Origin of the sequence: uncultured Cyclobacterium sp. (genome assembly GCF_963977555.1) — a bacterium.
Classification (GTDB): Bacteria; Bacteroidota; Bacteroidia; order Cytophagales; family Cyclobacteriaceae; genus Cyclobacterium.
Map to the genome: position 1 here is coordinate 1 of NZ_CAXBPD010000026.1, position 57,671 is coordinate 57,671.

At 40.1% G+C, this 57,671-nt stretch carries 44 protein-coding genes and 1 tRNA gene (1 of these 45 running past the window's edge); 30 read left to right on the plus strand and 15 right to left on the minus strand.

The window, feature by feature from the left end; all coding sequences use genetic code 11:
- Positions 1-598 precede the first annotated feature (598 nt).
- Positions 599-832 carry a hypothetical protein gene (locus AAC073_RS22760; RefSeq protein ID WP_339926127.1) on the minus strand — a complete coding sequence of 78 codons (234 nt, stop codon included), beginning with the start codon at positions 830-832 and terminating at the stop codon, positions 599-601.
- Positions 833-1,321: 489 nt separating this feature from the next.
- Between AAC073_RS22760 and AAC073_RS22765 the strand changes: the two genes are divergently transcribed.
- The 5 genes from AAC073_RS22765 (at position 1,322) to AAC073_RS22785 (ending at position 6,894) form a co-directional block, all read left to right on the plus strand.
- On the plus strand, positions 1,322-2,587 hold the full coding sequence (locus AAC073_RS22765; protein WP_339926128.1) for a hypothetical protein: 1,266 nt from the start codon (positions 1,322-1,324) through the stop codon (positions 2,585-2,587).
- Between the two features lie 214 nt (positions 2,588-2,801).
- Positions 2,802-3,551, plus strand: coding sequence for a glycerophosphodiester phosphodiesterase family protein (locus AAC073_RS22770; RefSeq protein WP_339926129.1), 750 nt, complete (start codon positions 2,802-2,804; stop codon positions 3,549-3,551).
- 4 nt (positions 3,552-3,555) lie between these two features.
- Entirely contained in the window at positions 3,556-4,872 is a 1,317-nt protein-coding gene (locus AAC073_RS22775; protein WP_339926130.1) for a hypothetical protein, read from the plus strand.
- Positions 4,873-4,945: 73 nt separating this feature from the next.
- Positions 4,946-5,911: an alpha/beta hydrolase gene (locus AAC073_RS22780; protein ID WP_339926131.1), complete on the plus strand. Its 966-nt coding sequence runs from the start codon at positions 4,946-4,948 to the stop codon at positions 5,909-5,911.
- Between the two features lie 374 nt (positions 5,912-6,285).
- Complete coding sequence (locus AAC073_RS22785) at positions 6,286-6,894, plus strand: hypothetical protein (protein ID WP_339926132.1); 609 nt, start codon at positions 6,286-6,288, stop codon at positions 6,892-6,894.
- A gap of 719 nt (positions 6,895-7,613) precedes the next feature.
- On the opposite strand, the gene AAC073_RS22790 is transcribed toward AAC073_RS22785, so the two are convergent.
- From AAC073_RS22790 to AAC073_RS22800, 3 genes are all read right to left on the minus strand, one after another.
- Entirely contained in the window at positions 7,614-9,722 is a 2,109-nt protein-coding gene (locus tag AAC073_RS22790) for a VCBS repeat-containing protein (RefSeq protein ID WP_339926133.1), read from the minus strand.
- Between the two features lie 20 nt (positions 9,723-9,742).
- Positions 9,743-10,846: a DUF5009 domain-containing protein gene (locus AAC073_RS22795; RefSeq protein WP_339926134.1), complete on the minus strand. Its 1,104-nt coding sequence runs from the start codon at positions 10,844-10,846 to the stop codon at positions 9,743-9,745.
- Positions 10,847-10,971: 125 nt separating this feature from the next.
- Entirely contained in the window at positions 10,972-12,207 is a 1,236-nt protein-coding gene (locus AAC073_RS22800; protein WP_339926135.1) for a sialidase family protein, read from the minus strand.
- 255 nt (positions 12,208-12,462) lie between these two features.
- Here AAC073_RS22800 and AAC073_RS22805 point away from each other — a divergent pair, with 255 nt between their 5' ends.
- Positions 12,463-13,032 carry a GNAT family N-acetyltransferase gene (locus AAC073_RS22805; protein WP_339926136.1) on the plus strand — a complete coding sequence of 190 codons (570 nt, stop codon included), beginning with the start codon at positions 12,463-12,465 and terminating at the stop codon, positions 13,030-13,032.
- Between the two features lie 81 nt (positions 13,033-13,113).
- Here AAC073_RS22805 and AAC073_RS22810 read toward each other — a convergent pair whose 3' ends face one another.
- Positions 13,114-13,644, minus strand: a complete 531-nt coding sequence (locus AAC073_RS22810) for a dihydrofolate reductase family protein (protein WP_339926137.1) — start codon at positions 13,642-13,644, stop codon at positions 13,114-13,116.
- Positions 13,645-14,077: 433 nt separating this feature from the next.
- Here AAC073_RS22810 and AAC073_RS22815 point away from each other — a divergent pair, with 433 nt between their 5' ends.
- From AAC073_RS22815 to AAC073_RS22825, 3 genes are read left to right on the plus strand one after another with little or no spacing between them, the layout of a single operon-like run.
- A complete protein-coding gene (locus AAC073_RS22815) occupies positions 14,078-15,859 on the plus strand; it encodes an FAD-dependent oxidoreductase (protein ID WP_339926138.1) in 1,782 nt (593 codons plus the stop codon).
- The gene (locus AAC073_RS22820) at positions 15,856-17,721 is read left to right on the plus strand and encodes a 2-oxoacid:acceptor oxidoreductase subunit alpha (protein WP_339926139.1); all 1,866 of its coding nucleotides are present in this window, start codon (positions 15,856-15,858) and stop codon (positions 17,719-17,721) included. The genes AAC073_RS22815 and AAC073_RS22820 overlap by 4 nt, the downstream gene beginning before the upstream one ends.
- Positions 17,696-18,748 carry a 2-oxoacid:ferredoxin oxidoreductase subunit beta gene (locus AAC073_RS22825; protein WP_339926140.1) on the plus strand — a complete coding sequence of 351 codons (1,053 nt, stop codon included), beginning with the start codon at positions 17,696-17,698 and terminating at the stop codon, positions 18,746-18,748. Before AAC073_RS22820 ends, AAC073_RS22825 begins: the two co-directional genes overlap by 26 nt.
- Before the next feature lie 87 nt (positions 18,749-18,835).
- Here the strand turns inward: AAC073_RS22825 and dinB are convergent, their stop codons facing one another.
- Positions 18,836-20,026 carry a DNA polymerase IV gene (dinB, locus tag AAC073_RS22830; RefSeq protein ID WP_339926141.1) on the minus strand — a complete coding sequence of 397 codons (1,191 nt, stop codon included), beginning with the start codon at positions 20,024-20,026 and terminating at the stop codon, positions 18,836-18,838.
- 119 nt (positions 20,027-20,145) lie between these two features.
- Between dinB and AAC073_RS22835 the strand changes: the two genes are divergently transcribed.
- The 7 genes from AAC073_RS22835 (at position 20,146) to AAC073_RS22865 (ending at position 26,358) form a co-directional block, all read left to right on the plus strand.
- Positions 20,146-20,841: a helix-turn-helix domain-containing protein gene (locus tag AAC073_RS22835; RefSeq protein ID WP_339926142.1), complete on the plus strand. Its 696-nt coding sequence runs from the start codon at positions 20,146-20,148 to the stop codon at positions 20,839-20,841.
- A gap of 470 nt (positions 20,842-21,311) precedes the next feature.
- Positions 21,312-21,797, plus strand: coding sequence for a methylated-DNA--[protein]-cysteine S-methyltransferase (locus tag AAC073_RS22840; protein ID WP_339926143.1), 486 nt, complete (start codon positions 21,312-21,314; stop codon positions 21,795-21,797).
- A gap of 60 nt (positions 21,798-21,857) precedes the next feature.
- On the plus strand, positions 21,858-22,319 hold the full coding sequence (locus tag AAC073_RS22845) for a GNAT family N-acetyltransferase (protein ID WP_339926144.1): 462 nt from the start codon (positions 21,858-21,860) through the stop codon (positions 22,317-22,319).
- A gap of 224 nt (positions 22,320-22,543) precedes the next feature.
- Positions 22,544-24,016: a rhomboid family intramembrane serine protease gene (locus tag AAC073_RS22850; RefSeq protein ID WP_339926145.1), complete on the plus strand. Its 1,473-nt coding sequence runs from the start codon at positions 22,544-22,546 to the stop codon at positions 24,014-24,016.
- Positions 24,017-24,371: 355 nt separating this feature from the next.
- Complete coding sequence (locus AAC073_RS22855) at positions 24,372-24,827, plus strand: sigma-70 family RNA polymerase sigma factor (protein ID WP_339926146.1); 456 nt, start codon at positions 24,372-24,374, stop codon at positions 24,825-24,827.
- 6 nt (positions 24,828-24,833) lie between these two features.
- Positions 24,834-25,388 (plus strand): hypothetical protein, encoded by a 555-nt coding sequence (locus tag AAC073_RS22860; protein WP_339926147.1) that lies wholly within the window; start codon positions 24,834-24,836, stop codon positions 25,386-25,388.
- A gap of 169 nt (positions 25,389-25,557) precedes the next feature.
- Entirely contained in the window at positions 25,558-26,358 is an 801-nt protein-coding gene (locus AAC073_RS22865; RefSeq protein WP_339926148.1) for an aspartate dehydrogenase domain-containing protein, read from the plus strand.
- Here AAC073_RS22865 and AAC073_RS22870 read toward each other — a convergent pair.
- Positions 26,345-27,256: an NAD(P)-dependent oxidoreductase gene (locus tag AAC073_RS22870; RefSeq protein ID WP_339926149.1), complete on the minus strand. Its 912-nt coding sequence runs from the start codon at positions 27,254-27,256 to the stop codon at positions 26,345-26,347. The two genes, AAC073_RS22865 and AAC073_RS22870, sit on opposite strands and share 14 nt — an antisense overlap.
- Before the next feature lie 347 nt (positions 27,257-27,603).
- Between AAC073_RS22870 and AAC073_RS22875 the strand changes: the two genes are divergently transcribed.
- From AAC073_RS22875 to AAC073_RS22890, 4 genes are all read left to right on the plus strand, one after another.
- Positions 27,604-27,685: transfer RNA gene (locus tag AAC073_RS22875), tRNA-Leu, on the plus strand.
- A 90-nt stretch (positions 27,686-27,775) separates the two neighbouring features.
- Positions 27,776-28,669: an aldose 1-epimerase family protein gene (locus AAC073_RS22880; protein ID WP_339926150.1), complete on the plus strand. Its 894-nt coding sequence runs from the start codon at positions 27,776-27,778 to the stop codon at positions 28,667-28,669.
- A gap of 79 nt (positions 28,670-28,748) precedes the next feature.
- Positions 28,749-30,668, plus strand: coding sequence for an ABC-F family ATP-binding cassette domain-containing protein (locus AAC073_RS22885; protein ID WP_339926151.1), 1,920 nt, complete (start codon positions 28,749-28,751; stop codon positions 30,666-30,668).
- A gap of 40 nt (positions 30,669-30,708) precedes the next feature.
- Positions 30,709-31,983: a DUF5103 domain-containing protein gene (locus AAC073_RS22890; RefSeq protein ID WP_339926152.1), complete on the plus strand. Its 1,275-nt coding sequence runs from the start codon at positions 30,709-30,711 to the stop codon at positions 31,981-31,983.
- 127 nt (positions 31,984-32,110) lie between these two features.
- On the opposite strand, the gene cas6 is transcribed toward AAC073_RS22890, so the two are convergent.
- From cas6 to AAC073_RS22915, 5 genes are all read right to left on the minus strand, one after another.
- The gene (gene cas6, locus AAC073_RS22895) at positions 32,111-33,004 is read right to left on the minus strand and encodes a CRISPR-associated endoribonuclease Cas6 (protein ID WP_339926153.1); all 894 of its coding nucleotides are present in this window, start codon (positions 33,002-33,004) and stop codon (positions 32,111-32,113) included.
- Positions 33,005-33,114: 110 nt separating this feature from the next.
- Entirely contained in the window at positions 33,115-34,212 is a 1,098-nt protein-coding gene (ychF, locus tag AAC073_RS22900; protein ID WP_339926154.1) for a redox-regulated ATPase YchF, read from the minus strand.
- Between the two features lie 5 nt (positions 34,213-34,217).
- Positions 34,218-35,309 carry an AI-2E family transporter gene (locus AAC073_RS22905; protein ID WP_339926155.1) on the minus strand — a complete coding sequence of 364 codons (1,092 nt, stop codon included), beginning with the start codon at positions 35,307-35,309 and terminating at the stop codon, positions 34,218-34,220.
- A gap of 141 nt (positions 35,310-35,450) precedes the next feature.
- Positions 35,451-35,804: a DUF3276 family protein gene (locus tag AAC073_RS22910; protein WP_339926156.1), complete on the minus strand. Its 354-nt coding sequence runs from the start codon at positions 35,802-35,804 to the stop codon at positions 35,451-35,453.
- 172 nt (positions 35,805-35,976) lie between these two features.
- Complete coding sequence (locus AAC073_RS22915) at positions 35,977-36,324, minus strand: 4Fe-4S dicluster domain-containing protein (protein ID WP_339926157.1); 348 nt, start codon at positions 36,322-36,324, stop codon at positions 35,977-35,979.
- Positions 36,325-36,543: 219 nt separating this feature from the next.
- Here AAC073_RS22915 and AAC073_RS22920 point away from each other — a divergent pair, with 219 nt between their 5' ends.
- Positions 36,544-37,566 carry an acyl-CoA reductase gene (locus tag AAC073_RS22920; RefSeq protein WP_339926158.1) on the plus strand — a complete coding sequence of 341 codons (1,023 nt, stop codon included), beginning with the start codon at positions 36,544-36,546 and terminating at the stop codon, positions 37,564-37,566.
- Positions 37,567-37,728: 162 nt separating this feature from the next.
- The gene (locus tag AAC073_RS22925) at positions 37,729-39,993 is read left to right on the plus strand and encodes an aconitate hydratase (RefSeq protein WP_339926159.1); all 2,265 of its coding nucleotides are present in this window, start codon (positions 37,729-37,731) and stop codon (positions 39,991-39,993) included.
- A gap of 310 nt (positions 39,994-40,303) precedes the next feature.
- On the opposite strand, the gene AAC073_RS22930 is transcribed toward AAC073_RS22925, so the two are convergent.
- Positions 40,304-41,254, minus strand: coding sequence for a tetratricopeptide repeat protein (locus AAC073_RS22930; RefSeq protein WP_339926160.1), 951 nt, complete (start codon positions 41,252-41,254; stop codon positions 40,304-40,306).
- Positions 41,255-41,645: 391 nt separating this feature from the next.
- On the opposite strand from AAC073_RS22930, the gene AAC073_RS22935 reads away from it, so the two are divergent.
- The 8 genes from AAC073_RS22935 to AAC073_RS22970 all read left to right on the plus strand — a co-directional run bounded on the left by AAC073_RS22935 (position 41,646) and on the right by AAC073_RS22970 (position 53,139).
- Complete coding sequence (locus tag AAC073_RS22935; RefSeq protein WP_339926161.1) at positions 41,646-41,834, plus strand: CsbD family protein; 189 nt, start codon at positions 41,646-41,648, stop codon at positions 41,832-41,834.
- Positions 41,835-42,437: 603 nt separating this feature from the next.
- On the plus strand, positions 42,438-43,403 hold the full coding sequence (locus AAC073_RS22940; protein WP_339926162.1) for a 3-hydroxyacyl-CoA dehydrogenase family protein: 966 nt from the start codon (positions 42,438-42,440) through the stop codon (positions 43,401-43,403).
- Between the two features lie 4 nt (positions 43,404-43,407).
- The gene (locus AAC073_RS22945; protein WP_339926163.1) at positions 43,408-44,721 is read left to right on the plus strand and encodes an aspartate aminotransferase family protein; all 1,314 of its coding nucleotides are present in this window, start codon (positions 43,408-43,410) and stop codon (positions 44,719-44,721) included.
- Complete coding sequence (locus AAC073_RS22950; protein WP_339926164.1) at positions 44,711-45,640, plus strand: 3-hydroxyacyl-CoA dehydrogenase NAD-binding domain-containing protein; 930 nt, start codon at positions 44,711-44,713, stop codon at positions 45,638-45,640. The genes AAC073_RS22945 and AAC073_RS22950 overlap by 11 nt, the downstream gene beginning before the upstream one ends.
- Positions 45,641-45,656: 16 nt before the next feature.
- Entirely contained in the window at positions 45,657-46,388 is a 732-nt protein-coding gene (locus AAC073_RS22955) for a phytanoyl-CoA dioxygenase family protein (RefSeq protein WP_339926165.1), read from the plus strand.
- A gap of 5 nt (positions 46,389-46,393) precedes the next feature.
- A complete protein-coding gene (locus tag AAC073_RS22960) occupies positions 46,394-48,892 on the plus strand; it encodes a sodium:solute symporter (protein ID WP_339926166.1) in 2,499 nt (832 codons plus the stop codon).
- 123 nt (positions 48,893-49,015) lie between these two features.
- Positions 49,016-51,328: an aminotransferase class III-fold pyridoxal phosphate-dependent enzyme gene (locus tag AAC073_RS22965; RefSeq protein WP_339926167.1), complete on the plus strand. Its 2,313-nt coding sequence runs from the start codon at positions 49,016-49,018 to the stop codon at positions 51,326-51,328.
- Positions 51,329-52,620: 1,292 nt separating this feature from the next.
- Positions 52,621-53,139: a DinB family protein gene (locus tag AAC073_RS22970; RefSeq protein WP_339926168.1), complete on the plus strand. Its 519-nt coding sequence runs from the start codon at positions 52,621-52,623 to the stop codon at positions 53,137-53,139.
- 903 nt (positions 53,140-54,042) lie between these two features.
- On the opposite strand, the gene AAC073_RS22975 is transcribed toward AAC073_RS22970, so the two are convergent.
- Both AAC073_RS22975 and AAC073_RS22980 read right to left on the minus strand, forming a co-directional pair.
- On the minus strand, positions 54,043-56,358 hold the full coding sequence (locus AAC073_RS22975; protein ID WP_339926169.1) for a prolyl oligopeptidase family serine peptidase: 2,316 nt from the start codon (positions 56,356-56,358) through the stop codon (positions 54,043-54,045).
- Positions 56,359-56,439: 81 nt separating this feature from the next.
- A protein-coding gene (locus tag AAC073_RS22980; RefSeq protein ID WP_339926170.1) for a right-handed parallel beta-helix repeat-containing protein crosses the window boundary here: on the minus strand, positions 56,440-57,671 show its 3' portion. It continues 178 nt past the right edge of the window; only the last 1,232 of its 1,410 coding nucleotides appear in the window; its start codon lies beyond the right edge, outside the window; it ends in the stop codon at positions 56,440-56,442.

The following is a 57,671-nucleotide window of genomic DNA, read 5'->3' on the forward strand; positions in this document are numbered from 1 at the left end:
GCCTCAATAAATGAAACATTGGGCTAAAGCCCCAAAAAAACCAATCACACCTACCTTCCCCCAGCTAAAGCTAGGGGCTATTGAAAAAGAAGAATGACTTTATTTTAATACATTTTCGCTTGGCTCCTTCTGAACCCCCGGCGGCTGAGCGGAGTCGAAGACATAGGGTTACGAGTACTTAATTCCAACTCCTTTGGCTAGTCCTAAGAAACAATGACCCAATTGATCAAAGAATTAAATGCAATAGAATTGGGTTATAGACTTTTAATAGAGCTTACCTTATCCATTTCGTTTGAGTTTTGAGGGATTTTGTCGGGTGTCAAAAACATCATAAATTCTTATTAATTCTTCTTGAAAACCTTCAGCGTATATTAATCTTGTAGTTTTTGAAAATGAAGTATCGATATTTAATTTTTCTGTATTTTAAAAATTCTTCTACTTGTCCAATTAAAGGTACTTTTCTTAACTTTTGCGTCTCATATATTATGTCTTTTACAAGTTTGTTCGCAACGACTGAACTTGCATTTTTTTTCATAATAATCATAGATTTCGTCAAGTTGAGTTTCAGCAAAGTCAGACCAAATAACTTTCATTGTAACTACTTATATTTAGCTAAAAGATCTGAGCTACTTTTAAATCGGTTGTTTTGAAAATCAGATTCTGATTGGTCAATCCGTTTGTTCAACTCATCTTGAGTCATAGGTTCGAGTATTCGCTTTTCGATAAATTCCCTTTCTTTTCGTAAAATACCCTCAAGACGAGAGATAGCTTCTTCGCTCTGAAGTTTTAGAAATTCCTGTACAAATTCTATTTTCCGAGCTTCTAAATCCATTTTATTTAACATTTTATCAAAGATATTATTTTATGAATTGTTAGGTGGAACAACTAGTTTTTGCGTCCTGGGTATCCGGAAGTTGCCGTGTTTCCAATTAGCAATAACCAAAATAAATGTTGGAATCTATATATCCACCATCAGTTTCAAAAGGCCAATACCGAAATACTTACTCTTTCCTCAATCTCCAGTAGCAATAGGTAGACCAACGACACATCACTCACAAACAGATACATACACCTGTAAGAAAATTACGTAAAAAATACGAATGGTCAAACAATTAGCACAATGCTACCTAACGTTTAATCGATAAAGCTAAATTTGAAATGCTTCCATTAAGGCATAGAATTAGAAACAACCTCTTGATTGAAAATAGCATTTCCAATAAAAACTTCCCCAACCCCCTTATCCTACCCAAACCAAGTAGTACTAAACCTATAATTTCTCGTAATCTAAGTGAACCTTTGAGGTTTAACACAATAACAACCCATGAAAAAACTCATTTATCTTTTCGCATGTATACTTTTTTGTTCCTCGACCCTTTATGCACAGGAATTAAAAGTAGGCGCTGCCCTGCGAGTAATTACCCCTGATCCTTTGATTCCCGTTTCTGGTGGAGTGGGAACCCCGATTCCGGCAACGGAGAAAAAGGGCGACCTTTTTGTTCGGGCCATGTTGATGGAACAAAATGGCGTCAGGGTGGCGATAGTAGGTATAGACAACTTAGGGTGGCCTGCCGTACTAGGCGATCAATCAAAAGCCCTTATCAAGGGCATCCCTCCTGAAAATATACTCATCGGAGCTACCCATACCCACAGTGCGCCTGATGCTTATGGCTTCCCCAATGAAAAGGGAGAAGTACTGGCAGATTTTGACTACCTGGAATGGTGTGTCAAGCAAGTGGCAGATGCAGTCAATGAAGCCATGGAAAACATGGAACCTGCGGCCTTAAAAATAGCCGTTGGAGAGGCCGAAGGGAAAATCGCCTACAATTATTATGCGCCTGATCTTTATGACCCTCGCTGTGGAGTCATTCAAGCTTTTGGTACCACAGGGGAAAACAAAGACAAGGCAATCGCCACACTGGTCAATTATGCCATCCATCCGGAAGTCATTGGCAATAAAAAAGGCATTTTATCTCCTGATCTTTGTGGGCCCCTGTACAATCGCATTGAAGCCAAAGTAGGTGGGATGGCGATTTTCATGAATGGAGCACAAGGAGGAATGGTTACTGCTGACAACAGAAGACCCGAAGGCGAGGAAGCTGGAGATTGGGAAGAGTGTATTAGAATCGGTGAATTATTGGCAGACCAAGCCTTGTCAATTGTGGATAAAGCTCCCCTGCAAACAGCCCCCACACTGTTCACAACCTCAAAGGAAATCCAGCTACCTGTGACTTCTCCACTGATGAAAATGTTGATCGACCATTCTGAAATGGGACTAAAAATATCAGAGGGCTATAGGCTAAAAACAAGGATAAACCTTTTGAACATTGGCTCAGCCCAAATCCTTACCATACCGGGGGAAGCCTTACCAAATATAGGTTACTACCTGAAAAGGAAAATGAATACAGACCATCCCTTCTTGTTTGGTCTGACCAATGATGCCTTTGGTTATATCCTTACTAAAGAAGATTTCAACAGTTTCAAACGCTATGAATACATATCCAAAACAAGTCTTGGTGAAGAAACTGCCGAGGTGTATATAGAGGAAGCGCTGCAATTGATTGAAGAGAGTCCGGGTACCAAACTATGATCTTGTCGGTATCCTATTTAATTCACACGAATAGAAAAAAATCAACTTTAGCCAGCAAGGAATCAATTGCTTAGCATTTTAACTGGCATGTAACTACTTTAAAACAAAAGAAATTTTCAATATGACTAACAGCGACATAATCACAATAAAAATTCTGTTTTTACTTTTAATAATTTCGTTTTATTCACTGCTTCCTAACAGCTGTTACTCACAATTGCCACCACCAAAAAATGGCCACACTTATGTAATTGCACACCGGGGCGCACATGAAGGTATTCCTGAGAATTCCCTCCCAGCTTACCAAAAAGCCATCGATCTGGGCTGTGATTTTGTAGAAATAGATCTTAGAACAACCCTTGACAAGCAATTTGTAAGCGTGCACAACAGCAGTATTGATGCTTATGTAGACGGCAAATCTGGAATTATTAAAGACATGAATCTGGCTGAATTGAAAGCATTGGCTATTGGGAAAAAGATTGCTGAAGAATGGCAAAACACCCGAATACCTACTTTTGAAGAAATACTAAAGCTTTGTCAGGGTAAAATAGGTATTTATCTGGACCTGAAGGATGCAGATCCTAGCGCGTTACTCCCATTGATTCGTCAATATAAAATGGAGGAAAACATTGTCTGGTTTATGCATGGTAATGATGAGGAAAATATTTCAAAAGTCCGGCAGAACTGCGCCAACTGTTTTCCAATGCCTGACCCGGGGAAAGAAAGCAACCTAAAAGATGTTTTGACTAAATACCAACCTAAGGTGATCGCCAGTGGAATGAGAAACTGTAGCCTTTCTTTCTCTAAAACAGTACATGAACAAGAGGCCATTGTATTTGTGGATGAAAGCAAAAACAGCCTGGAGGATTTAAAGCTTGAATGGACAAAAATGATTGAATGGGGAATTGATGGTATTCAAACAGACAAACCCGAGGCGCTTATTGGCTTTCTAAAAAACTTAAATTAGCAACATGCGTACTGAAGCTAAAATATTAAAATGGTTTAAATATTTGTTTTTAGGGTCAATGGTACTTATCCTTTTGCTGGTCTTGGTAAAAATTAGCCCAGCCCTCTGGAACCGGTGGGTGACCTACCCCCAATTGGAAAAAGCAAGAAATGAACTATGGGAAAAATACCGAAAGCCTCCACAGGTTATTTCTATGCCTTTATATCAAGGGGCTGTTCACTCACACACTTTTTGGTCACATGATAGCAGAGGTTTATTACCTGAAATAATGGATGGAGCAAAAAAAGCAGAACTTCAGTTCATTTTCAATTCAGATCACAAACGCAATCAGCTGGACACTTTTCCGCGGGGGTATCAAGGAATTTACGAAGGCATCATCATAGAATCCGGCACAGAACATAATTCCGGCCTAATGGTCAGTCCTTTTGACAGCACAGTAATTGACTGGGACAGACCAGAAAGCGAGATCATTCGGGAGATAGTCGAAAGTGATGGATTGGCCATTTATGTCCATTCAGAGGATGAGCATGATTGGGGGAATCAGGATTATCAAGCCATGGAGATTTACAATATCCATACAGACATGAAGGATGAGAAAGGGATATTCCCCATTCTTCTCAACAGGTTATTGAATCCAAAAAAATACACGCATTGGATGTTCAGGGACCTTTATGATGAACAAACGGAGATATTGACCAACTGGGACCGGCTAAACCAAAACCGGAAGATTGTAGGGGTAGCCGGAGTAGACGCACACAACAATCAAAGTTTCAGGGCCAGACATCTTGAAGACGAAAAAATAGAATGGGTTGGTCCCAATGCAGACACCTTGGTGATAAGGGAGGCCAATTGGTTTGACAAATTGCTAATGGGAGAAGCGGACAAATACGGCTGGGCCTTTAAATGGGAATTGGATCCTTATTTCAACTCTTACAACCATGCCAATAACTATGTCTATTGCGACACCTTTACCAATGTAAATATTAGGGATCATATTAAATTAGGACACCTTTTTGTCTCCTTTGAAAGCCTGGCCAAAGGGGACGGCTTTCAATATTTTGCGGTAAATGATGCGGATAGCTTAACAGCCATTTTGGGGGATTCTGTAAACCTGGCTGCTGCCAATAAATTGAAAGTGTTATCCCCATTTCCCGTAAAATTTCAGCTTTACCAGAATGGGGAGCTTATAGAAGAAACCGAGGAAAATTACGAATATGAATACTTGATTCGCGACAAAGGCAATTACCGAATAGTGGCAAGAATCGACCTGAGAAAAGAATGGACACCATGGATTTATACCAATCCTATTTATGTTTATTAGCACCCTAATGGAGTTGTTTTGGGAATATGTAATTCCTTGGTTTTTAATAGAACACTTGCGTAAATAAATAATTATGAAAAATACACTACTCCTAGTACTTATTATCTTATTCTGTGTGGTGGGATGCAAAACAGCTGATACTGATCCTGAACGGCCACTCAAAGCACCCAAAGGATACATGAATGAAACGCTCCTCAAAATGGCCTACGGTTTGGGAATGTTGGATCTAATCGATTCAAAGCCTCCAGTACCAGATAATTTAGAGGCGATAAAAGAGGTTACTTATAAAACCATAGGAGGTATTGATTTACACTTGGACATCTACAAACAGAAAGACTTGAAAGCTCCTGCCCCTACGATGGTATTTATCCATGGTGGAGCCTGGAAAAAAGGTAAACGTCAGGATTATTTACCTTATATGATCGATTATGCCCAGAAAGGTTTTGTAACGGTAACCCTCTCCTATAGACTTTCAGGAGTAGCGAAATTTCCGGCAGCAGCCCAGGATGTCAATTGTGGTATCAAGTGGGTAAAACAGCATGCAGCTGATTATGGCATTGACCCGGACCGCATGGTGCTGATCGGTGGATCTGCCGGTGGCCATCTCTCTTTATTGCTTGGTTATGGAGGAGATGAAACAGTGTTTAATCAGGATTGCGAACAAGGCCCAGACAGCAAAGTGAAGGCCATAGTAGATTTTTATGGACCAGTAGATCTCACGACCCCCTATTCGATTACCACAGAGCAGGTTCAAAGTTTTATGGGTGTTTCCTATGAAAAAAATCCAGAACTTTACAAACTCGGTTCACCGAGTACTTTCATCAGTGCTGATGACCCTCCTACTTTAATTTTTCAGGGAACAATTGATTCACTGGTTCCTGTCAGCCAGTCGGATTCTCTTGCCAGCTGGTTGGGTGAGGCCGGTGTGCCCCATGATTACCATCGACTCAAAGGATGGCCGCATACCATGGATGCTTCCAAAAAAGTAAATGAATATGCGCAATTTTATATTGATGCATTTTTGGAGAAATACCTATGATATGGGAATAGCTGCTCCAGCTCCCCCGTATCGGCTAAATGAACGCGGTTATCTGTAAGAATAGGCAACTTTAGGAATATATTTTATTTAAAAAAAAAACAAAAAAAATTTGAAACTCAATTATTTTTTTTTTATATATAATATAGAATGCGAACAATAAATAAGTTTGTCGGTATCAACAATTAAGATTTTGTCTTAAAAAATGTTGGTTTAGTTGTTTTTCCTTCAAGCCATTTTTCTAAATTTAGGTTTGTCTTTGTAAAAATCGAAAGGTTGGATTATTCCCTATACAATTCAGTCGCCTTTATTAATAGCCTTTTGATAACGTGTTCCATAGCGAAATGGCCAATTATAATCTATAAATTGGTTTTAAAATGCTTACTAAAAGAATTAAAACAGTTTTAATCATTTTCTCAATATTTCCCATCTTTTCCTGTGATGAAAATTTACATGATTCCCAGACTTTTGATAGCTTTGAAATTCAGGGAGAAGACCTGCTTTCTCATAAAGAGTTAAAAAATATTATTGGCAATATTGCAGAAATTCAATATGAATTTGAAAACGGAAGAATCAGTGCTGATATTTTGGAAAAAGAAATTAAAAATTCTCTAGATCCTCTTATTAAAAATGGGAGAAATTTACACAGCAAGTTTTTAAATAACCTTGCTAGAAGTGGAGATCTAAATAAAATGTCTACCCATGAAATAAGAGAGATTGAAGATTTTTCTGATCAACAACTCGCAGAACTTTCATTTGCAATAAATTACTCAAATTACAACTTTTCTATCGATCCAAGAATACGTTCATGTCTCAATACGGCGTTAGGCATTACAGGGATGTATGACCTGATGAGGAATACCCGAGCTTTGGGTAGTGTTCAAACCACAGTTAAAGCTTTACGTTTAGTCGGCCGTAGAGCACTTGGATGGGTTGGTATAGGACTAATGATTTTGGATTTTACTGATTGTTACTATGCTTTGTAATAAAAACAATGATCGTCTAATCAATTCATGGAATAGCAACACCTCAATCTTTACTGTTTTGATGTATGTCCTATATGGTATCTTTTACAGGATTTTAGATCTTCCAGTGCTATTTTATTTTCTATCCTTCTTTACCCTTATCAACGTCATTGCCATTATTTGGCTCTTATCATTGATTTTCAAAAACACAGCTGGCAGTCTTTTTAAAGATAAGCGTTTTGGTTTTGCGTCTTTGAGACTTATTTTAAACTCCTTGCTATTCTTTCTGATAATTACTGCCGCAATTAGTGGATAAAAGAATCTATTGAAGGTGCCACAATAAAATGGGAAACGAAGTAAAATCGCATACAATTTGCACAAATGATATCCGTAAAAAGAAAACAATCCCTGATTCTAAAACATTTAAATAGTAAGATTAGGCCCCTAAAATGGATAAAGATTTGAACGGCCTCGTTGCAAGAAAAGGCAACAATACCGGCAAAAAAGTGTCAATTAATACTGGTTACCTAGTTACCTAGGGCCAATAACTTAGGCTGGGGTATTGTAGTCACTGCGAGGGAGCAAAATGTACAAGGAAAGTAACATAAATCGACCCTGCGACTGCGGCAGTATGTGGGAATAGGTATACGTAATACGTTATAAAATGACCCTATTCGAAATCTTTGCGCTGGCGTTACCATTCAGGTTGATTCACTTAGGCTCGCTATGACGGTAGGCATTTACCTCTTAAAATACGGATAATCGGCAGGGCCTTGTTTTCCTTCCGTGGTCATGGTAGACGTAATGTCATAACTTGAGCGTTGCCAATAATAAAATTGCCCCGTTTCGGTACCTACTATCAAATCCGGCACACCGTCTTTATTGAAATCAGAAACCACAGGGCCATCGGTATGCCCCATCAGGGTTTGAGAAAGCACCCTGCCCATGTATTCCAAAACCAATTTACCATCTTTCATGCCTTTATTCTTCATCCAGTCTACTGCCGGCTTGGAAGAAACAATCAAGTCTTTAAGTCCATCTCCATCCCAAACGTGAAAAGTAATTTTTAAGCGTCCGCTACTGGAACCTGTGCGTTGGTTTAGTAAAATTGGCTGACCGTCAGGAAAGACAAAATTCCGCTGCGGATGCGACAACACGAGTTTGTCATTAACTTTTTCCCGGGGAAAAACCGCCAAATAACCTTCATGGTCCAATATGACCAGATCATTTAATCCATCTTCGTTAAAATCCATGATCAAAGGTGATGTTCTCCAGGGAGCCAATAACTCATTGTCTGCTGCCGCTACCCCCGGCACCCAGGCTGGTCGAAGTGGTTCTCCTTCCCAGTCCACTTCCAGAGGTTGTGGAGCCGCAAGTTTAGGGTCCGTTTTGGTGCCAATATTTTTGATAAAAACAATATTTCCATTGTGTTCATTGGCCAAAATATCCGGCAAATCATCCTCATCCCAGTAGCCAACATCAATGGTAGAATAACCCCAGATGGTTTTCTCAGTATTGGGAAGGGCTTCCGTTTGGATCAACCTGATAGGCTTTCCATCAACCTCTAATAACTTTGGAGCATCCCAGATAGGATCTTTTCCTCCCAGGTTTTTAATAAACCCTATATGTCCCACGCCATTTCCACTAATAATATCATCCAATCCATCTCCATCCCAATCAAAGATTCTGGGAGCCACTAAAGCTCCAAAATCTACATATTTGGCTTCTTGCTGAACATATACTGGTGCTGCAAATTGTGGCACTCCTTCCTTGACCTCTCCGGTATGCCTGAGGCAAGAAATTTTTCCATCTTCATCCCCAGCCAAAATATCCATAAAACCGTCTTTGTTCCAATCTATAGCAGTCTGGTGCATGGTGGCCCTCGATTCATACTGAATGGGCAAGCCATCAATAGTCAAAGCCCTACCAATTGAAAATTCATGATCGCTTGCCGAACCAATATTTTCAAAATAAACGATAAAATCCTCGTTCCAATCAATGTCAAAATTCTCATGATTTTTACCGATACTCAAAAAATCGTAATCTCCATCATTGTCAAAATCTGCAAACATGGGTTTCATAGAAAGTCCCTCTGATAGAGGAGAGCCATCTGATTTCAAAAGCTTTTGAGGATTTTCATAAACAGGATCCTCATTGGTACCGCTGTTTTTCAAAAACAATACATGACTTTTGCCATCTGTTACGAACTCCAGGTTATTGGCCAGTTCCCCTACTCTTCCTCTGTAGGTTCTGGGTTTGTCTCGCGTAGCTACTGCCATCAAATCATGCACACCATCTCCATCAAAATCAATGATTTTCCACTCTGTTTTACAATTGTGCAAGTAATCGTAGCCTTCCAATGGAAGTATAACTTCATTGTCATCCCAAAAAACATTTTCAGGCACATTTTTATAAATCAATAATTTCTCCCTTACCCTATCTGGAGTCAGTACATGTACCCTACCCTCCATTTCAGATGCCTGAAATCTGGAGCCATCGTCTCCCAATCTCCTCCTCTCAAAGGATACTTTCATCCTTCTTCTGAAAACAGGCATTTCTGTATTACCTGAAATATTCTCAAAATAGAAAATCCCGGATTCGGTATAGCTACCAGATTCAGAAACAAGCAAATCCAAGTCACCATCTCCATCAAAGTCCATCGGCATAGGGACCGCTTTAAAGCCAGCATCCAGGTCTACCAACAAGCCAGGATTATTGTACGCAAGTTTATGTAGCATATTGTCACCATACAGGCTTGATTCTCCAGATAGCTGATCCGTTCCACAGGAAAAGAATAAAAGGCTACCTATTGCTAAAATAGGTAGACAGGTTTTAATGGGTAAGGTCATGAATGCAAAGAAGTTTTGAACTATATTTTTATATAGGTATGGTTTTTATACATGTACCAAAGAATTAGGTAAAGCAGACCAAAGCCACCAAGTGTCGTCAAAGCCCCATAATACGCCCCTGTGTATTGCTCCAAACCATACAATAGAAAATGGGCTATATCAGGAAAGCTGATTACATGAGAAAGCACATAAGCAGTAATGGCATTCATACCGATCACTTTAAACATAAATGCCCATTTCACTTTGCCTTTTACATCAATGATCCAATAAAACAGGGCCATCAAAATAAAACAAACCCCAGAGGAGGCCAATACAAATGAACTGGTCCATACTTTTTTGACAATTGGATGCCAGATTCCCCAAATCATGCCCAATCCCAAACCAGCAACACCTATGACCAATAGGTAGAGTGCGACTTTGTTTCGGGGAAGATTAGATTTAATTAACTCCCCGGCAAAAAGTCCAGATAGCGTAGTGGCGATAAAACCAAAGCCAGTCAATACCCAAGTGTATTGATAACCATCGTCAAATCGTCCCAAAACCAAGTGGTCAAAATACAAGGCATAATTTTGGTCTGGAAGAATTACACTTCTACCAACACCTGGGACATTGGGAACAGTAAGTATCAAGGCATAAATCACCAAACAGGCTGCAAACATGACATAACGTCCATTTTTGCTTAAGTAAATAAAGGCCAGGCAGGAAAAGAAATAGCCCACCGCAATCGCCTGAAGCGTATTGCTAAAAACCTTAAAAGTATCAGCGTCCAATGCCAGTAGATTTCCCTGAACTATCCACCCCAGGAAAAAGAGGATGAAAACCCGCTTGAAGAGTTTTTTATAAATATTAGCTCTCCCTGTATTTTCCTGCATTCTCTTTGACAAGGAAAAGGGAATAACTGCCCCCACCATAAATAGGAACAGCGGCATAATAATATCGTAAAAAGTAGACCCAAACCATTCGGGATGATCAAATTGGTTGGCCAAAAAACCCGTTAGAGGTGATTGAGCCCCCTTATGTAAAAGGGCAAAGAATCGGTCAGCAACAATTATAAACAACATGTCAAATCCCCTCAATGCATCTATTGAAAGGATTCGGTTGGGCTTGATGGTTTGTTCAATCATGAAATTTCGCTTTGGTGGTTGGTGGTAAGTAATATATCATTTTATTTTAACAAAGATTCCACACACTACAGGCAAATACAAGTACAGCGGTGTATGTCTTATTGAGTAATCCCAAATGTGAGTGCCTATTTACCAAATAGTTTATTGCGTTTTTCCCAATTGATTTTGGCAACATAGACACTTCCATCGCTGCCATATTTCTCTACGCCCTCTGGCTGCATCCATTCAGAAACAGTCACCCATGTCTCTTTTGGACTAATCTCTGTAACGCCAAAATTACCCAGCCTTGCTCCTCTTTCGGGCACCAAGGCAACTTCTGTATCTCGAATTACAGCCAGTTTTACTGTGTCAACTTCTGCCATAAACAAAGGCGCACGATGCCTGAAAACATGGTCATTGTCTGCGCCTCTTCTGGTATATACCAAAAACAAAGCATCAGAATGCCTGACCCAATGCTGTTGGGTATTATAGTTGCCTAGAGGAGAGCCATCGTCAAAAGTCCAAGGCTTGATGGCATCGTAATGCAAGCCATCCTCACTGGTGGTAATATACCCTTGCAGGTCATTTCTAATGGTAAGAAAATATTTCCCACCAAATTCCATCAAAGAAGGTTCATGCAAACCTCTACTATCATTATCCACCCATAAGGAGTTTCCAATCTTTTCGAATTGCAATTTCTTGCCATCAAAACTGCAAAGGCAAACTGCCACCCTGGATTTTTTTCCGGGAGGCGTGTAGTATACAGGCAATAGAATAGAGCCATCTTCCAGGTCTACACGCTGCACGCATCCAGCTCCTGAACTTGAAAGTTCTTCCCCTTCTGGCATTTCCAATTTCATCCATGGCATCCACTCCTCATTTTTTGGATCATAAACCGAATAGGACGTATGCCTTGGCCTGGGATGGTCAACTTTCCAGTCGGGGGTGTAGACAATAGTATGGCCTGTCCCCAATAACACACCTGATTTTTTGTGCCACTTGGGCCAAAAGTCAGCAGCCGCTACGGGCCGTTCTACACCAGCTATGGTTTCCATTCTAGGAGCTAAAGAATCGGACTTTTGAGGCTTTGTCCAGGTCTTGCCGCCATCCTTACTCTTGATCTGATACATGCCTTTAAAAACATCACTTCCTTCCAGATCAAGTGTACTCATGGTCATAACAACTTCCTTTGAACCATTCACCGTTCCTGCACGTGGATGCACCCAGCATTGTTTGCCATCAAATAACTTGGCCACCACATCTAAGCTAACCGTAAACTCCGGAGCCAGCCGGGCCTTCGAAAAGGAGAAGCCTGCTTGAGGAAGACTCAGTGTCAGGAGGGAAACGGTACTTTTAAAGAGGAAATTTCTTCTATTCGCCATGCATTAGTTTTTTTGGGGAGTTGGACTATCAACCAATAATAAGGAAACATACGGAAAACCAACCTCATAAACCACCGTTTTTTCACAAAATAGCGTACTTTTATCTGGTTGGTAAGGTGAAATAAAAAACACTGAACAATTGATTAGAGAAATACCCATATTTTTGGTAAATACGAAGAAATCAAATGCTAACTATACCCGAACAATCAAGGGAGTTGAGAATAACTAGCTATTGGAGAGAAAAAAAAAAAACTGATGGTAATAAGGAAAGCAAACAAAGTAGACGCCGAAACAATTACAGAACAGCTATTCCTTGCCATGGAGGAAATTCTCTATGCATTTATTGGAATGAAAGACCACAAAAAAGCAAAGTCATTTTTACGCTACTTTGTTGAAAAAGAAAACAATCAATATTCATATGAAAATTGCCTGGTAGTCGAAAGTGGAAATGAAGTTATAGGAACTTTGAATATTTATGATGGTGGAAAATTGGAAAGCTTAAGGGCGCCAATAATCGCTTATATCAAAACCCATTTTGGAATAGGCTTTCACCATGAAGAGGAAACTCAGGAAGGTGAGTATTATATAGATTCACTAGGCATTAGTAGAAGTCATCAGGGGAAGGGCACCGGAACAGCATTATTAAAATTTACAATTGATAAATATGTCAAGAGCGACCAAAGAACAATAGGCTTATTGGTTGATGAAGACAATCCAAATGCTGAGAAACTGTACTTGAAGTTAGGCTTTGAACTTATTGGTAGAAAAACATTGGCTGGCAAGAAAATGAAACACCTACAATTGAGGCCAAAAGTTAAAGAATAGTTTAAAAACAAAACACAATACCTTAGGAGGTAAGATTTTCATTCTTCAAACTTTGAGAAAACAGTAGTGGTTGTATTGCCCTTAAACCACTCGGTATTTTATTTCAACGGCTCCTGTAGGATAAGCTTTAGTTTCGATAAGCGTCAAATTTGTTTCATTAGGAAGATTTTCAAATAATTCAATACCTTCAGTCAAAACTATGGGCATTACAAAAATTTGAATTTCATCAATAAGCTTTTCATTGAGCATCATCGTATTCAATTGACCTCCCCCAATAAGCCAAATGTCTCTTCCTTCATCTGCTTTAAGCTGTTTGACAAAATCAAGATGCTTGTCAGCAATAAAGGTGACTTGTTCTGTATTTTCTAAATCCATGTTCCGCGTAAAAACATAATTTTTCTTATCGGAATAAGGAAAATCAATACCCCAACTTAGGATTTGCTTGTAGGTAGTATTGCCTTGAATAGTAGTGTCGATAGATTTATAAAAATCGGAATAGCCATGATCAATTTCTCCCGGATTTGGGATGGCTTCCAACCATTCTACACTTCCATCTGGTTTAGCAATTTTTCCATTTAGGCTAGTGGCTATAAACAATTTAATTTTCCTCAATATAATTGGCTTTAAAAATTATTACTACCAAAGGTTTAATAACACTACACAACATATTCCTAAAACCTGAGAGCTAATCCATTTTGAATTCATGGCCAAAATAGGCCTAATTTTTCATTAGACAATGCATAACGTTATCATGATTGTTCATTTAAAAAATATCCTATAGGGTAAAATAAATCCAATCGATCAATTGGATAGGAACAAATACCTTGGGCCAGGTTAAATAAATTCCACAGAAATCTTATGCTCTTTTAAAAAAAACAGCTACTAAAAATCACAAATGATTATTTAGAAAGAAGTAAAAATAGGCTTATCGTTAAAAATATTCACCAATAATTTGTTTTGCAGGGTTAAGTTTTCTAAAATTAATCTGAATTAGCAACAACGACCTTTCCTCCCACAAAGTAAAGGTCAAAACCCAAAATATACAATGAAGCCTACCGATACGAGTAATCCGGAATATTACCACAAGGTAGTGGACTGTCAGTATGCCTGCCCAGCCCACACCCCGGTCCCAGAGTATATCCGAAAAATTGCAGAAGAGAAATACACAGAAGCCTACATGATCAATTGGGAATCCAATGTATTCCCAGGCGTTTTAGGCCGAACCTGTGACCGCCCCTGTGAACCTGCATGCAGAAGAGGAAGAGTAGAAGAAGAGCCTGTAGCTATCTGTAGGTTAAAAAGAGTGGCCGCAGACAACAAAGGAGATGTCAAATCCCTAATGCCTCAGGCTCCTTTCCCATCCAACGGCAAGAAAATCGCTTTAATAGGCGGTGGTCCTGCTTCATTGACAGTGGCCAGAGATCTTGCACCTTTGGGCTATGAGATCCACCTGTTTGACGAGCAGATTGCCGGAGGAGGCATGATGCGAAGTCAAATCCCAGCATTCCGGCTTCCAGAAGAAGTCCTCAATGAGGAAGTAGATTATATTCTGGATTTGGGCATTCACACCCAGTTTATGCATTTTGTAGATAGCCTGAAAGTTGTGCTGGAGCAGGATTATGACGCGGTATTTGTAGGTACAGGAGCCCCCAGAGGGCGTGACCTGCCAAAACTTCCCGGAAGGCAGGAAGCTGATGCCAACATCCACATCGGCATCGAGTGGTTGGCAAGTGTGGCTTTTGAACATACTAAAAAAATTGGAAAAAGGGTAATTGTCCTCGGTGGAGGAAATACCGCTATGGACTGCTGCCGTACCTCTCGCCGAATGGGTGGAGAGAGTGTAAAAGTAGTCGTTAGAAGCCCATTCAAGGACATGAAAGCCTCTCCTTGGGAAAAAGAAGATGCGCAGCATGAAGACATTGATATTTTTGACAACCATGTCCCCCTTAGTTTTGAAGTAGAAAATGGCAAGCTTATAGGCATGAAATTCCAAAAGGTGGAAGCTGTCTATGATGACAATGGCAAAAGAAAGCTAATTCCAACCGGCGAGCAGGACGTATTTATAGCAGCTGACGAGGTTTTGATAGCCATAGGACAGGAAAACAGCTTCCCTTGGATAGAAAGGGACATCGGACTTGAATTCAACGAATGGGAAATGCCTACGGTAGACAAGGTCACCTTTCAGTCTACGAATCCTAAGGTCTTTTTTGGTGGAGATGCTGCATTTGGACCAGAAAATGTAATCACTGCGGTGGCGCACGGGCACCAGGCGGCGGTATCCATGCACCTGTTTTGTGAAGAAAAAGACCTGAAGCAACGGCCTGCCCCATTCACCAAGCTGTTCAGCACCAAAATGGGCATCCATGAATGGAGCTACGACAGCCCTGTGACCAAAGATCAACGGTTTTTGGTACCACAGGCAGAGAAATCCCTGACATTGGTAGACCGGAAAAAAGAGGTCGAACTTGGATTTAACCTACCCACAGGTTTCAAGGAAGCCCAGCGTTGCCTGAACTGCGATGTACAAACGGAATTCTCCACTGATCTCTGTATAGAATGCGATGCCTGTATGGACGTCTGTCCCACCTCCTGCATCACCTTTACAGGGAATGAACCAGAAGAAGATAAATTGAGACAAAAACTACTGGTGCCGGCAACTAATAAGTCACAAGACATACTAGTATCAGACACACTCAAAACCGGCCGGGTAATGGTGAAAGATGAAGATGTTTGTCTTCACTGTGGGCTATGTGCCGAAAGATGTCCTACCTCCGCCTGGGACATGCAACAATATTTTTACAGTGTAACAAAAGCAGGAAGTATATGAAGGAGCAACAAGCCATTGCCCACCCTCAAGCAAGAGTAAATAATTTTGTAGCGCGATTTGCCAACGTCAACGGAACCGGATCCGCCAGTGCCAATTTCCTATTTGCCAAAGCCATATTCAGGATGGGAATTCCCGTCACGCCTAAAAATATATTCCCTTCCAATATCCAGGGTTTACCTACCTGGTATGAAGTAAGAGTCAGTGAAAAGGGCTACCTGGGCCGCAGAGAAGGCATAGACCTGCTTGTGGCAGTCAATGCCCAAAGCATGATGCAGGACATAGAAAGCGTCCACCCCGGAGGCTACCTCATGTATGACAGCACCAAAAAACTGCATACAGATATGATCCGGGGGGATATCCATTATTTGGGAGTCCCCATGATGGAAATGGCCAATGAAAACTACAGCAACCCAAGACAGCGACAGCTGTTTAAAAACATTATCTATGTAGGTGCCCTTTCTGTTTTGCTAAACATAGAGTTTGAAGTCCTGGAGACATTGCTCAAAGAACAGTTTGCCGGCAAGGAAAAACTGATCGCTCCAAATGTAAAAGCACTACAACTGGGGATGGATTATGCCAAAAAGCATTTTGACTACCCCCTACCTATAAGACTGGAAAGAAGAGACCTCGTCAAGGATAAAATCTTGGTGGATGGCAATACAGCATGTGGACTGGGTGCCGTATATGGTGGAGCAACGGTAATGGCATGGTACCCCATCACCCCTTCAACTTCTGTGGCCGAAGCATTTGAGAAATTTGCAAGCAAATACCGCATAGACCCCGAAACGGGGAAGAAAAATTACGCGGTGGTACAAGCTGAAGATGAGCTGGCAGCCATGGGGATGGTCATCGGCGCCAACTGGAACGGAGCCAGGTCACTGACAGCCACCAGTGGCCCGGGTGTTTCCTTAATGAATGAGTTTATAGGTTTGGCTTATTTTGCCGAAGTGCCTGCCGTACTGATAGATGTACAACGGGCTGGCCCTAGTACAGGCATGCCCACCCGAACACAACAATCAGACATCACCATCGCTGCTTATGCCTCTCATGGAGACAGCAAACACCCTTTATTGTTCCCTTCTACTCCCAAGGAGTGTTTTGACATGACAGCCACTTCCTTTGACTTGGCAGATCGACTTCAGACGCCAATCATTCTGATGACTGATCTGGACTTGGGAATGAACGATCACATGAGCGAGCCATTCGAATGGGATGCAGAAAAAAAATACGACAGAGGAAAGGTATTCAACAGAGAAGAACTGGAAGCCATGGGCAGGTACGGAAGATACCTGGACAATGAAGGAGATGGTATTCCTTACAGAACCTATCCTGGTACCCACCCTTCCAAAGGCGCCTTCACCACCAGAGGAACGTCCAGAGATGAGTACGCTGTATATACTGAAAGCAGTGAAGCTTATGTGCGCAATATGAAGCGACTGCTGACCAAATGGGAAACCGCAAAAACAATAATGCCGGAGCCTCAATTGTATCAAGAAGAAAACCAGCAGGAGATAGGCATTCTTTTCTTCGGAACGTCCACTTATTCATCCGAAGAGGCCAAAGACATGTTGGATGAAAATGGCATTCACCTGGATGCTATTCGTATCAAAGCCTTTCCATTTGGGGAAGCAACTGAAGCATTTATTCAGTCACACAAACTCGTGTTCATCATCGAGCAAAACAGGGATGGACAGCTTCGCAGCTTGATCATTAATGAAATGCAAACCAACCCTGCGAAATTAGTCCCTGTGCTGAATTACGATGGCATGCCCATTACTGCCGATGACATCGCTTCACAAATCTCCAATTATTTAAAGCAAAAAACCGCCGTAGCTCATGACTTATCTGAAACCTATATTTAGACACCCCAATCTTCCTAAAAACAAACTTGGGTATACACTTAAGGAGTACGAAGGAGGTATTTCCACCCTTTGTGCAGGTTGTGGTCATGACAGCATCAGCGCCACCATCGTACAAGCCTGTTACGAAATGGACATTGAGCCCCATCTGGTGGCTAAAATCTCCGGAATTGGTTGCTCATCCAAAACCCCTGCCTACTTTTTAGGCAATTCTCATGGTTTTAACTCTGTGCATGGAAGGATGCCTTCTGTGGCTACAGGTGCCAATATGGCCAATAAAAACCTGGTGTACTTTGGCGTTTCAGGAGATGGGGACACGGCCTCCATCGGCATGGGTCAGTTTGTGCATGCCATTCGTAGAAACCTAAACATGGTCTATATCGTGATGAACAATGGCTGCTATGGCCTTACCAAAGGACAAGATTCGGCGACTGCTGACTTGGGGTCTAAGAGCAAAGCGGGGTCTATCAACCCGTTCCAGCCTGTGGACCTTGCCAGTCTGGCAGTAGAATTAGGAGCTACCTTTGTTGCCCAAAGTTTCAGTGGAGACAAACAGCAACTGGTTCCCCTAATCAAGGCCGGCATACAACACAAAGGCCTGGCATTTATCAATGTGATGTCTCCTTGTGTTACTTTCAATAACAATCCGGGATCCACCAAATCCTATGATTATGTACGGGAACACATGCAGGCTACTGGCACCTTGGATTTTGTCCCTGAAGAAAAACCCATTCATGCCGAATACGAAGAAGGTACGGGCACGGCTGTATCTCTACATGATGGCTCTGAGATGAAGTTACACAAATTGGCACCGGACTGGGATCCCGAAGACCGGGTATCCGCAGCCAATGCCATTCAGCAAGCACGGCTAAAGGATGAAATACTCACCGGCTTGCTCTATATCAATACCGAATATGGTGACCTGCATCACATCATCAACACTTCCGATACACCTTTAAATACCATGAAGGAAAATACGTTGTGTCCGGGAACGGAAAAACTGGACACCATCAATGCGGGATTCAGGTAAGAATCCTGATACCATGGCATTCGAAATAAGTACAATCACAAACCCCATCACTTCTATGAGATGGGGTTTGTTTTTTTATTACCTGACTCAGTTTTCCTTCCCATTAAACGGGTTAAATTTCCGACTCCCTACGTCCATTCCTATAGCCCTGCAAACCGTCTTATCTCCATACTTGCCATTGAGTCGATCCAAAGCTTGGTACAAAGAGATTTGTTCTTCGGTATCTTCAAATAGGTTGATCTGATAATGCCCATGCACCAGTCCGCTAAAGCGAACACCGATCAACCGAATCAGCAGACGGCGTTGGTACAATTGCTGAAAAAGTGCTTTAACCAGGGGAAGAAGCACATGGTCTGCTGACGTATAAAACACCTTCCGCTGTACCGTATGGGTATCAAAATCAGAATACCGAATCTTTACGGATACGGTAGAGGTCAGCTTTTGCTGTTGCCTCAGCTTACTTGCCAGCTGTTCTGTCATGGCTGTAAGTGTGGCTTCCAGCAGGCCAACATCAATGGTATCTTGTTCGAAGGTATTTTCGCTGGAAATAGATTTGGCTTCCGAATAAGGCGTAATAAGCGAACGGTCAATACCATTGGCTTTTTCCCAAATCATCAGTCCGTTTTTACCAAAAGCCGATTCCAGCAATTCTGCGGGCATGGCTTGCAGGGTATGGATTTTCTTTACGCCCATATTGTACAGCGTATGGGAAGTTTTCTTCCCTATCATAGGGATTTTCCTTACTGACAAGGGAGCTAAAAAAAGCTTCTCTTGCCCATAAGGAATCTGTTTTTCATTGTTGGGCTTGGCTTCTCCTGTAGCTACCTTGGATACTGTTTTATTTTGGGAAAGTCCTAGCGAAATGGGCAAGCCACTTTCTTTGATAATTTTTTGTCGGAGCTCCTGTGCCATCTTATAACAGCCAAAAAACCGGTCCATGCCCGTATAATCCACATAAAATTCATCTATAGAAGATTTTTCAAAAAGCGGTACACTCTCCCGAACAATTTCAGTGATCTCACTGGACTTCTGGCTGTATTTAGCAAAATCCCCCCTGATTTGCAAAGCCTCCGGACAGAGCTGCCTGGCCGTACGCATGGGCATGGCAGAATGAATGCCAAACTTCCTGGCCTCATAGCTGCAAGAAGCTACCACTCCCCTGTCTCCTGATCCCCCTATCAAGATAGGCTTGCCCATAAGGCGACTGTCATACAGCCGCTCGACCGACACAAAAAAACTGTCCAAATCCATGTGTACAATATTCCGTTTTTCTGCCATTATCTTTCTCTCCTACTTTGCTTTAAAATATAAATTGTTAATTTTATTGACAATTTATTGTTTATAATTTAAACATTTGTTTTATATTTAAACCATTGATTTCATTAAAAATTTTGACCATGTACCTCCACAGCAATATCAAACTACTGCGCAAAAAAAAAAGGATCACTCAGTCTCTTATGTCAGAATCACTGGGCATCAGCAGGTCAAAGCTCGCTGGTTATGAGTTAAGCATCAGCCCTCCATTAGACACCTTGGTAAAGCTCTGTGAATACCTCGAAGTATCCGTGGATTTGATATTGAAAGAAAACCTGGAAAAATATCCTGCTCACAAGCTCAGGGAGGTGTTGGAAACCAGTCGCTATCTCAAAGGCCGAGATCTACGCATACTCACTACCACGGTGGATGCGCAAGGTCGTGAATTAATAGAAGTGGTTTCTCAGAAAGCAAAAGCAAGCTATTTGGCAGGATTTTCAGACCCCGACTTTATTGGGGATTTGCCTCGGTTTCACCTTCCTTTTCTTCCTCAGGACAAAAAATACAGGGTTTTTCAGGTAGATGGAGACTCTATGGAACCCATCCCTGATGGGGCATGGATTATTTGTGAATACATAGAAGACTGGACAGCTATAAGGGATGGTGAAAAATACGTCATCGTCACTGCCCAGGACGGAGTCACCTTCAAACTGACTTACAATCAGTTAAACAAAAAAAGACAACTACTGCTGTGTTCAAGCAATCCCTTATACACCCCTTTTGAAGTAAAAGCAGAGACGGTAAGAGAGGTTTGGAAATATCGCATGATGATGGTATAAGTGCTCCAATAATTGGTATAAACTGAAAATAAAGCTATCTTTAATAAGTCGGATACCTACCGACAGGGTAGTTAATGGCAACATTTTCCGCCGTAATCTGTTAATACTATATACCCTTACTCGGCCCCATAATATAGGGTGCGTCGAAAATCGCATGTATTGATTTTTATTTGGACAAGCATAATGTAATAGGGTTTCCCGATTTTTTTCAGCCTGCCCTGACCTTTCTCAGGGGAAGAGACAAAAAGATCAGGAGTGTAGGAAGCGGATAAAGCACATCACAAAGAAGCGATCGAAAATAAAAACGATTGATTGATTTTGTCCGCCGCAGCGGATCATTCAGTAACAAATCCGCAATTGCATACCGAAGGTCCAGAGTACTAAAAAATATCGTATTTCATTGAAGCGTTGGCAGGAAATCTGCCTTAGTAAAGGTTAAACCTAATGTTGGTTTTAAAGTTGTAGAGGATATGAAAGAAACAGTAGTAATTGCGTCGCTTTTAGGGAATATCAGACTTGTCGCTGAGGATGGTTTTCTTTTGTCTTGTAGTTTCACGGAAGATCCCTTGTCAGAAAAAACAAATAACCTCTTTTTCCTGGATATCATAAGTCAGTTGACTTACTATTTCGAAGGAAACCTAAAATTATTTGATGTTCCTGTGGCTATTGGTGGTTCTGAATTCCAAAAAAAGGTTTGGATGGAGGTAAACAAAACTCCTTTTGGCCAAACGGCTTCCTATAAGGACATCGCCTGCGCACTTGACAAGCCTACTGCTGTCCGCGCAGTGGGTGCTGCCAATGGCAAAAATCCTTTATTGATCATTATCCCCTGTCACCGAATCATCGCCAGTACGGGAGAGTTGACCGGTTATGCTGGAGGCCTATGGCGAAAACTTAAGCTGCTACAAATGGAAGCCGTTGACAAGCCTGGCAGACTATTTAATATAGGTTTTTAAATTTCTGTTTTTTTCCTGTCAAACGCTTTATTCTTTTTATCAACATCCGTATTTTTAAAGATGGAAAAGACAATAATCCATCTTTACACGCCAGCACTGGCACCTTACTTTCTCTCTATTAATCAGGAATGGATAGAAAAGTATTTTGCCATGGAGCCCTTCGATATCGCCCAACTCCAAAAACCCCAGGAAACCATCCGAGATCATGGTGGAGAAGTTTTATTTGCTGAATGGGAGAAAGAAATCGTAGGTACGGTGGCTTTAAAAAAAATAGACAACACTCAATACGAATTGATCAAAATGGGGGTATCACCCAAGGCACAAGGTAAAAACATCGGCCTTTTACTCGGTAATGCTGCCCTGGAGTGGGCCAAAGTACAAGGAGCCACTAAAGTAATCCTGTACAGCAACAGCTTGCTGTCTCCAGCGATAGCCCTGTACCGAAAAATGGGTTTTCAAGAAACCCCCATAGAAAGTGGGATTTATGATCGCTGTGACATTAAAATGGAATATATTTTTTAGTTATTTTCTCTGACTTGGTGCAAAAAAATCCATAAAATTATGGCTATTGATTTTTTTTAGCCGAAAGTATTTCGCTAAACACGCCCCTCTTACAAATACATTCTATAAAACCTTACAATAAATTTATATATTAGAAGTAGAATAAACCAAATCAATTCAATTGAGCTGTAGCTATATATAATATTTTTTTTATAGTATCAATGAAGAGATAAAAAAAGCACAATATGGCATTTGAATTTTCCTCGAATCATGTTCAAGAAATATCATTGGACAATCTAACCTCCGGAAATTTCCTTGTCATTGCCATTGAGGTTGCCCGAAAGCTCAAATGGAAAATTTCCTCCATCCGTGAAGATGGATTTATTGCCTATACAAAAATGTCAATGCGCTCCTTCAGTGAGGAAGTAAACATCAAAATTCTAGACAAAACGGTTGAACTTAAAAGTGAATGTACAGGCATTCAAATAATTGACTGGGGGAAGAATAAAGAAAACATTTCAAACTTCATTTACTCCTTTAATGAAATTAAAGACAGTTTTACCATAGAGGAACTGGATCAAAAGTTTGAAGAAATAAAACCTATATTTATTTCAAAGGAAGAAGTTATATTAACTCACTCCTCATCTGCCATTAAGGAAAAACTTACGGGAATTCTATCAATATTTAAACCAACCCATGGCTATTTCATCACCCCCATAATCATTGATTTAAACATTGTCGTATTTCTTATCATGGCAATAAAAGGTGTGGATGTTTTCGCCCCTGATAGCGATAGCTTAATTCTATGGGGAGCCAATTTCCGACCCCTAACCCTTGATGGTCAATGGTGGCGTTTATTTACCAGCATTTTCTTACACATAGGCATTTTTCATTTGCTAATGAATACAATTGCTTTACTCTACATAGGCCTTCTTTTAGAACCACGTTTGGGGAAAACAAGGTTGATTTCATCCTATGTACTTACGGGTATTGTGGCAAGCGCTACAAGTCTTTGGTGGCATGATCTAACGATAAGTGCGGGGGCTTCTGGAGCCATATTTGGTTTATATGGTGTTTTTCTGGCTTTGCTTACAACAAACCTAATTGAGAAACATTTACGGAGTGCCTTATTGATAAGTATAGCGTCTTTTGTTGGTTATAATTTAATTTTAGGGCTTCAAGGAAATATAGACAATGCTGCTCATATTGGAGGTCTTCTTTCAGGTATTGTGATTGGTTATTCAATGGTGCCAAGTTTAAAGAGAAATGATGACCTACGATCAAAACTAAACCATATTGCGTTTGCTACTGTCATTACCATAGCGTTATGTACATTGATTTTTAAGAGCATTATTCCTTACCAATTTGAAAAATACGGTTCCTTGGTGGAAAGATTTGTTGAACTTGAATCAATGGCTTTAGAAATGTTTGAAATGCCTGAAAGTACTCCTGCAGAGGATTTGCTCTTTGAAATTAAAACGAGAAGTCTTTATTATTGGAATGAAAATAAAAAAATTATTAATGAAGCTGACCTGTTGTACTTGCCAGATCCAATCCTGGACAGAAATAAAAAATTGTTACAATACTGTGAATTAAGAATCCAAAGTTGCCAATTGATTTATAAAGCAATTGAAGAAAGTACTGACGACTATAGCTCACAAATCACAGAAACGAATGATGAGATTGAGGCCATTCTTAATGAGCTTAACATTAAATAACTCCCTCACCAAAAGAAGCTATTAGGTAAAATTTATTAGCCAATCGTACCAAATATTAAAAAAATAAATTTACCATCTGTAATATTTTCTATTTTTTAAACAACTTATAGGGAAATTAACATTTTAATCTTCCCACTATGCCTTTAGCAATAATTTCACCCTTACCCACACCCACATTTGACCTGTCGTTAATCATGCAGGTTAAATTAAAAAATGAGATTCATAAAGAGACTTCAATAGCTTGTGATAAGAAAACTGCTATTAAAACCTTATTAGGACCCATAAATGCTTTATTAACTGATATAAAGACTGTAATTATCATATATGGCTTTCAATTCATTCTAGACATAAGGTAATGGAAAAGGAATTTCTAAAAATAGTGGAATCGAATCAAGGGATAATCTTTAAGGTCTGCAAACTGTACCGCAATAATAAAGAAGACCAAGAAGACTTGTTTCAGGAAATTGTACTTCAACTTTGGAAAGCCTTCCCACTGTTCCGAAAAGAATCAAAAGTAAGCACCTGGATGTACCGTATTGCATTAAACACGGCTATTGCAGTCTTCAGGAAAAACAAAATTGAAATCGAATACAACGAAACCATCTCGAAAGAAATTCATTCTGGTCAGGTAAATGAAGAAAGATTGTTTGAGGCCATTAGAACATTGAATCAGGCTGAAAGGGCTATCGTTGCCTTATTTCTGGAAGACTTTACCTACAAAGAAATTGGTGACATCACAGGCATGACTGAAAATTACGTCGGTGTGAAGATTAATAGAATAAAAGAAAAACTTAAAAACATCTTAAAATAAAAAGCTATGGAACTCGATAAATTAAAATCTACTTGGGACCGTGCAAGTACTGGTAACAAAAGCCAAAACGAATTATTGATGATGACTAAAGTTAAAAATCACCCTACAATTAAAAAAATGAAACTCAAATTCTTAATTGAGGCCATTCTTTTAACTGTTTTCATAAGCGTTTATCATGATGGTTTTGATGGCGCTACCAAACCTCTTTGGGCAAATGCGCTTTTGATAGGTACTACCTTTTTATACATCGTTACTCGTCTGGTGGGTTGGCTGGTTTTAATAAATCCCATTAATGGAGACAATTTGAAAAATTCTTTACTTGGTTTTCTATTAAAATTAAAGCGAATAAACATTGGTATTATTCTCACCTCCTTTCTTTTTGGGGCTGCGTTTATCTCCTTCTTCGCATCGGCTATTGACTTCACAAAAGAAAAATACACAACTCTTTTCTTTATGCTGGTATCCTTAATACTATTGGTCTATTGGTCAAGTAGAAATTGGAACAGGAGAATTCGGGAAATAAAAATTAGCCTTAAGGAATTTGATGAGCTTGGTGGTTAATAAATATTTTCTATCAGGCTGGATAAGTTAAAAACTGGGCGAAAAAAAATAGTCCAATAAATGCTTAGCAGGTTTGTGCCTATTCCTTATTACACTACATGGTATAACATAGTCTGCATCATTATCAAAATAAAGCCTATTAAGCAAAGAAATTACTATTTTTACCTAAATGAAAGCACACACACTCGCCATTGCTGGCTGCGGAAAATTGGCCCATATTGTTGCAGATGCCCTATTAAAAGACCTGTTACCTAACTACAAATTAATTGGTAGCTATTCACGGTCCTTTGAAAAAGCAGAGGCCTTAGCCAAGAAAGTTGATCGTTCAAAAAAAGGATATTCTTGCAAACCTTGCCATAGCTTTGATGAGTTGCTTCAGCTCAAGCCGGATTATATTGTAGAAACTGCTTCCCCAGCTGCCTTTCGGGAAATGGCAATACCAGCTTTAAAAAGTGGGTCTTCGATAGTCACACTATCTATTGGCGCACTTGCGGATGCTGAATTTTATGAAACGGTCCAACAAACTGCTTTGGAAAACAACTCCCGTGTTCACCTGGCTTCTGGCGCTATTGGTGGCTTTGATGTGATGCGAACGATCGCCTTAATGGAACAAAGCACTGTAACTTTTACCACAAAAAAAGGCCCAAACCCACTTAAAAAGACGAAGGTTTATGAGGATGCCCTACAAACCGAAAAACGAGAAGTCTTTAAGGGGGATGCTAAAGAAGCCATTGCGCTTTTCCCAACACAGGTAAATGTGGCAGTTGCTGCAGCATTGGCTTCCGTAGGCCCCGAAAATATAAAGGTGTCTATTAATTCGATACCCGATTATGTAGGAGACGATCACCGCATTGAGATTAAAGGTGAAGAGATCCATGCAATCATTGATGTCTATAGTAAGACTGCTCAAATTGCTGGTTGGAGTGTAGTGAACACCCTGCGGAATATCGTTTCTCCTATTGTGTTTTAAAATAAGCGGTTAAATTCGCCAGAACCTTTTCACTCAAGCGCTCGAAAGCTTGCTGGGTCCTGCCGCTAGATACTTGCAGACAATGGACATTGGAATATTTTAAAAAACGTTTATCGCCTAAAGCTCCAAGCGTATCACAATAGACTACATTGTCTTCATTGAGCCATTTTTCAAAAGGTGCCGCATCCCAAGCTGGAGACAAGCCCGTGTTGAATAAAATTTTGCGATTGCCCAGCTGTTTAAATTCAGCCTCATGCAAGAGGATTGTATTTTTGTTCAAACAGGTGATAAGGACTTCATTTTCATTTAGCAATTGCTTTAAGGGTAAGAATTGATATCCTTTGGCTTTTGCATCTTCTTTTTCACTACGGGCAAAATAGCTTATCTCAGCACCAAAAAAACGCAAAGCATCGGCTACCATGCCACCTGATTTACCCAAACCAACTATTCCTGCCTTGAGCCCTGTAATTTCACGAGGGATGCCACTCCAGGCCTGTCTTGGACTTCCATCTGCTGTATTACCAAAACCATGTAAGCAGCGCACCAACTCGCTTATCACATATTCTACCACGCCTTCATCGCCATAATCACGCACCCCCTTTACCGTAATCCCTCGGGAATTTGCATATTGGATAGCCACATTGGCACTTTCAGGTGAATACAAGGAACAGCACATGCCTATGTATTTCACATTGGGACACATTTCCAAGGCCTCTTGCCCCAAAGTAGTTCTGTGGCTTAATAAAACACCATCCGCATCACCGATTCGCGTTATAATTTCAGCTACACTAGCGGGTTTGTCCTCATGGAGGATCACTTTTTTCGCAAAAGATTCTAATTTTTTATTTGCCGAAGAGGTTAATTCCAACGGCTCTATTCCAACAAGTTTCTTAAACATATTTTGGATATCGTAAGGTTTCTATAGGTTTAACACATTTTAAAATCAAGGAAGTTCATGTAAAGCCAAGGCTTTCCTCTTTTGTCTAATCGAATGATTACTCCCAACCAAGCTGGAAAAATTTAAACCTAAGAAATTAGAAAATCTAAACGAAACATTGACCCTTTTGCAAGAGAAGTTTTGGATGCTGTCAGAGGATAAAGCCTATAAACGAACCCAACCATTATCCGATGACAGGTCCTAAGCTTTGATTTTAAAATTACCTCATGGATTCACTTTCTCTATTAAATTGTCCCCCTTTTTGTTTGCACTGCTGGAATTATCTTCTACTTTTGCACTTCCTATCTGCGCACGTGGTGAAATTGGTAGACACGCCACCTTGAGGGGGTGGTGCCTTTGGGTGTGGAAGTTCGAATCTTCTCGTGCGTACAAACCTTTCCTAAATTCGGGAAAGGTTTTTTTTTGATAGTTATTTTATTTTATATTTCTTTTTTATTCACCTTTTTACACCTTAAAGCTATGACTGCCGCTACCATCCACCATTTGAAATTTGGCAATATAACCGCCCAAATCTCCACTATGGGTGCTGAATGTATTGCACTTAAGAAAAATGGCTTGGAATACCTCTGGCAAGCAAATCCTGACATCTGGGGCAGACATGCGCCGGTATTGTTTCCTATTGTAGGGAAGCTAAAAGACAACAAGTACAGCTATCAAGGCAAGTCGTATACTATGGGGCAACATGGATTTGCCCGCGACCGTAATTTTGAGTTGACTGAGAAGACAGACAATCAACTTTCTATGGTGCTTAAAGCAGATGAAAATAGTAGGAAGGTATACCCATTTGATTTTGAGCTTTCTATTCAATACTGCCTCAACGAAAATGGCCTAAGTGTGAATTATCATGTTCATAATCCCTCAGGAGAGGAACCCCTGTTTTTTAGCATAGGAGCCCACCCGGGTTTTGGTTGTCCTTTGGAACCTGAAAAAGAATCTTTCTCCGATTATCAATTGGATTTTGGTGACACAAGTATTACTTCCCTCCCATTGTATACCCTTGAAGGTGGCCTTATCTCTACCAAAAAAAGCACCCTATCACTTCAGGAGGGCAAATTGGATCTGGCTTACAAGCTCTTTGAAAATGACGCCCTAATATTCGATGTGGGGCCTGTTACGGCCGTAAGTGTAAGCAGTCGCAAAACAGGTAAAGGCTTTGCCATGCAATTTTCAGATTTCAAGTGGTTAGGTATATGGACCAAAGAAAATGAGGCAAACTTTATTTGTTTAGAGCCCTGGAACGGAATCGCGGCGACTATGGATCATGATGGAACCCTTGAAAACAAACTAGGCATTATCGAATTGGCGCCTCAAGCCAACCATAAAGCAGGATTTCAGGTAGCGATTTTGGGATAAAATCAAAAAAATTCACTACTTTAATGAATTCATTTTTCTAATGCTGCCATATCCCATATAGTTTTCTTAATTTTGCGGCATGTTATCCATAAACAATCTCTCTTATTATATTGGGGGCCGTCCCCTTTATGAAAATGCCTCCCTTCATATCAAGCCAAAGGACAAAATTGGTCTGGTAGGTCTGAACGGTACAGGCAAGTCTACACTCCTAAAAATCATACATGGTGATCTTCAGCCAAGTTCTGGAGAAATCCAAAAAGCGAAAGACTGCAGTGTAGGCTTTCTTAATCAAGACCTTTTGTCTTATCAATCAGAAGACAGTATTCTTGATGTTGCCCTTGAAGCTTTTAAAGAAACTTTATCTTTACAGGTAGAAATAGACAAAGTGCTCAAAGCGATGGAGACAGATTATTCTGATGAAATCATTCAGAAACTTGCCAATCTTCAGGAAAGATTCGAAGCACTTGAAGGCTACACCATCAAAGCCAAGGCCGAGGAAGTATTGGAAGGCATAGGGTTTAAAACTGCTGACCTGGGACGTCCTTTAAAGACCTTTTCTGGAGGATGGCGGATGCGAGTGATGTTAGCCAAGTTACTTTTGGAGAAACCAGCTTTGCTGATGTTGGATGAACCTACCAACCACCTTGACTTGCCTTCAATTCAGTGGGTAGAAAATTACCTTAAATCCTACGAAGGCTCTGTTATTGTCGTCTCTCACGACCAGACCTTTTTGAACAATAGTACCGAAACTACTGTAGAAGTTTCTCGTGGCAACCTCACCAGCTATGCTGGAAATTATGCTTTCTATAAAACCGAGAAGGTAGAGCGAGAAGAGATTCAGCAAAATGCCTATGAAAACCAGCAGGCAATGATCAAACAAACGGAGCGTTTCATTGACCGTTTCCGTGCAAAAGCTTCCAAATCGAACCAAGTACAATCCAGGGTGAAAGCATTGGACAAACTGGAAAAAATATCAGAGGTAGAAAAAGACGAAGTATCTGTAAACTTCAAATTTACTTTTTCCCAGAAATCTGGTAGGGATGTAATTGTATTGGAGGATGTTTCCAAAGCATTTGGTGACCTTAAGATTCTTGAAAATGCAACTGCACGCATAGAACGAGGAGATAAGATAGCCCTTATTGGTGCCAATGGAAAGGGTAAATCTACCGTTTTGAGGATCATTAATGGTTCTGAACCTATAGAAGGAAGTAGAGAAGAAGGGTACAATTTGGTTAAAGCCTTTTTTGCGCAGCACCAGTTGGAAGCCCTTGGGATCAACAATGAGATCCTACAGGAAATGGTGCAGGCTGGCAGTAGAAAATCAGAGACTGAACTCCGAAATGTATTGGGCTGTTTTCTATTTTCTAATGAGGATGTTTTCAAAAAAATTAAAGTGCTTTCCGGAGGTGAAAAATCCAGAGTGGCATTGGCGAAAACCCTGATTTCTGAAGCTAACTTTTTGTTACTAGATGAGCCTACCAATCACCTTGACATCCAATCAGTCAATATTTTGATTCAGGCATTGAAGCAATACGAAGGTACTTTTGTCACCGTTTCTCACGATAGGTTGTTTATCAAGGGAGTCGCCAACAAAATATGGTACATAGAAGACGAGCAAATCAAGGTATATCCGGGCACTTACGATGAGTATGTATACTGGCGCTCCACTCAAACGGAAAAAGAAGCCAAGCCACAAACTGTTGTAAAAAAGGCAGCAAAAGCTTTGCCTAAAAGTTCAGCGGAAAAGCAAGATGAGCATGCGCAGAAGAAAGCCATAAAGGAGAAAGAGAAAAATCTGGATAGCCTTGAGCAAGAAATCACTGCCCTTGAAAAGAAAAAAACGGATATTGAGTATCAATTGGCGCAATCTTCCGTATATGAAGACGAGGTAAAAATGCAACAACTCAATGACAAGTATACAAAAATGAAGCAAGATGAAGCTGCTCTTAACAAGAAATGGGAGGCACTTGCAGAGCAAATAGAAAGTATGCAAAGTTAAGACAAAGGCCTTTGACCGGTGCTAAAAATAAACCTGACTGATGAGACATCCATTGATTAAGCTTGTTATTATTCTTTTATTGTTTTCTTCAGGCCTTTTGTCTGCTCAGGAGATATACGAAGATCAGGTATTTGACGAAAACATAAGAACTGTTCAGCTTTACCCAGCAAGCAGTGAATTTTCGGCCCAAATGACAGCTCCGGTTATCTCCCTTAACAGCAGCCTACCTCTTGAGTTGCATTTCGATGACATTGCTTTTGAAACGGACCGGTACATTGCAAAAATCATTCATTGCGATGCCGACTGGACTAGCTCTGGGCTAAAGGATCCGGATTTTCTCCAGCAATACAATGAATTTACCATCAACGCTTACGAGTATGGTATCAACACAAGAATACCCTATATTCATTATACCTTTCAGGTGCCCAATGTCACCAGAACTGGAAACTATATTTTAAAAGTATACAGAGGAAGAAAAGAGTCAGATGTAATTTTCACCAAAAGGTTTATGGTTTACCAAAACCAAGTAGGAATCGGTGCTGAAATTGTTCCCCCAAGTAGGAATGAGGATCGAAGAACGGCTCAGCAAATCAATTTGAATATTGGCTATGGCAACCGTCAATTAGTAGATCCCCTAAACAATACCAGGGTGGTAATTCGTCAAAACCAGCGGTGGGACAATGCTATCTTTGGTTTGAAATTTACTCATATCAGAGAAGACATCAAGCAGCTACAATACCAGCTCTTTGACGGATCCAATGTTTTTCTGGCTGGAAATGAATTCCGCTTTGTGGATTTACGCTACGTACGTACGCGCGGACGGAATATCGCCAAAGTAAGCATGGAGGAAGATGTCGTTTTTGCGGAAGCTGCAATTGACAAAGAAAGAAAAGGGTTGACTTACCTGGAATACCTCGATCTAAATGGGCAATATGGCATATTCAATATGGAAAGGCAGAATCATCTCCTTGAAAGTGAATATGTATTATTGAATTTTAACCTGGAATCTCCAAAGCTCCCCTCCCCTCCTTATGTATTGGGTTCTTTGACCAATTGGGGAAAAAGTCCTGATGCAAAGATGGTCTACAATGAAAAAAAGGGGCTTTATCAAGCAAGTTTGTTTTTAAAACAAGGCTGGTATGACTACCAATATGGTATTCAGTCAGACAATGGCTGGAACATGGAGTCCTTTGAAGACAGTCATTTTCAGACAGAAAACAAATATGAAATCTTTTTCTACTACCGGGAAATGGGTTCCAGGTATGACGAACTGATAGGCTATACGGTTATCAATCCCAATATGAGAAGGTTTTAAATTTGTCGGGTTTGTTATTCTCTTCAAAATAATGAAGTTCTCCTTTTTCTGATGCATCACTGCTAAAGGATTTTCAATAAGAATAGTAGAGCAAAAAAATACCCGGTAAATTCACCGGGTATTTTTTTTAATCGTTTCCTTCTTCTGGTTTTTCATCCTCATTCTCCGCTCTTTCGTCGTTTTTACGAGGTTCATGAGTTTGTGCTCTGTAAGGCACAAAACCCTCTCTTTTAAATTTATAAGGCTCTGTTCGCTGGCTTGGCATATTATTAGCCAAGTCAAGCATTCCAAAACCTTTGTGCGTAAAGGCGCCTAGGCCACACTTAAATACAAATTCTTGGACTTCACCGGCAGCATATAAGGTGAAGGGCAAGGTATAGCCTCTTACTTCATACTTTACATCCATGTCGTAAACAGAGTATATTCTTGCGAACTTTTTCTGCTGTTCTCGAAGTTTATTGACATAGTTCATATCTGGAACCACCTGGAATTTATAAAAGGATTCCATTTGTTCTTGGTCATACCATCCAGATTTCTCCATCCGTGTGAGTGTAGACTCATACAAAAGGTCTGAAAACTCATCCGTATCAGGATTGATAAACCTTTTACCTGACTCATCATCAAATGTGGGAGTAAGTAAAACCAATGGAGAGATACATACAAACTTATTGGATGTCTCTAAAGGTGGCTCAATTTCTTTCTCAGTATATTCAGGCGACAATATCAAATTCCCCAATTCAATTTTTGGGGTTTTGAAGACCTGCTTCAGTAGATACTCTATGAAAGGTTCATCAGGAGCTGAAACAACAAGTGTAACCAAGCTGGAATAATAATGCAACCCACTCCTACTAACTTTTGTTTGGCCTTTTAAACCTGAAAAGTTAAAGAAATTGTAGTTAAAAAACTCTTCCTGGCCTCCTTTAACGATCAGGCCTTTGAGAAACTGCGCTAAGATGTACTGATGGTGAAAGGGTAAGTAAGCACCTTTGTTCTTTAAGGAAAATATTAATCTAATTCTCACGACTATAAAAATGAAAAGTTGAACAAAAATTTATTTCATCGTACTATCAGGACTAACTGACATTTGAATAAATAAGTTGCAACAAACTTAATAATAATATTTCAATTAATTTACACATTGAACCTAAAATGCATGATGTCTCCGTCACAAACTACATATTCTTTACCTTCAACTGCAATTTTCCCGTTTTCACGGCAAATTGCTTCAGTTTTGAATGCCTCATAATCCTTTAGCTTTATGACCTCTGCTTTGATGAACCCTTTCTCAAAATCAGTATGGATGACTCCAGCAGCTGCTGGAGCTTTCCAACCTCTAGTGATCGTCCAGGCTCTCACTTCCTGAACTCCAGCTGTGAAATAGGTAATTAAATTCAATAATTTATAGGCACCGGCAATTAATCTGTTCAAACCACTTTCCTCAAGACCATACTCTCCTAAGAACATTTCCTTTTCTTCAGGTTCTTCAAATTCGGCTATTTGCTCTTCCAATGCGGCACATAAAAGGATCACATCTGCATTTTCATTTGCAACTTCTTCTTTAAGTCTGTCTACATGCGCATTTCCCTCCTTAATACTTCCTTCATCTACATTGGCGACATACAATACAGGTTTGATGGTCAATAAATGAATGTCAGCAATGGCTTTCAGATCGTCCTCATCAGCATCTATGGCCCGGGCATTCTTCCCCTCCTTTAAACCCTCTTTAAATTTCTGTAAACTTTCAACGGCTTTTCTGGCTTTGGCATCTCCACTCTTTGCGACTTTCTCAATCCTAAGCAATTTTTTATCTACTGACTCAATGTCTTTCAATTGCAATTCAGTATCAATAACTTCTTTGTCAAAAAGGGGATCCACTCCACCTGCCACATGTACTACATTCGGATCATCGAAACACCTGACCACGTGTATTATGGCATCAACCTCTCTTATATTGCCCAAAAATTTATTACCTAAACCTTCTCCCTTGCTGGCACCCTTTACTAATCCAGCTATATCTACAAATTCGATTACTGTTGGAAGCACTCTTTGTGGATTCACCAATCCTTCCAAGATTTGTAAACGCTTATCCGGCACTGTGACAACACCCACATTGGGTTCTATAGTACAAAAAGGAAAATTTGCCGCTTCAGCCTTTGCACTTGACAAGGCATTAAATAATGTTGACTTCCCTACATTTGGCAAGCCTACAATCCCACACTTAACTCCCATGAATGTTAAATCTTATCTATTCTAAATATTCTGTATTCTCTATACCCTTTGTAAAATTCCTTTATAGAAACCCTAAATATAGTATAAACTGGTATCGCGAAAATCATACCCAATACACCGGCAATTTTTGCCCCCACAAAGATAATAACAAAAATTTCAAGAGGGTGAGCTTTTACTGATTTAGAAAAAATAAATGGCTGTAAGATAACATTATCACTTATCTGCACCACAGAAAACACCGTTAGTATTTTAAATAAAAACAAATATACTTCATTTGCTGTACTAAACTCCCCTGTAGAAAGTCCTACCAATACGCCGAAAGTAGCCCCTAAGATTGGTCCTGCATAGGGAATAAGGTTGGCTACTGCTGCAAAAACTGCAATTGTCATTGCATATTCTATATTTCCTATTGATAAGCCGACGGATGCAATCGTGAAAATTACAGACATCTGTAATAATAACCCTACTAGATAGTTAGACAATAGTCTTTCCACTTTGTGAAAAGTTGCCACCGACAGTTCAAAATATTTATTTGGAATGAAATTCAAAATATTTCTTCTAAGCAGTCCATTTTCCAACAGTAAGAAAAAAGTAATAAAACCTATGGCCAGTATACTTATAAAAAAACTACTCGTAGTGGAAATTACGCCATTGATAAATCCCTGAAAATTCATGCCATTCACACTTTTAAGCAGGCTTTCTTTTACAAGTTTTATAAGGTAACCAGGCTCATTATCAATAAGGTTTAACTGAATAAGTATTGCTTCCAGATTTTCAATGGGTCGCTGAATCTGATCGTATAGGTAGTTGACATCCAAAGCTTTTAATAACTCTACCTGAGAACGAAATAGGGGAATAAACAATAGTACCAGTAAAGAAACCACTGATATAATGGCTACAAAAGACATTAAAATTGCCATCGCACGGGGGATATGCTGCCCCATTATGTACAAATTATTGATTTTATTGGTGAGCGGCCGAAGGGCTGCGGCAATTACAAGGGAAAATATGAAGTACAGGCTAATGTTGGAAAAATACCATCCAAACACGAAAACGAGCATGGTAGCCACTATAGCAGTTAATATAACTTTTAGCATGGATCAAAAATAACAAAAAAATCGAACCCTGTACCATGCTTTCCACTAATAGGGGAAAAACATTTCCAAGGTTCGATTTGTATATTTTTTGAATTAAATATTATAGCAAAGTTCTGATTAGAATAGCAGCTGCTTAAGGTATTAATCCCACTTTAAGTCTTCACCAAATTTATCGGTATTTTCATTTGTTGATTCGGTAGTTTCAGCTTCAGCATCAAATTGAGAAAAGTCGAAATCTGGCATCAAATCATTTTTCACATGGCCTACGGCCTCTTGAAGCGCTTCTACGAACTTCCCAAAATCTTCTTTATACAAGAATATTTTATGCTTTTCATAGTAGAAGTTATCATCCTTGATCTTTCTCTTGCTCTCTGTTATGGTCAAATAGTAATCATTGGACCGGGTAGCCTTAACATCAAAAAAATACGTTCTCTTGCCAGCCTTTACCCTTTTGGTGAAAATCTCATCTCTTTCGTAATCTTTATTATCTTCCACTATCCAAATATTTATTTTTTTCAAAAATTAATTTAATGCCAAGTTAAATCAATTCAAATATCAAATTCAAGTTATTGATGTTTTTTTTTCTCAAAATATGTGATATTCTTCAAAATACCTATTGGAAAAGACAATTTTATGACTACAAAATATTGACCCTCTTAACACTAGATTATTCCCCGTGAAGAAACTCCTTCTTAGCAATTAGTTCCTCTTCTGTTTCTCTATTGTCTGGATCATCTATACAACAATCTACTGGACAAACCGCAGCGCATTGAGGTTCTTCGTGAAAACCGGTGCATTCTGTACACTTTTGAGTCACTATATAATAAAACTCATCTGAGACAGGCTCTTGTTTTTCATCACCATCCACTACTTCGCCATCTTCTTGGGTAACCTGATTCAACTCAGTACCTCCACCCCAAGTCCATTCTATTCCCCCTTCATAAATGGCGGTATTAGGGCATTCTGGTTCACATGCACCACAATTGATGCATTCGTCCGTTATCATTATTGCCATTGTGCTTCTTATTTTTGTTCGAGTACAAAACTACTAACCAATTCACAATCTCACAAGCAAAATGAATCTCCTTTCAAAAAATATATCATAGACATTATTTGTTGTACTAACTATTTGATCTTAATTATCCATTAGCTTTGCTCGCGAATAATTATATTTGGGCCAAAGTTTACCAAATGATATAGTCTGAAAAAGGCTACATACTATATTCTCACAATTATGAATGTAAATCAAAGACTAACCCTACTTGCTTCTCTGGGTGATCGGTTGCTTCTTTTAAAAGAGGAAGAAAAAGCAGAATTGTTCGATCGCATGCAGAATCATAACAATTGGTTTACGCCAAAACAATCTGCTTTGGCCCTTGAAGGTATTGGAAGGTACCTCTCCTATGAGCAATTAAAAAATTGGGTAAAGCCATATGATTTCGAGAAAACCGATACCAATGCAGCCAAGAATATAGGCATAATCATGGCTGGAAATATCCCAGGCGTTGGCTTTCATGATCTGCTTTGCACGCTGGTAGCTGGTCATAAAGCCCGTATAAAATTGGGATCTTCCGACAGTATACTGATTCCTTGGCTAGTTGAACAGCTGAAGGCATTGTCTCCTGAATTGGCTGAATCCATAACTTTTGAGGAGCGACTGAGAGATATGGATGCATATATTGCGACAGGAAGCGACAATTCTGCCAGGTATTTCGACTATTACTTCGGCAAGTATCCCCATATTATCCGTAAAAACAGAACCTCCATTGCTGTGATCAATGGAAAGGAATCAGTAGCAGATTTGGAATTGCTGGCCACAGATATTTTCACCTATTATGGCCTGGGTTGTAGGAATGTATCAAAAGTTTATTTCAGCCATCCTTCTCAGGTTCAGGATTTCATGAAGGTCATGGAAAAAACAAATGATGCATTGCACCACCACAAATACTTCAACAATTACGAGTACAACAAGTCCAAGTACCTAATCAATAGGGTGCCCCATTTTGACAACGGACATTTATTACTGGTAGAAGCCAAGGATCTGGTTTCGCCAATATCTGTTATTTATTATGAGATCTATGAATCAGTTGATTCCCTGAAGGAGAATCTAAACACTTTTGAAGATAAAGTTCAATGCGTTGTTTCTAAAGAGGCTTGGTTTGATGGAAGCATTCCTTTGGGCACAGCCCAGCGTCCCGAAGTTAATGAATATGCGGACAAAGTTGACACCTTAAAGTTCCTATTGGAACTGCAATAACTTGGGTAAAACTAGTTATACATAGTGTTTTCGTAGAATATTGTTTTTAAATCCTTTATAAATAAGCATATAATAACAAGCATCATGACCGATTAATTATTGAATTTAGTATCTTTGCGCCCTATTGAATTTTCATCAAACAACAATATAAATTCATTATTAATGGTTTTTGATATAGATATGATTAAGTCGTTATATGCTGAGTTCCCTCAGCGTATAGCTGCCGCCAGAAAAGTTGTGGGGAAGCCACTTACCCTAACAGAAAAAATCCTTTATGCCCATCTCTCTGAAGGCGAGCCAACCAAAGGGCATGAAAGAGGCGTATCTTATGTTGATTTTAAACCCGACAGGGTAGCCATGCAAGACGCGACAGCCCAAATGGCTTTGTTGCAATTTATGCAGGCAGGCAAATCTAAAGTAGCAGTACCTTCTACTGTTCACTGTGATCACCTTATTCAGGCTGAAGTTGGAGCTTCTATCGATTTAGCGAAAGCGAAAGACAAAAACAAGGAGGTTTATGACTTTCTTTCTTCTGTATCCAACAAGTATGGCCTTGGATTTTGGAATCCTGGAGCTGGGATTATCCACCAGGTAGTATTAGAAAATTATGCCTTCCCTGGAGGAATGATGATCGGAACTGATTCACATACACCTAATGCAGGTGGATTAGGTATGGTCGCCATTGGTGTAGGCGGAGCAGATGCTTGTGACGTAATGGCCGGCTTACCATGGGAGCTAAAGTTTCCGAAATTGATAGGTGTGAAACTTACCGGTAAATTATCCGGATGGACTTCAGCCAAAGATGTAATCCTAAAAGTAGCAGGAATTCTTACCGTAAAAGGTGGTACCGGTTGTATAGTTGAATATTTTGGCGAAGGAGCTCGCTCATTATCTGCCACAGGAAAAGGCACCATTTGTAATATGGGTGCTGAAATTGGAGCAACCACTTCTATCTTTGGTTATGATGAAAAATCTGAAGCTTATTTGAGAGGTACTTCAAGAGCTGAAATTGCAGATTTAGCTAATGGCATCAAAGAATATTTGACAGGGGATGAAGAAGTTTATGCTTCTCCTGAAAAATACTTCGACGAAGTTATAGAGCTTAACCTTTCTGAGTTGGAACCACATGTCAATGGTCCTTTTACTCCAGATCTAGCTTGGCCACTATCTAAATTTGCTGCAGCAGTAAAAGAAAACAATTGGCCAGAAAAATTAGAAGTTGGACTTATCGGTTCTTGCACCAATTCTTCCTACGAAGACATTTCAAGAGCTGCTTCTCTTGCCCAACAGGCAGTGGATAAAAAATTAAAAGCCAAATCAGAATACACCATTACTCCAGGTTCTGAACAAGTAAGATTTACTGTCGATAGAGATGGATACTTACAAATCTTTGAGAATATGGGTGGTGTTGTTTTGGCCAACGCTTGCGGACCATGTATTGGCCAGTGGGCAAGACATGGAGCTGAAAAGCAGGAAAAAAATTCTATCATCACTTCTTTTAACAGAAACTTTGCGAAAAGAGCTGATGGTAATCCAAATACGCACTCATTCGTAGCATCCCCTGAAGTAGTTACGGCTTTGGCAATTGCCGGTAATCTTACCTTCAACCCAATGACAGACACACTTACCAATGAAGATGGTGAGCAGGTAAGATTGGATGAGCCTGCTGGATTAGAGCTACCTGTAAAAGGATTTGCTGTTGAAGACGCAGGCTATTTGGCCCCAGCAGAAGATGGATCTAAGGTACAGGTAAAAGTAGCTGCTGACTCTGAGCGACTACAATTATTAGAGCCTTTTAAAGCCTGGGAAGGAACGGACTTAAAAGGGCTTAAACTCTTAATAAAAGCCAAAGGTAAATGTACAACCGATCATATATCTATGGCAGGTCCATGGTTAAGATTCCGTGGACACCTTGACAATATTTCAAACAACCTTTTGATTGGTGCTATCAATTTCTTTAACGATGCTTCCAACACAGTTAAAAACCAATTGGATGGTAGTTATGGAGAAGTTCCAGCTGTGCAACGTCAATATAAATTACATAATATTGGTACCGTAGTAGTAGGCGACGAAAATTATGGTGAAGGTTCTTCTAGAGAACATGCAGCCATGGAGCCTAGATTCTTGGGAGTACGTGCTATTATAGTAAAATCTTTTGCTAGAATTCATGAAACTAACTTGAAAAAACAAGGTATGCTAGGCTTGACTTTCGCTAATCCTCAGGATTATGATTTGGTTCAAGAAGACGATACTATTGACATCGTTGGGTTGGATAATTTCACTCCAGGCAATCCACTAACAGTCGTTCTTAACCATAAGGATGGTAGTGTGGACAGCATAACTGTAAACCATACCTACAATGAAGGCCAAATCAAATGGTTTAAAGCTGGTTCAGCATTGAATCTTGTAAAAGAAGGTCTCATTTAGGCAAATGCTTAACCTGAGTTAAAATCACTTTTTCTGGTTATAACTGACCAGCATGTTTATAATAAAGGGAAGGCTACAATTAATTTTGTGGCCTTCCCTTTTTTAGCTTATTGAAATAAAAAATAAATCTAGGTTCACAGAAGTGTTCCTCGAAGATAAATTTTACATTACCATTCGTGACAACCGACCTCGCTTTTTCTGAAAGGAAACATTGCATTCCAAATAAGATTATCTTTTCATTGATTTAACTCGGATGGTGCAATAGGATGCAGAAGACTTAATGGTTAATTGGTAATTCAGTAGTAATCGTCTATTTATTGGTAGCCTTACTATCCAACAGAGGCAAATATTCTGAAAGCAGTGGCATTTCAGGATCCGCTTTGTTGGCCTCATTTAAAAATTTACTTGCCAAGGTCATGTCGCCTTTCTTAAAATAATAGATTCCCTTATTTCTTATGGCATAGTAGTTTTTCGTGTTTTGTTTTAAGCTATAATTGATATCTTCTAAGGCCTCATCTGTTTGATCAAGGTATAACTTGTACAGACCTCTATTGTTGTAGTAATAAGAATGGTCCTTATCTAAATTTATGGCTTCTTCTACGGATTCAAGGGCTTTTGGGTAATCCCCATTTTCAAAGTGTATCAATGACCAAAGATTATGTAACTTACTCTCCCGGGGATTCAATTCCAAGGCTTTTTCGAGATCTACAATAGCAGAATCAAGCTCATTTCGGTAATAGTGTACGGTAGCACTATTGATGTACAACTCTGCATTATCAGGCGAATATTGTATGGCTTTGTTAAAAGCAATTAATGCGTCCTCATAGGCCTTCATTTCTGTTTGCACCAATCCTCGAATAAAATAAGCCTGTCCATTCTCTCCATTTATTTGGAGCAAGGCTTTGGTATCTTCCAATGCCTTATAATTTTCTCCAAAATCAAGATGAGCGATGGCTCTTTGGGTCAAGGCAGGGACATAATTATTGTCAATATTGATGGCCTCTGAAAAGTCTGAAATGGCTTCTATTAATTTGGCTTGTTGGTATTTGGCCATGCCCCGATTAAAAAACGCATCCTTAAATTGAGGGTCAATGGCTAAAGCTTCATCGTAATAAGTAATGGCTCCTTTCAGATTCCCCTCCTTTAACTCATTATTACCCTTCAATAAAAACCTTCCCTTTTTATCAACATTTGAGCTGCAAGACAACGTAATGGACAATACAAACCCAAAGAATAACCAAAACAATTTACCTTTTTTCATCTGAATGCTAAATTAACTTTTATCAATTTCCCCACAAACAAATAAATCAAGGATTTAGTGCTCTCTTGAGAATTGAATTTTAACTTGTCATCAACTAATGTCCTAAATAACATGACCCGTCCTTAATCAGGCCTAATTGCAATGAGTATAGCAATAATGCGTGTAATACTAGATGGGAGTAAGTAGGCTTTCGTAGCAAAAAGATAATCTATTTATCCAAATTCTCTCAAGGCCACATCATACTATTTATCATAATAATTAAAAATTAAATTAGAATTGTAATCAATATTTCAAAAAAGCATTTTTTAAACTTATTTTTTTTGGAATAGTTATTGCTATTATACTATGTAATAAAGAATACTTATTTATTTTAACTTAAACCAACACTATTATGCCATCTAAATTAAAGCTTAAAGGAGAATGGAACGAATTAAAAGGAAAACTTAAAGCAAAATATGGTGAACTCACCGATGATGATTTAGTTTATGCCGAGGGCCAGGAAGACCAATTATTAGGTAAACTTCAGAAAAAAACTGGTGAATCGCAGGAAAATCTTAAAAAGATTTTGTTCTCTGAATAGATAGAGAAATACCATACGAAGCCCGATAACATATTTATCGGGCTTTTTTCATGTAAACTCCAAAACGAATAAATCCTAAATTTTTAATACTCCCCCCCTTTTACCAGAAATTTTCTAGCACCTAGCGCAGCATATTCAGCTTACTTTTTATTGTTGCGGCATATTATCAGTAAGGAGTAAATAGGAGCGCATTCAACAGCATTTTTAAAAAAAGTTAATCGACACTTTATCAAACTGACAGATTTTTAGGGCAGTCCTGTACATTCTTTAAGCAGTCATTCTTGGCTTCAATCCTGCTATTTTTTTTAACTAAGCACAAATACGACCTAATATTCTCTATTATCAGATCATCATTCTGTTTATCAATTGTTTTTTAAAATAATAAATTTAATAAGGGTAGTAAATTCACCGGAAAACAAAAAAGAATATTCTGATCAGTAAACTTCAAATTAATCACCGTATAAAAAATAGTATCACTTTTACACATAATAATAATAGCAACTTTTACAGATCAATAATAAATTTGACTGTTAGCTTGTCTTTAACCACAAAGGTAAAAACTCGCTTCCTTTTAGTATATCTAAAACAACCGACAAAAAACCATTGAAAGTAAAAATTGATTCTTCAACCATAGAAATAGGTGTAGTAGGGCTAGGGTTAATGGGCACAAGTATCCTTGTCTCGCTATTGGTAAGTGGCCATAAGGTTATTGGAATTGCACCACTCCGAGCAGATATGGATGGAGCACTGGATCGAATTCAAAGTCAATTAAATCATGCTGCTGAAGCAGGGCTATTAAAAGAGGATGTAAGTCAATATTTAAAAAGACTAAACCTTTCAGAGAATTATCAAAACCTAAGTAATTGCCGTTTGGTTCAGGAATGTGTCACAGAAGTTATTGCTATTAAAACAGAAGTATACAGGAAAATAACAAAGTATACCGCGAGTAACACTATCATCGCCACTAATACTTCCGCTATCCCCATCAGCACGCTGCAGCAAAATGTAAGCCTTCCTTCTCGATTCATTGGCATCCACTGGGCAGAACCAGCCTATATGACGCGCTTTTTGGAAGTTACAAAAGGAGAGGAAACTGATGAAGAGATAGCCAAATGGGTGCTCCAATTGGCGCATACTTGGAACAAGGAACCAACCTATCTTAAAAAAGACTTACGAGGCTTTGTTACAAACCGAATGCTCTATGCCGTTTACCGTGAAATGTTTGCTATTTTAGAAAATGGGGAAGCTTCGATGGATGATTTGGATAAGGCCTTCAGGTATGACCCAGGCTCTTGGATGACCTATATGGGACTTTTTAAAAGAATGGATCAAATGGGGCTAACTGATTTTAAAGAAATTTTCGAGAATCTATTTCCACAACTCAACAATTCCCAAACCGTGCCTTCTACAATGCAAAAGATCGTAATTGAAAAGGGAAAAGGAGTTAACAACGGCAAAGGATTATATTGCTATACCAAAGAAGAGGCAACCAAATGGGAAGAGGCTTTTAAGAATTTTAATAACGAAATTTTCCAATTGGCGGCACAATATCCAGAAATTAATAATTAAAAATATGAATAACGAAAAGTACCAAAAATCCGCAGACCTACTTGCTAGAGCAAAAAATGTGTTAGCAGGAGGAGTATCGTCTGAATTTAGAAAATACAACCATCCTCATGCTTTATTTTATAGTCATGGAAGTGGTAGCCGCATTTACGATGTGGATGGAAATGAATACAGAGATTTTACTTTAAGTCAAGGTCCATTGATTTTAGGACATTCGCACCCGGAGGTTTTAAAAGCTGTCCATGATTATTCAACCAAAGGGCAATTGTTTGCCGGTCAACACATTATGGAGCTTGAGTTGGCAGAGAAACTACAGGAGTTAATACCTTCGGCAGAAATGATGCGTTTCTGTTTGGACGGATCAGAAGCAGTTCAAACGGCTTTTAGGGTAGCAAGGTCAAAAACAGGTAAAAGCAAATTCTTAAGATTTGAAGGACATTACCACGGTTGGCTAGACAATGTTTGCTTTGGCATTTCTACACCATCTCCAGAAGCTTTAGGACCTAGAGCTGTTCCTAGTCCTAACCCTTGGAGCCAAGGCTTACCACCTAACTCAATTGATGAATTCCATTTACTTCCTTGGAACGATCTCGAATTGGTAAAAGCTAAATTGGCTGAAAGTCACCATGAAATAGCGGCAATTATTACAGAGCCTATCATGTGCAATAATGGTTGTATTCTTCCCAATGAAGGTTACCTACAAGGCCTAAGGGATTTATGTGACGAGTACAACATTGCCCTGATTTTCGATGAAGTAATTACTGGCTTTAGAATTGGTCTTAGAGGTGCTCAGACTTATTTCGGCATTACACCAGACATGTCCATTTTTGCCAAAGCAATTGGTAGTGGGTATCCTATCAGTGCCATTGTAGGTAAGAAAGAATGGATGGAAGAGATCTCTTCAGCGAGAGTAATCCATGCAGGGACCATGAATACTGCGAACCCAACGGTAGCAGCGGCTATGGCCACAGTCTCTTTCCTAGAAAGGGAAAATCCATATGCCAAAATGTTTGAACTTGGTGATCAACTTCGTAAGGGTTTAAAGGAGCTGGCTAATAAGACGGGGCACAACATGATTGTCTCTGGAGTAGGTCCTATCATCCATACTGGATTTTCGGATGGCCATGAACTAAACGAATTCAGAGATGTACTAAGATTAGACAAGGCCAAGCTGGGTCAATTTATTGCTGGCTTGCACAATGATGGTGTCCGTGTAATTGGTAGAGGCCTTTGGTACCTTTCTGCCATTCATACTGAAGAGGACATTCTACATGCACTGAAAAGTGTGGAAAAAGTGCTGACACAGATGAATGAAAAATAGAATGACCCCTTCAGAAACTCAAATCTGTTTGGTGGGTGAAGGAAAAGACCTTTCCGGAATTGCCTTATGCCTGGGCAATTCCGGACATAAGGTTTATCTTATCGGAAATAAACCAACCAAAACAGCCTTATCAACTGCATTCGATACGCATCCGTTGATTCATGTAAATCAGAATTGGTCAACCCTAAAGACTGCAGACTTAATAATTGCAAACACCTCTGAAAATATCAGTCTGAAAAAGGAACTTTTGGGAAAAATAGCTCAAAATGTTTCCCCCGATACCCTAATAGCTATTAATTCGGAAAGCTACTCTTTGGAGGATTTACAAGAAGGATTTCCAAACCCTGAGGCCCTGATGGTACTCAATTGGGTGTATCCTGCTCACCATACCTTTTTCCTTGAAGTGATTACCAACAGCCAAACGAAGACTGAACCGGTAACTGCACTAATGCAGTTGGCAAAGGAAAGTTGGGGAAAAGATCCCTATTTGTTAAAAAATGGCAAAGGGATAAGAAGTAGATTATTGGCTGCCATGGCTAGAGAGTCTTTTTATTTAATCGACAATGGTTATGCTGAACCCATAGATATCGATAGAGCATGTAGAAACGATCCAGGCTATTATTTGCCATTTGCTGGTAATTTTAGGTACATGGATTTAATGGGAACATTCATTTATGGTGTGGTGATGAAAGACCTGAACCCGGAACTTTCACGAGAAAAAGTACCCTCAAAACTTATGGCCTCGAAGATAAGTGAAGGGAAATTGGGCATGGCAAATCGTGAGGGCTTCTATTCTTATACAAGAAAAGAAGCTGAAACATTTGAGGAAGAATTTTTAAAATTCAATGAAAAAATAAAAATGCTTATGGAAAGGTATCCATTTATAAGTGAGAATAACCCACAACAGGCCAATCCATAAGGTAAAAAACAAGCTTATGAAAGGATCATATTGTATTGAGCAATTCAATAAAGAGGGCTACCTGAATTTTTCAGAATTTTTAAGCAGCTCCGAAATTCATAGTATTCAGGGTAAATTAAATGAAATTGTAGCTGATAGGTTACATGAAATCCCATCGAAACATTACAAATTCGAAGACGCTGAAAACAAGCAGGGTTTAAAAATGATCCAAGATCTTCAAATTTATGATCCATTTTTTGAAAAGATCCTCTCTAACAGTAAATTCTCTGCCTTAGCTGAAGAACTGCTAGGAGAACCTGTGGTGGGTAAAACAGTGGAATTCTTTAACAAACCAGCCAAGATCGGCAAGGCAACTCCCCCACATCAAGACGGGTACTATTTTATGTTGACACCAATGTCGGCAGTTACCTTTTGGATTGCTTTGGAAAAGGTAGACAATGAAAATGGATGGGTGAGCTATGTTAAAGGCTCTCATTTAAATGGGATAAGAGCCCACGGAAAATCTGGCACCATAGGTTTTTCTCAGGAAATCGTTGATTTTGGAACACCTTCGGATCTAGAAAATGAGGAGTTTATAGCAACGAATCCTGGAGATGTATTGGTTCACCATGCCCTTACCATCCATAGAGCAGCAGCAAACACCAGTATAAATAGAAGTAGAAAAGCCTTGGGACTAATTTATTTTGGAGAATCCGCCAAAGAAGACCTCGTTGCCAAAAAAGCCTACATAGCCGCCTTAAATAAATAAAACCAATGCTTTACTCCTTTAGAAAAATTGCTTCTTTAAGCTTCTTTTTAATCACTTCGATTGTCCTCTTTTCTTGTGGAGAAAAAAACAATATGCTCTCAGAAGAGGATAAAAATCTTTCTTATGAGGTGCTGGACAAGGTGATGCAGGAGGAAGAACAATGGGTGAAAGTTCATGCTGCAGAGTATAAATTACAAGTAGGACTGCCTGGGGGTGTGTATGATACGTTTTTAAAAGAACTTGCTCTGTATGAAAATCAAGCTCCCTATAGAATTGGCATCTGGAGAGTATTGGCCAAATCTGCTCCTTCAGAGGATGAAAGAAAGCTATACATCGATAAGATCATAGCGGTTTTCAAGGACCCTGAAGCAATGGATCGAATTCATGCAGCAGAAACCTTAGCCAAACTAGGAGTCCCTGTTAGCTCTCTGGCAAAGGCGACCACTGACAAAATCCTTCGAGGCGAAAAAGGGAGTCTATGGGTGTACACCCTTTGGGCCAGTATGCAGGGACAAGAAAAAACTAACAACCCAATGTTAGCAGCCTTGATGTCTGGTATTGAAGAGGAGATTCCAAGACTTCAAGCAGCCTATGCATTAAAAATGGAAGGAAATATTCCGGAAGAAAAATGGAATTCTATCGCTTCCATGGCATTGGCTGAGCCAGAGAATTCTATTGCTAAGGTACACTTGCTTACAGCCGCTTACTATGGGGCTGGACCTGAACATCAAAAATCTGATGCTTATAAAAAAATTGAAGATTTAATATTTGCTCTACAGCAGTCCGATAATAAAGGCGATAAAATGGCACTGGCATTAACGATCGCACATATGGGGGATTGGTCTCATCAATCCATATTGCAAGAGTACCTACGCAACGACAATCCATTAGGTACTGAGATTAATGCTGAAACCAAAGCCTCAAATGCCGATGTGATGGCAACTGCAGCTTTTGCTTTGCTTCACATGGAGCAAACAACCCACCAATTGTCCACTATAGATTGGGCGATCGTTCTGATCTATATGCTTGGAATGATGGTAATTGGATACCTCTTCTCTAAGAAAAATAAAAATGAAAAGGATTTTTTATTAGGTGGTGGCAAGATGAATCCTATAGCTGTAGGTTTATCGCTTTTTGCTACTTTACTAAGTTCCTTGAGCTACCTCTCTTACCCTGGAGAGATGATCAAATACGGACCTGTGATTTTTTCAGGTGTTTTGGCTTTTCCTTTAATATACTATATCGTTGGGTGGTTTCTAATACCACGTTTTATGAAATTAAAAGTAACCTCTGCCTATGAGATTTTGGAGATTAACCTGGGGGTAAGCATTCGATTACTGGCTACTTTTCTGTTTTTATCATTACGGTTTCTTTGGATGGGCACCATTATTTTCATCACCGTAAATACTGCAATTATCTCAATTTTTGGCTTTGAAGACACTACCTCAAACATACTTTGGATAAGTATAATTTTAATAGGAGTAACCATTATTTATACTACCATGGGTGGTTTGAAGGCTGTAGTATTTACAGATGTGATTCAATCTTGCGTTTTGCTGGGAGGGGCCTTGCTAACCATTGTTTTGATAAGTGTTTATTTTGGATCAGCTACTTCATGGATACCCACACAATGGCTGGATCACTGGGGAGAATATACATGGGCCATCGATGCCAGGGAACGTTTAAGCATAGGGAACGCCTTATTAATGACAGTTATTTGGTATGTGGCTTCATCGGGATCTGACCAAATGTCCATTCAGCGTTTTCTCGCTACGGAAAATATTCAAACAGCAAGAAAAACCTTTGCCGTCTCATTAATCACCTCCTTTGTAGCTCAATTCCTTTTGGGGCTTGTTGGCCTTGCAGTGCTGGCTTATTTTCTGGACAATCCGCAATTCCTTGCTGCCGAAGAGTCGGTGTCCACCCATGCTGACATTTTATTTCCAAAGTTCATACTTGTAGGTCTACCCATAGGTATTTCCGGCTTAGTGGCTGCCGGAATTCTTGCTGCAGCCATGTCTAGCTTGTCCTCTGGATTAAGTGCAACCTCCTCTGTCATCTCAGAAGATCTTTTCAAAAGGTTCTCAAAAAATTCAAAACCTGAAAAAGTTGACCAACTCAAGAGGATTAGAATTCTTTCTTTATTTGTTGGCATCTTTACCCTTGCCTTAAGCCTACTGATTAGCCGAGTGGAAGGCAATTTGTATGATGTTGTTGTCAAAGTGGTAAACCTTTTTGTTTCCCCACTTTTTGTATTGTTTTTTATGGCCCTTTTCATTCCATTTGCTACAGCAAGAGGGGTATTAATTGGAGGACTGATAAGTATTGCAATGGCCATAGCTGTGGCCTTTTTCAAATTTATGGACATAGAAGTACTCTTCATAACACCTGCTTCCCTTTTCTCAGGAATTGCAGCAGGTGTTGTGTTCAGTTATATTGACCATAAAATTGTAGGGAATCAGGAGACCATGCAAAAAAGGAGTGAAAAGATAATAGATAAATAGGATTGGTAAATTCTGGTGACTTCCCAATATTAGATGATAATTGCAAATAATTTCATTTAATTATCTCCACGATCAATAAAAAGCTTCTAAGTAGGCATAAGTTCATAATATGAAAACTCTTTTATGATGCTCGAAAAAGAGACCAAACCCTGGCAATTACGACCTGAAGACCGCACTGCCATTGATGTACTGGCCTCATTTGTGCCAGAGAAATGCTATGACATTCATGCCCATTGGTATAGAAAAGCAGACTTAAATGCTCCTGAAAACAGTTTTTGGAACAGCGGGCCGGAGATAGCAGGTCATAAACAGTGGGAAGATTACACCCAACTAATGTTCCCAAAAACCTCCTTACAGGGTGGTTTGTTTTTCCCTGCACCATTGCCAAAGGTTAATTTATCCGCTGCCAATCAATTCTTGTTCGATGAACTTGAAAAGGCTACCTTGTCCAGAGGAATGATGCTGGTGAAACCAGGAACCTCCCAAAAAGAATTGGAGTTGGGACTTTCACATGCCAAAGTGGTAGGATTTAAACCTTATCATGTGTATAGTACCGAAACGCCAACTTCTCAATCGGGCATAACAGGTTTTTTACCCGAACCTATCTGGGCTACGGCACATGAACACGGAGCAGTAATCATGCTGCATATCATGAAGGACAAGGCCTTACTTGATCCTCAAAACTGTGAAGACATAAGAAGGCTATGCCTGAAATACCCAAGAGTAAAACTAATATTAGCACACTGTGGTAGAAGTTTTCATGCCTTGCATGCAGAAGGAGCAAAATTCCTGAACAGCATTCCAAACATATGGTTTGACATGTCAGGGATCTGTGAAATGCAGGCAATATTGCCCATATTAAAATATTTCGGCCCAGAAAAGTTAATGTTCGGTACTGACTTTCCGGTCTCACATATTCGAGGAAAATGTGTAAGCATAGGGAATGGCTTTATCTGGCTGGATGAAAACAATTGCAATTGGGATCAGGCTTGGGGAAAGCCCACTTTAGTAGGCTTGGAATCTCTCAACGCCTTGAAGCAAGCTGCCGATAATTTTGGACTGGATAAATCGGATTTAGATTTGATTTTTTGGGAAAATGCCTTGCAACTATTGGATTTAAATAAAGGCACTAGGCCAAGCAATCAAAGCTATTACAAACACGCGAAAACAACAATCCCCGGAGGCACGCAATTACTCAGTAAAAGACCCGAAAACATGGCTCCCAATCATTGGCCTCCCTATTTTAAGAAGGCTTCAGGAGCTGAGATTTGGGATTTGGATGGGAAGCACTTTTATGACTTTTCCACCAATGCCGTGGGTGCTTGTATTTTGGGTTATGCACACCCTGAAATTAATAAAGCCATCATAAAAAAAGTGCAGCTTGGCAATATGTGTTCGCTCAATCCTCCTGAGGAGGTAGCATTGGCGGACAAACTCTGTGAGATTCATCCCTGGGCAGAACAAGCCAGGTTTGTCAGAGGTGGTGGGGAGGCTTGTGCAGTAGCCGTAAGAATCGCAAGAGCCACTACAGGGAAAGATAAAATAGCCCTGTGTGGTTATCATGGCTGGCAGGATTGGTACCTGGCAGCAAATCTAGGAGAAAGTGATGCGCTCAAAGGCCATTTATTACCCGGACTAAATCCCGAAGGTGTTCCTGATGCGCTGAGAAACACCAGTTTCCCATTCAAATTCAATGACCTGGAGGCCTTTCAGGAAATCATTGAACAACAACCTGATTTGGCAGCAGTAATTATGGAGCCCTGCCGGTATGAGAATCCGACACCAGGCTTTTTGGAAGCCATCAGGTCCATCACCAAGAAACATGGAATCTTGCTGATCATGGACGAGATTACTGTGGGTTGGCGATTGCATTTTGGAGGCATGCATTTGAAGTATGGCATTGAACCCGACATGGCTGTTTTTGCCAAAGGTTTAGGAAATGGCTATCCCATAGGAGCTGTAATTGGAACGAAAGCTGCCATGGAAGGTGCCAATCATTCTTTTATCAGTAGTACCTATTGGACAGAGAGTTTGGGTCCGGTGGCCGCATTGGCAACCATTGCTGAAATGGAGAAACAAGATATCCAAAAGGCCATCGAGAATTCAGGCCAACAAGTTCAAGGTATCTTACAAACTGTTGCTACAAATGAAAACCTTCCCCTACAAGTCAAAGGGTTCCCCGCTTTGACAAACTTTAGTTTCGACCATCCTGAAAGTGAAATATTAAGAACCATCTTCACCCAACAGATGCTTTCCAAAGGCTTTCTTGCAGGCACTTCTTTTTATCCTACGCTTGCGCACAATGAAAAAATCATTGACCTTTACCATCATGCCCTGACTGAAACCTTTGGCTTTTTAAGCCAAGTCATCAAAGAAAACAACTTTGAAAAATGGACCAAAGAAAAGGCCCTTAGTGGCTTTTCAAGGTTGTTGTAAGGGTATTTTCACAACAACTCCCTTTGGACCTTGCAGGGAAAATTCAATACTCGGCGGCTGAGCGGAGCCGACGGCTGAATGAACTCAATACCCAGTGGCTGAGCGGAGCCGACGGCTGAATGAACTCAATACCCGGTGGCTGAGCGGAGCCGAAGCCTTAGGGTTACGTGTACGTAATACCTACCCCTTCGACTCCGCTCAGGGTCCGGTTAGCAGAGCTCACTTTTTGAAAAATACATACGTTACTGAAATAAAGTAATATACCCGCTAAGATCCTACTCGCTTATTGATTAATGAGGATTTTCAAAAATTAGAATTTATTGCTGAATTGGTAGCTTTAAACTGGCTGATTCATTGTAAAGTTAGTAACGAAACCGTCAATCCTGAAAGTACAAAATCTACCCTTAAAGGGAGACTAAGAGGGATTTATTACGTAAATTTTAATTCTTCAGTAGGTCTTAAATCAACCCATAAACCCGACATCTGAGTGAACTCAATACCCGGCGGCTGAGCGGAGCCGAAGCCTTAGGGTTACGTGTACGTAATACCTACCCCTTCGACTCCGCTCAGGGTCCGGTTAGCAGAGCTCACTTTTTGAAAAATACATACGTTACTGAAATAAAGTAATATACCCGCTAAGATCCTACTCGCTTATTGATTAATGAGGATTTTCAAAAATTAGAATTTATTGCTGAATTGGTAGCTTTAAACTGGCTGATTCATTGTAAAGTTAGTAACGAAACCGTCAATCCTGAAAGTACAAAATCTACCCTTAAAGGGAGACTAAGAGGGATTTATTACGTAAATTTTAATTCTTCAGTAGGTCTTAAATCAACCCATAAACCCGACATCTGAGTGAACTCAATACCCGGCGGCTGAGCGGAGCCGAAGCCTTAGGGTTACGTGTACGTAATACCTACCCCTTCGACTCCGCTCAGGGTCCGGTAACGGGGATTGGCTTCGTGAAAAAAAACACATTATTCTGAAAAACAATGATATAATCATACAAACCCCTCCCGACTTTGGTAGGAATAGGCTCTACCTACTTGTCAAGGGGGACTTGCGGAAAAAGGTATTTTATTGCTGAATTGGTGACATCGAAATGGGCTGACTAAATTTAAACGTATTATCATAATCGTCAAACCTGAAAGCACAAAATCCCTCTTTCAAAAGGGGGTCAAAGGGGGATTTTTGACGTAAATATTCTAAAGTATAACCTTGTGATAGTAGGTCACTCCATAGAAATTCAAAAATAATTCCCGAACTTTAGATCCTATCCAAACCCAAAAACAATGAAAAAAACAAACAATCTACTGACCGCTCTTTTTCTTCTTGTTGGTATGGCGAGTAGCCATGCCCAAACTACCATGGAAGAGTTTCTGGCCAAATGGGAAAATAGCAAAGCTTTTACCCTTGAAGCCATTGATAAAATGCCTGACGAAAAGTTAGACGAAAAACTCCATGAATCTGCCATGTCCTTCAGGGAGCAAATCACCCATATCGGAGCTGCCACAGCCAATATCTCAAAGGGATTTTTGCTAGGTGGTGAAATGGATTTTGATCCTTCTGCAAAACCGCAAACCAAAGCAGAGATGAAAGAATTTATCAATAAGGCTTATGACTATGGTAAAAAGACCATTGCTTCTCTCTCTGAGGCACAATTATCCGAAAAAATAGATTCTTTTGCCGGGAAAATTACCCGTAGACAAATGGTAGTATTGCTGGATGACCATACTATTCACCATAGAGGAGCAGCTATCGCCTATATCAGGGCTCAAGGAATTGATCCTCCGGGTTATAGGGGGATTTAATTTCTCTACCCGGTGGCTGAGGGGAGCCAATACCCGGTGGCTGTGAGCGGAGCCAATACCCGGTGGCTGAGCGGAGCCGAAGCCTTAGGGTAACGCATGCGTAAAACCTACTCCTTCGACTCCGCTCAGGAACCGGTAACGAATTAACCTTTTGAAAAAATTAATACACTGATTAACATTGATATACACCTAGAAATCCCTCCCGATTTTGATCGGGACAGGCTCTCCCCCCTTCAAGGGGGATTTGCGGCATAAGGTATTTTATTGCTGAATGGCTGTAGTTGATACCGGCTGAATTAATGTAAATCAGTTACGACACTATCATTCCTGAAAGCACAAAATCCCCCTTCTGTAAAGGGGGACAAAGGGGGATTGTGACGTAATCTGTAAATCTATTGTAGTTCCCCGGCGGCTGAGCGGAGCCGAAGCCTTAGGGTTACGTGTACGTAATACCTACTCCTTCGACTCCGCTCAGGAACCGGTAAGGGGATGACCTCTTGAGGAATTAACATATTGATAAACAATGACATACCTATACAAATCCCCCAACCCACTTGTCAAGGGGGACTTGCGGAAATGGAAATTTAATACTGAATTGTTCCTTTGAAACGGGCTGACTTAATTGTAAAGTTAGTAAAGACACTATCATTCCTGAAAGCAAAGAATCCCTCCGCCGCGGCGGAGGGACCAAGGGGGATTTTTTATGTGAATTGTAAACTTTTCTAGAACAAACTATTTACCCAGTGGCTGAGCGGTGTCTATACCTAACGGTTGAGTGAACTCAATACCCGGTGGCTGAGCGGAGCCGAAGCCTTAGGGTTACGAGTACGCAATACCTACCCCTTCGACTCCGCTCAGGGTCCGGTTGATTGGTTTCGTCACTAGATGACCTACAATTCAAACTCATTTAGCATTCTTTAAAAACTTATCCAAAAAGGCGAAACTCTCAATACCATTAATGGTATGTCCATCATTAAAATAAGCGATGGTGGTAAAATCTTCCTTTTGAATATTTGCATAATGCCTTCTGACTTTGGCATATTCATAGGCTACCCATTTGTCTGTTCCAACGGCATCCTTATGGCCCCTTTCCACCATAAATGGTCTGGGAGCGATTAATGTCGCCATTTCAGCATAATTAAAGGTATTCGCCAAGTTCCACTCCGGGATCTCATACTCTCCGGTAAAAGGATAACTATTGAAAGCCTCATGATCTGTGCTTGCTACTTTCCTCACCCATTCGTTAAAGTCGCCTGAACAAATTGACAGCGCATAACCTTCAACCAGAGCCGGAACCCTCATGGCTGTTTTACCTCCATAGGACAGGCCATAAAACCCGATTTTCTCCGCATCCACAAAATCCTGCTGCCCCAACCAATCCACAATTCGCTGGTGTTGAGCGGTAATGATGGAGTAAAGAGACAATCCCAATGGGTTGGCTTTTCTCTGCAAAACCCTGAAATTATCTAGTCCCCAATATAAATTGTGTGGTGCAAATACAACATATCCCCGATCTGCCAAGTCTGAAGCAAATCCTTTATAAGCTTTATAAGCCCTTTCTGTTTTATCTTTGGTCAAAACATCTTTGGGTAAACCTTCTAAACCATGCTGGGTAACCACCGCCGGCAAAGGCATTGTTAGGTCTTTTCCTTTGGGTACCAGTAAAATTCCCCAGGCATAAACCCCTTCCCAAACATCCAGTTTCACTTCATAGGCTGTCCAACTTTCTGTTTCTGCATAGAATCTCGCTTCGGTATTGTTTGGCACATTTGGGTCGGGCAACTTTCCCAATTCTTCCCATAACCTAGCTCTATGGGCTGATTTTATGGCTTTCAAATCTCCCGAATTGGTGTCAAGTGTCTGCCAAAAAGTATTGTCTCGGATGGTCTCAGAAGCAGGGATAAGTTGCTGCATATGGTTTTCCATAGCTCGAACAGCCCTTTCCTGCCTGTCCTCAACATTCACCCAATGATCGGGTAAACTACTGTTTACTTTAGAAGTAGCAATTCCTTTTAATTCAGCATCTACCCCCAAATCTTTCAGGAATGTTTCTAGGGCTTTATCGGATTGCCTTCTATTTGCTGAATTACTTCCCTCATGAAAACGAAGGTTGCTCTTGCCTTTGGGAAGCATTGCTTCTGCCCTTTGCCATTCTGCCTTCACCGAAGAAAGTTCAGGGGTTTGTAATACCCCCGGCGCAGCGCCATTTCTTCCGGCTGATGGTGCAGGTGGTCCTGAAGCTTCAGGATACAAAGAATAATCGAGGTTTAATTTCTGTGGCCAGCTCATAACCGCCAGTTCTGCATCCCCAAATTTCTTCAATAAGCCAAAGACATTTCTATAAATTGGTTCTTTCCATATGTCTTCTCTTTGGTCAAAATAACCACTTACCAATGAAACAGAAATCCTAGAATCCAAGGCCGCTGCATAAAGGGACAGCATCCCTCCTTCTCCATGGCCGGCCACACCAATTTTCAGAGGTTTCCCTATCCGCTCATTTTTTGCTTGGAACCAGTCTACGGCTGCCAATACTTTTTGCAATTCATAGCCTATCACATGCCTGCCCAGAATAAAGCCTTGTCTGTAAATGTACTCTCTATGGGTTTGATTGGTGAATTTTCCTTGTATAGAACTCCCTGAAAAAGTATCTTTTCGATTAAGTAAAACAGGAACCAACACCTCAACCCCATTAATAGCCATATGTGCAGCCCTGCCAAAACCTGGCTCACCTTCTCCTGTCATACCCGCAACTACCTCAGGGGTTGTGCCTGCATCCGGAACATAGACCACCCTGGCTTTGATCTCCCCTTTGGGGCTGATCAACAAACCTTCGGCATAAAAATCGCCAAATACCCCATCAAATACCCGCCACTTTACCGCAGAGATGGTGTATTTTTCATTTCCGTAAGTATAGGGTTCAAGTGCTCCACTTTCCTGGTAGCTAATAAATGGAGCAGATCTCTCGTCTATCAGTCCCAAAATCTGCTGCAATTCTTGCCTTTGGGAGGCTATTGATTGATTAAAACCTGCAGGACTCGTAAAATCCCTTTGCCAAAAATCATTTCTTGTTGCCTTGCTTTCATGAAGGGCCAGGTCCAAAAATGCCCCTACTCCCTTCATCATGGTATTGGGCAAGTCAAATTTCTCGTCCAACAAATGCGCCTGAAAAGGGAATTCATGTTCAGTTTGGCCCAAACTTTTCCCAAGGATTCCTGTCATCAGGAATAAAATAACAAGCCAAATCCTACTCTTTGAAAAGCAAATCACATGCATCATTTGATTTTGTTTAAACCTGTAAGGTTAATCCGTTATTTTATTCCCATGTCCACCAATGGTTTGAATGGGTTCAAAGGAATAATTATTTGGGTTTAAGGCGGTAATCATGCATCCCGAAACCTTGCTATCTGTAACATTGTCCAACAAGAGGCCAACCTTTTCACAACTCAGTAGGCTGCAATTCCCAATATTTATACGTCTTGAATCACGTACTACCAGCCCCGGGCTATCCTTGGAACCATAAACCTGCACCCCTGTGAAGGTACAATCTTCGCAATTTGTGACCAATAACTTATTGGAAGGAAGCGTACCGGAGGGATAATTGGCATTGGCATCGAACAGATTTGACCCAAGCACTACATTGCTACAACCCTCCATCAATAAGCCGTAATCATAACCTTGCCAAATGGTATTTCCGGTAACCACCACTCCCCTGCAATATTGCAAGTCAATGTTTACCATCACATCACTCAACACATTTCCTGTGATGGTTACATTTCCCCAGCGCTCTTTTTCACTGCCAATTCCTGATTGATCTTTACCAATGATTCGAATATTTGCTGAATTGAGCGCATTGCGGTTGTGCTGAATGGTACAACCTGTAATGGCTACTTCTGCGGTTCCAACGGCACTACCTGAGCAATCAATCAACACATTGGCAGTTGGGGCTTTGTCTGAACCCATATTGCTTTCTATGTCACAGCCTGTGATGTGAATATTTCTGATATTGCCCCCTTTGGTGACAATCCCACCTTCCTGGTTATAACTGATATGACTTCCCGTAATATTTGATTGATGCAAATTGACCCCATCATAAAAGACGCCAATGCCATGGTTTTCGTAAAGGTGACAATCCGCAATAATTAAATTCCTATTGTTTTCTTTCAGGTGAATGGCATGCAGGGTATGTCTAATCTGAACCCTGGTGATGGTCAACTGCATGGTGCCTATGGCTTCAATGCCAACAGCCGCTTTGTGCTGCCCTTCTATAGAGAGGCCTTCCACTAAAGGCATTCGCTCTGAAGACCAAACCTTTTCATCAAATTTATCCGGATCTGCTGAGCCAAAATGAGTGCCTACGATTTTAAATGCAGGGCCGGCACCTGCCATAATCACCTGTGCATCGCCATTCCCCCAAATGCTGGCATATCCCATTTTTGCCAGGTCAATTAAAATGGTTTTAGAAATCTTGTAATGTCCTTTGGGAAAAAACAAACGATTCCCACTTGTGGCAACGGCTTTTTGAATCGCTGCTG

Excerpts from the sequence above, each read along its gene's own strand:
- AAC073_RS22760 (WP_339926127.1), bottom strand. The coding sequence starts at position 832 with ATGGATTTAGAAGCTCGGAAAATAGAATTTGTACAGGAATTTCTAAAA.
- AAC073_RS22765 (WP_339926128.1), top strand. The coding sequence starts at position 1,322 with ATGAAAAAACTCATTTATCTTTTCGCATGTATACTTTTTTGTTCCTCG.
- AAC073_RS22775 (WP_339926130.1), top strand. The coding sequence starts at position 3,556 with ATGCGTACTGAAGCTAAAATATTAAAATGGTTTAAATATTTGTTTTTA.
- AAC073_RS22780 (WP_339926131.1), top strand. The coding sequence starts at position 4,946 with ATGAAAAATACACTACTCCTAGTACTTATTATCTTATTCTGTGTGGTG.
- AAC073_RS22785 (WP_339926132.1), top strand. The coding sequence starts at position 6,286 with ATGCTTACTAAAAGAATTAAAACAGTTTTAATCATTTTCTCAATATTT.
- AAC073_RS22790 (WP_339926133.1), bottom strand. The coding sequence starts at position 9,722 with ATGACCTTACCCATTAAAACCTGTCTACCTATTTTAGCAATAGGTAGC.
- AAC073_RS22795 (WP_339926134.1), bottom strand. The coding sequence starts at position 10,846 with ATGATTGAACAAACCATCAAGCCCAACCGAATCCTTTCAATAGATGCA.
- AAC073_RS22800 (WP_339926135.1), bottom strand. The coding sequence starts at position 12,207 with ATGGCGAATAGAAGAAATTTCCTCTTTAAAAGTACCGTTTCCCTCCTG.
- AAC073_RS22805 (WP_339926136.1), top strand. The coding sequence starts at position 12,463 with ATGGTAATAAGGAAAGCAAACAAAGTAGACGCCGAAACAATTACAGAA.
- AAC073_RS22815 (WP_339926138.1), top strand. The coding sequence starts at position 14,078 with ATGAAGCCTACCGATACGAGTAATCCGGAATATTACCACAAGGTAGTG.
- AAC073_RS22820 (WP_339926139.1), top strand. The coding sequence starts at position 15,856 with ATGAAGGAGCAACAAGCCATTGCCCACCCTCAAGCAAGAGTAAATAAT.
- AAC073_RS22825 (WP_339926140.1), top strand. The coding sequence starts at position 17,696 with ATGACTTATCTGAAACCTATATTTAGACACCCCAATCTTCCTAAAAAC.
- dinB (WP_339926141.1), bottom strand. The coding sequence starts at position 20,026 with ATGGCAGAAAAACGGAATATTGTACACATGGATTTGGACAGTTTTTTT.
- AAC073_RS22835 (WP_339926142.1), top strand. The coding sequence starts at position 20,146 with ATGTACCTCCACAGCAATATCAAACTACTGCGCAAAAAAAAAAGGATC.
- AAC073_RS22840 (WP_339926143.1), top strand. The coding sequence starts at position 21,312 with ATGAAAGAAACAGTAGTAATTGCGTCGCTTTTAGGGAATATCAGACTT.
- AAC073_RS22845 (WP_339926144.1), top strand. The coding sequence starts at position 21,858 with ATGGAAAAGACAATAATCCATCTTTACACGCCAGCACTGGCACCTTAC.
- AAC073_RS22850 (WP_339926145.1), top strand. The coding sequence starts at position 22,544 with ATGGCATTTGAATTTTCCTCGAATCATGTTCAAGAAATATCATTGGAC.
- AAC073_RS22855 (WP_339926146.1), top strand. The coding sequence starts at position 24,372 with ATGGAAAAGGAATTTCTAAAAATAGTGGAATCGAATCAAGGGATAATC.
- AAC073_RS22860 (WP_339926147.1), top strand. The coding sequence starts at position 24,834 with ATGGAACTCGATAAATTAAAATCTACTTGGGACCGTGCAAGTACTGGT.
- AAC073_RS22865 (WP_339926148.1), top strand. The coding sequence starts at position 25,558 with ATGAAAGCACACACACTCGCCATTGCTGGCTGCGGAAAATTGGCCCAT.
- AAC073_RS22870 (WP_339926149.1), bottom strand. The coding sequence starts at position 27,256 with ATGTTTAAGAAACTTGTTGGAATAGAGCCGTTGGAATTAACCTCTTCG.
- AAC073_RS22880 (WP_339926150.1), top strand. The coding sequence starts at position 27,776 with ATGACTGCCGCTACCATCCACCATTTGAAATTTGGCAATATAACCGCC.
- AAC073_RS22885 (WP_339926151.1), top strand. The coding sequence starts at position 28,749 with ATGTTATCCATAAACAATCTCTCTTATTATATTGGGGGCCGTCCCCTT.
- AAC073_RS22890 (WP_339926152.1), top strand. The coding sequence starts at position 30,709 with ATGAGACATCCATTGATTAAGCTTGTTATTATTCTTTTATTGTTTTCT.
- ychF (WP_339926154.1), bottom strand. The coding sequence starts at position 34,212 with ATGGGAGTTAAGTGTGGGATTGTAGGCTTGCCAAATGTAGGGAAGTCA.
- AAC073_RS22905 (WP_339926155.1), bottom strand. The coding sequence starts at position 35,309 with ATGCTAAAAGTTATATTAACTGCTATAGTGGCTACCATGCTCGTTTTC.
- AAC073_RS22915 (WP_339926157.1), bottom strand. The coding sequence starts at position 36,324 with ATGGCAATAATGATAACGGACGAATGCATCAATTGTGGTGCATGTGAA.
- AAC073_RS22920 (WP_339926158.1), top strand. The coding sequence starts at position 36,544 with ATGAATGTAAATCAAAGACTAACCCTACTTGCTTCTCTGGGTGATCGG.
- AAC073_RS22925 (WP_339926159.1), top strand. The coding sequence starts at position 37,729 with ATGGTTTTTGATATAGATATGATTAAGTCGTTATATGCTGAGTTCCCT.
- AAC073_RS22930 (WP_339926160.1), bottom strand. The coding sequence starts at position 41,254 with ATGAAAAAAGGTAAATTGTTTTGGTTATTCTTTGGGTTTGTATTGTCC.
- AAC073_RS22935 (WP_339926161.1), top strand. The coding sequence starts at position 41,646 with ATGCCATCTAAATTAAAGCTTAAAGGAGAATGGAACGAATTAAAAGGA.
- AAC073_RS22945 (WP_339926163.1), top strand. The coding sequence starts at position 43,408 with ATGAATAACGAAAAGTACCAAAAATCCGCAGACCTACTTGCTAGAGCA.
- AAC073_RS22950 (WP_339926164.1), top strand. The coding sequence starts at position 44,711 with ATGAAAAATAGAATGACCCCTTCAGAAACTCAAATCTGTTTGGTGGGT.
- AAC073_RS22955 (WP_339926165.1), top strand. The coding sequence starts at position 45,657 with ATGAAAGGATCATATTGTATTGAGCAATTCAATAAAGAGGGCTACCTG.
- AAC073_RS22960 (WP_339926166.1), top strand. The coding sequence starts at position 46,394 with ATGCTTTACTCCTTTAGAAAAATTGCTTCTTTAAGCTTCTTTTTAATC.
- AAC073_RS22965 (WP_339926167.1), top strand. The coding sequence starts at position 49,016 with ATGATGCTCGAAAAAGAGACCAAACCCTGGCAATTACGACCTGAAGAC.
- AAC073_RS22970 (WP_339926168.1), top strand. The coding sequence starts at position 52,621 with ATGAAAAAAACAAACAATCTACTGACCGCTCTTTTTCTTCTTGTTGGT.
- AAC073_RS22975 (WP_339926169.1), bottom strand. The coding sequence starts at position 56,358 with ATGACAGGAATCCTTGGGAAAAGTTTGGGCCAAACTGAACATGAATTC.